This is a genomic window from Mesorhizobium sp. M5C.F.Cr.IN.023.01.1.1, assembly GCF_003997585.1.
In the GTDB taxonomy this organism is placed as follows: Bacteria; Pseudomonadota; Alphaproteobacteria; order Rhizobiales; family Rhizobiaceae; genus Mesorhizobium; species Mesorhizobium wenxiniae.
This window is the reverse complement of sequence record NZ_RZSU01000057.1, coordinates 1-41,830: the sequence shown is the minus strand read 5'-3', so window position 1 is coordinate 41,830 and position 41,830 is coordinate 1. Positions and strand designations below refer to the sequence as shown.

The window sequence follows — 41,830 nt, the reverse complement described above, 5'->3', positions numbered from 1 at the left end:
AATCGGGATTCCTCGTTGGTGTCCTGCACGGACCCCAAGGAACTCGATCGCGTAAAAACCAACTGGGTTGCCAAAAAGCTCGGCATAGCCGACGGCAGCAAGGCGGACGCGGCCATCGAAAAGACCTGCAAGGCGATGGAGGCCGACAACACCAAGAGCCGCGTGACCTTCTATTACCTGGTCGCCAAGGATCTGGGTAAGCTCGCCAGCCTCTGAACAATCATCCTGCATCGGCGGATGCTGGCGCGATTTCCGCGCCAGCCCAGAGCATGGCCGCGAGTGTCTTGTCTGAAGATTCTGCGCTTTGATATGTTCGGCCAGCAGCCAGTCGGCTATGATGGCCGGTAACCCGAATCGAGCCCCCGAATCGAGCCGAAGCCGATGCGCCAGTACCTCGACCTCTTGAAGCACGTGCTGGAAAACGGCGCCGATCGCGGCGACCGCACCGGCACCGGAACGCGCTCGGTGTTCGGTTATCAGATGCGCTTCGACCTTGCGCGCGGCTTTCCGGTCACCACCACCAAGAAGCTTCACCTGAAGTCGATCGTGCATGAACTTCTGTGGTTTCTGGCCGGCGACACCAACATCAAGTACCTCAACGACCACGGCGTCTCGATCTGGGACGAATGGGCCGACGAGAATGGTAACCTCGGCCCGGTCTATGGCAAGCAATGGCGCTCCTGGCCGGACGGCCATGGTGGCACCATCGACCAGATTGCCAATCTCCTGAAGGAGATACGCAAGAATCCTAATTCCCGAAGGCTGATCGTTTCGGCGTGGAACCCGGCCGAAGTGGAAGCCATGGCGCTGCCACCCTGTCATTGCCTGTTCCAGTTCTATGTCTCTGAGGGCAGGCTTTCCTGCCAGCTTTACCAGCGTTCCGCCGATATCTTTCTCGGCGTGCCGTTCAACATCGCTTCCTATGCGATGCTCACCTTGATGGTGGCGCAGGTGACGGGGCTGAAACCCGGCGATTTCGTCCACACGCTGGGCGATGCGCATCTTTACGCGAACCATTTCGAACAAGCGCGCGAACAGCTGCGGCGCACGCCCAAGGCGCTGCCGACGCTGTGGATCAATCCGGAGGTGAAGGACCTCTTTGCCTTCCGCTTCGAGGATTTCCGGCTGGAAAATTACCTCGCCGATGCGACGATCAAGGCGCCCATCGCGGTGTGAGCCGCAAACGTCGGGCTTCTACTTTACCCTGTCTCGAATTGCTCGGAGGCGGTGCTGGGTCGTCCGCCGCGAGTACCGTATCCGATGCTTTGATCCACGTCAGCCTGCAACGTTGCGCTATATGCACCGCTATTTATCGTGAGCGGTGGCGGCAACACGCAATGCCATTGGCTGGGCCATTGTTCGGGCTAAATCTGGCAAAAGCCCTTTCCTTGTTATATTCACATGGATATATCGATGGCAGGCTCGCGCCGATCGGATTTTTCAAGCCCCAGGAGAGTTCATGCTGGTGCGCAACGGTTTCGGATTGAAGGCGGCCGCCATTGGCGGTCTGACAGCGATGTTGATCGCCGCGATACCGGTTGCCCACGCCGATGACAGGCTGATCGTCTTCGCCGCGGCAAGCATGAAGAACGCACTGGATGCCGTGAACACCGCCTGCGAGGCCGATGTCGGCGAGGTGGCAACCATTTCTTATGCGGCAAGCTCTGCCTTGGCCAAGCAGATCGAGGGCGGCGCGCCAGCCGATGTCTTCATCTCAGCCGACCTCGACTGGATGAAATATCTGTCCGACAAGAAGCTGACCAAGCCGGATACCGAAGTGAAGTTGCTCGGCAACCAAATCGTGCTGGTGGCGCCGAAGGATTCGTCGGTCGAAACCAGGATCGAAAAGGGTTTTGATCTTGCCGGGCTGATCGGCGACGGCAGGCTTGTCATGGGCGATTTCAAAGCGGTGCCGGCCGGCAAATATGGCAAGGCCGCACTTGAATCGCTCGGCGTCTGGTCCTCGATCGAAGGCAAGATGGCACAGGCCGAGAATGTGCGCGCAGCGCTCAAGCTGGTCTCGACCGGCGAAGCAGCACTCGGCATCGTCTACGCCACCGACGCGCACGCCGAGCCCGGCGTCAAGGTGATCGGCACCTTCCCGGAGGATTCGCACCCGCCGATCGTCTACCCGGTTGCCCAGATGGCGGATTCGACCGACAAGGATGCGCCGGTATTTTTGGAATGCCTGCAATCCGCCAAGATAGGCGAGATCTTCAAGGCGCAAGGTTTTACGGTCCTTACGCCGAGCAACTGAGGCGCGCCAAAAAGATGAACTGGCTGCTGGACCTCACTCCCGACGAATGGAATGCGGTCCGGCTGTCGATCAAGGTGGCGACAGTGGCGATGATCGCCAGCCTGCCGCCCGGCATATTGATCGCACTTGTGCTCGCCCGTGGACAATTCTGGGGCAAGACGCTGCTCAACGGGCTGGTGCATCTGCCGTTGATCCTGCCGCCGGTGGTGGTCGGCTATCTGCTGCTGCTCTCCTTCGGCAGGCGCGGCCCGGCCGGGGCGTTTCTGGCCGAGCATTTCGGCATCGTTTTTTCTTTTCGCTGGACTGGTGCCGCACTGGCCTGCGCCGTCATGGGCTTTCCCCTGATGGTGAGGGCGATCCGGCTGTCGATCGAGGCGGTCGACCGCAGAATCGAGGCGGCGGCCGGAACGCTTGGCGCCAATCCGCTGTGGGTGTTCGGGACGATCACGCTGCCGCTGATCCTGCCCGGCCTGATTACCGGCGCGATCTTGTCTTTCGCCAAGGCGATGGGCGAATTCGGCGCAACGATCACCTTCGTTTCCAATATCCCAAATGAGACGCAGACACTGCCGTCGGCGATCTACACGTTCACGCAGGTGCCGGGCGGCGATGCCGGCGCGCTCAGGCTGACCCTGATCTCGATTGTCATCTCGATGGCAGCACTTGTCGCGTCGGAGGTTCTGGCGCGGCGCGTCGGCAAGCGGATGGATATCGAATGACGGTCGTGATCGATATCACCCATCGGCTTGGCGATTTGGGGCTCGACGTCCGCTTCGGGAGCGCCGGGCGGCTGACCGCGCTGTTCGGGCCCTCGGGCTCCGGTAAGACGACGCTGATCAACATGATTGCCGGATTGATTCGGCCCGAGAAGGGGCGGATCGAGGCCGACGGCCGCGTGCTGGTCGATACGGATGCGGGCCTGTTCGTGCCGAAGCACAAGCGCCGCATCGGCATGGTGTTCCAGGATGCGCGGCTGTTTCCGCATATGAGCGTGGCCAGCAATCTGCGTTACGGCCGCTGGTTCGCGCCGGCGGCGGAACGCTATGCGGACGTGAATGCCGTTGTCGACCTGCTCGGCATCGGTCCTTTGCTCGACCGGCGGCCGGCGAAGCTTTCCGGCGGCGAGAAACAGCGTGTGGCAATCGGCCGGGCGCTGCTCGCTAGTCCAAGGTTGTTGCTGATGGACGAGCCGCTGGCTTCGCTCGACGACGCCCGCAAGGCAGAAATCCTGCCTTACATCGAGCGGCTGCGCGACGAGACGAAAATCCCGATCGTCTATGTCAGCCATTCGATCTCGGAAGTGGCGCGGCTGGCAAGCGACGTCGTTGTGCTGGCGCAAGGCAAAGTCGCTGCTTGCGGCCCGACCGGTGCGATCATGCAGCGGCTCGACCTGTTGCCGGCAGAAGAGCGCGGCGAGGGCGGCGCGGTGCTGGATACCGCGGTGCTGCGCCACGACGAAGTCTTTGGCATGACCGTGCTTGGCTCGGCGGCGGGCGACATCCGCGTGCCGCTTCTGGCAGTGCCGGTCGGTGCGCCGGTGCGCATCCGCATCCGTGCCCGCGATGTGATGATCGCCATCGAACAGCCGACGGGTCTCAGCGCGCTCAACATCTTGTCGGGCACGATCGTGGCGATAGAGCCTGGCGAGGGGCCGACGGTCGAGATCGGCATAGACTGCAATGGCGCAACCGTCCTTGCCCGGATCACCGAGCAATCGCGACAGACGCTGAAACTTCGGCTCGGTCGAAAAGCCTACGCGGTGGTCAAGACGGTAAGCTTCGACCGGGCGAATACGAGCGTCGGCCTGCCTGTCGAGGCGGATGGATGACCGACGGATGATTGTCGCTATATCATTTTGAAATAGCGATATCGCAGGAGAGCTTCTAGGATGGATGTGGCGCGACTGCGGAGGAGCAAATGCCGTCGCTGAGCTTGCGGATAAACCTTGATCCAGAAGGGCGCATCGGGCCGGGCAAGATCGAGCTTCTCGAGCAGATCGCCGCCTTCGGATCGATCTCGGCGGCGGCGCGCGGAATGGAAATGTCCTACAAACACGCTTGGGATCTCGTCGAGGACATGAACCGGGTGTTCGGCAAACCGCTGGTCGCGGCGCAGACCGGAGGGAAAAAGGGCGGCGGCGCCCAGTTGACTCCGGTGGGGCTTGCGGTGGTCAGCCGCTTTCGCGCCATCGAACGGGCTGCGGCTTCCGCGGCGGCGGCGCATATGGAAGCATTACAGGCGGAGATCGATGCCGGGTGAGGTCGGTGGAATCTGTACCGGCCGAGCCTATTCCTCCGGCTCGCCGGGCTTGCGCAGCAGATAAGTGTCCATGATCCAGCCTTTTTTCCGGCGGGCCTCGTCGCGGGTCTTCACGATCTCGTCGCCGACGTCGCCAAGGCGACCGGAAATGAGGATCTCGTCGGGCGTGCCGAGATAGGCGCCCCAGTGGATGACGAGGTCCTTGTCGTCCAGCGTGTTGAAGGCGCATTTGCCGTCCAGCATGATGACGGTGCTGCCGGCATTGTCGGGCAAACCTTCCTCGGTAAGCCGGCGGCCGGTGGTGATCTGAATCGCATCGCCGACGCGGTTCAGCGCCATCTTGTGGCTGGCGGCGAGCGCCTGGACAGCAGTGATGCCGGGGATCACCTCGAGCTCGAACCCGACATTGCCTCTCATGCGCACACGCTCCAGTATGCGCAGCGCGCTGTCGTAGAGCGAGGGATCGCCCCAGATCAGGAAGGCGCCGCAGCCATCTTGCGAAAGCTCGTCGCGGATCAGGCTTTCATAGATCGCGGCGATCGCCTCGTGCCAGTCATCGACGGTCGAGCGATAGGAGGGTGCTGGCTCGGCCCGCACCGGCACGTCGAATTCGACGCGACGTGAGTTTGGATTGGTGACGAATCGGTCGCAGATCCGGCGGCGCAGTTCTGCGAGGTCGTTCTTCTTTTCGCCCTTGTCGGGAATGAACAGTACGTCGGCGCGGTTCAAGCCGCCGATGGCCTGCACGGTCATGTGGTCGGGATTGCCGGCGCCGATGCCGATGACGAGAAGCTTGCGCATGGGCGAACTCCTGCCTGATCGGAACGTCGGTGTCCAGAGAGCCAGGGCATGTGCGCAAGCGCGGAAGGGCTTTGAAACTCCACATTGAAACGGCTAGAGTCATACCTGCATCTCGCCAAGGGAGCTTCCATGTTCCGTTATGTTCTGAGCGCAGCGCTGGCGCTCTCGGCCACGCCCGTATTCGCCAATGATTCGATTGCCGAATTGGGAACGGGCGGCCTGATCCTGTCGCGTAGCGACGCGGTCGCCATGGAGAGTGAGGACCTCTACATCTCGCCGGAAAAGGTGACGGTCGATTATGTCTTCCGCAACAACACCGACAAGGATGTCGACGCGATCGTTGCTTTTCCGATGCCCGACATCGAAGGCGATCCCAACGAGATGCCGGCGATCCCCGACGGCCAGAGCGACAATTTCCTCGGCTTCGAGGTGACGATCGACGGTGTTGCCGCAGAACCGCAACTCGAGCAGAAGGCGTTTGCGCTCGGCATCGACATCAGCGCCGATCTTAAGGCGCAGAACGTGCCACTCTACCCGTTCGGCGATGCGGCCAGGGCGGCATTGGCCAAGCTGCCGCAGGCGGTTGCCGACGACTGGGTCGACCGCGGCCTCATCATCGAAGACACTGCAGACGACGGTTCAGGCATGAAGACCGTCTATGTGCCGTTCTGGCAATTGCGCTCGACCTACTGGTGGCGCTCGACCTTTCCAGCCAATAAGGCAGTGCACGTTGCCCACCGCTATAAGCCAAGCGTCGGCGGCACGTCCTCGGTCAGCTTTTTCTACGATGGCCAGTTCCAAGGCCAATACGCCGCCTACAAGACCCGCTACTGCATGGACGGCACGTTCGAGAACGCGATCCGCAAGGCAGCGAAGGGCAATCCCGACGGCACTCCGAAATATTTCGAGAACCGCATCGCCTATATCCTGACCACGGGCGGTAACTGGGCGACGGGCGCCATCGGCAAGTTCAAGCTGACCGTCGACAAGGGCGATCCAAAGAACCTGGTCTCGTTCTGTGGCGAAAACGTCAGGAAAGTCGGACCGACCCGTTTCGAGATGACGGCAGAAAATTTCTACCCTGAGCACGATATCGACATATTGCTGCTGGCGCCTTCGGGCGATGGCGGGAGCGGCGGCTGATGGACGTCGCGATCTATGTCGCCATCGCTGAAAACGGCGTGATCGGGCGCGATGGTGGTTTGCCGTGGCGGCTTTCCAGCGATCTCAAGCGGTTCAAGATCGACACGATGGGCAAACCTATCATCATGGGTCGCAAGACCTATGAAGGCATCGGCCGGCCTCTGCCGGGCAGGCTCAACATCGTGGTGACCCGCGACAAGGCCTGGCGCGCCGAGGGCGTCGAAATCGTGCATTCTCTCGACGAGGCGATCGGTCTGGCGGAGGTGCGCGGGCGCTGCATGGCCGGCGCCGACGAAATCTGCGTCATCGGCGGCGGCGAGATCTACGCCCAGGCGCTGCCGCTGGCCGATCGTTTGCATGTCACCCATATCCTTGCCGCGGTCGACGGCGACGCGCATTTCCCGCCGATAGACCCGGATTTGTGGCACATTGTCCGCTCGCAGAACGTTCCGGCCGGTGAAAAGGACAGTCATGCGACACGCTATTCGGTTTACGAGCGGCGCCGCGACGTGCATTGAGAGACGATATAGGGTCGCGACGGTCCAAAACGGACGGTGACGACGACCGATCGCGTTGAAAGCGTGCCGTCGCGTCCCTATAGAAGGACGATACCGGATTTTGCGTCGTCAGGCCGGCGCGTGAGGGAGCGAAAGGACATTCATGCCCTGGAATGACAAAAGCGGCGGAGGCGGCGGCCCATGGGGCGGCGGCAACAATCCAGGACCCTGGGGGCAGGGGCCGAAGGGGCCGAGTGGTCCGCAGGGCTCGCCTCCCGATCTCGAAGATATCATCCGGCGCGGCCAGGATAGGTTGCGGCGTGCTTTGCCGGGTGGCGGCGGCGCCAGCCCAGCCGTATTCGGGCTGATCGCGGCAGCGGTTGTGGTGCTGTGGGCATTCAAGGCGGTCTATACCGTGCAGCCCGACGAGGTTGCGGTCGAACTCAGATTCGGCGTGCCAAAGGCGGAGTTCTCGCAGCCAGGCCTGCATTTCCATTGGTGGCCCATCGAGACGGTCGAGACGGCCAACATCGCCGAACAACTCGTCAACATTGGCGGCGGCACGGCAACCGGCAACGGTTCAGGCCTGATGCTTTCTGGCGATCAGAACATCGTCAACGTCCAGTTCTCTGTGGCCTATCAGGTCTCCGATCCGAGGGCCTATCTGTTCGACGTGTCCGATCCCGACGGCATGCTGCGGCAGGTCGCCGAAAGCGCCATGCGCGAAGCGGTCGGCCGGCGACCGGCGCAGGACATCTTCCGCGACGATCGCGAGGGCATTGCGGCGTCCGTGCGCGAAATCATCCAGACGACGCTTGACGGCTATAGGGCCGGCCTGAACGTCAACGCGATCTCGATCGAGGACGCTGCGCCGCCGCGCGAAGTGGCCGACGCCTTCGACGAGGTGCAGCGCGCCGAACAGGACGAGGACAAGTTCGTCGAGCAGGCCAACCAGTATTCCAACCAGAAGCTCGGCCAGGCGCGCGGCGAGGCCGCACAGATCCGCGAGGAGGCGGCCGGCTACAAGAACCGGGTCATGCAGGAGGCCGAAGGCGAGGCGCAGCGCTTCATCTCGGTCTATGACGAATACGCCAAGGCGCCGGATGTGACGCGCCAGCGGCTTTATCTGGAAACGATGGAGAGGGTTCTGAAGGATTCCAGCAAGGTCATTATCGAGCAAGGCAGCGGACAAGGGGTCGTTCCCTATCTGCCGCTGCCTGCATTGCAGCAGAAGGCGCCGGCGCCGGTCCTCGGAGGAACCCAGTGATGGCCAACCGTCTTCCCATTATCGCCGTCATCGCCGCGGTTATCCTGTTCCTGCTCTATTCGTCCGTCTTCGTTGTCAATGCGCGACAGCAGGCGCTGGTGCTCAGGTTCGGCGAAATTGTAGACGTCAAGAGCCAGCCGGGCATCTATTTCAAGGCGCCGTTCGCCTTCTTCGATGCCGACAGTGTGCAGTTGATCGAAAACAGGGTGCTGCGCTTCGACCTCGACAACATCCGCGTTCAGGTTTCAGGCGGCAAGTTCTATGAGGTCGACGCCTTCATCGCCTATCGGATCTCGGATCCGCGCGTGTTCCGCTCCGCGGTGTCCGGCCAGATCGAACTGGCCGAGGCACGGTTGAGGACGCGTCTCGACGCCGCCTTGCGCCGTGTTTACGGTTTGCGCGACTTCGAGGCGGCGCTCTCGGAAGAGCGAGCCGTGATGATGCGTGAAGTGCGCGATCAGCTGAGGCCGGACGCCACGTCGCTCGGCCTTCAGATCGAGGATGTCCGTATTCGCCGAACCGATTTGACAGCGGAAGTCTCGCAACAGACATATGACCGCATGAAGGCTGAGCGTTTGGCCGAAGCCGAGCGGCTGAGGGCGCGCGGCAACGAGGCGGCGCAGCGCATCAGGGCGCGCGCCGACCGCGAAGTGGTGGAGATCGTCGCCGAGGCACGGAGAGAGTCTGAAATCCTGCGCGGTGAAGGCGAAGCTCAACGCAGCGCCACCTTCGCGAATGCCTACCAGCGCGATCCAGCCTTCTTCGACTTTTACCGGTCGATGAATGCCTACGGCACGGCGCTGGACAATACCGGGACGACGATGGTGCTGTCGCCGAATTCGGAATTCTTCCGTTTCTTCCGCAATCCCGCCGGCGCGGACACGCCGGCGGCGCCGCCCGCACCTGCTGCACCGGCAGCGCAGCCAGGCACCGGCCAGTAACGGCCGGTGCAGGATTTTCTGGCGGCAATAGGCTTGGTTCTCGTCGTAGAGGGCCTAGTCTATGGCGGCTTTCCCGGCCTCGCCAAGAAACTTGCCGGCGAAGTTCTGTCGATGCCGGAGAATGCGCTGCGGGTCGCCGGGCTGGTTGCCATCGCTGTTGGTGTCGGCCTCGTCTGGCTGGTGCGGGGTGGATGACGGTTTATGATTTCGGGATAACGGAGGATTTATCTTCGGCCGATAGCCATAGCCGCAAACGTGCCTTATTTCTTGCCAACATGGTTCGACGCAGCGTTTTCGGCGAGCGCATTTCTTTTCAGAGACACCGGGAGACTTCTCGATGAGATCCAACAGGTTTTTGCGCGCGGCGAGGCGGACGTTCACCGTGGGTGCTGCAGCACTTCTTATCGGCGCAGCGACCGTCCCGTCGCTGGTGACGCCGGCGGCCGCCGCCGACGGCCCCGCTTCGGTCGCCGATCTCGCGCAGGGCCTGCTCGGCGCCGTGGTCAACATATCGACCTCGCAGAGGGTGAAGGGCACGGAGGGCCCGGGAGCGGTGCCGATGCCGCAGCTTCCGGAGGGCTCGCCCTTCCAGGATTTCTTCGACGATTTCTTCAAGAACCGTCCCGGCGAACAGGGCAACCCCTCGCAAAAGGTGCAGTCGCTGGGCTCCGGCTTCGTGGTCGACGCCGAGCAGGGTATCGTGGTGACGAATAACCACGTGATCGCCGATGCCGACGACATCGAGGTGAATTTCTCCGACGGCGTGACGCTGAAGGCGACGCTGGTCGGCACCGATACCAAGACCGACGTGGCGGTGCTGAAGGTCGATCCGAAAGGGCACAAACTGACGGCGGTGAAATTCGGCGATTCCAGCAAGATGCGTGTCGGTGACTGGGTGATGGCGATCGGCAATCCGTTCGGCCTCGGCGGCACCGTGACGGTTGGTATCGTCTCGGCCCGCAACCGCGACATCAATTCCGGTCCCTATGACGACTTCATCCAGACCGATGCTGCGATCAACCGAGGCAACTCCGGCGGACCGCTGTTCAACAGCGACGGCGAGGTGATCGGCATCAACACGGCGATCATCTCGCCGTCCGGCGGCTCGATCGGCATCGGCTTTTCCATTCCCTCGCAGCTTGCGTTGGGCGTCGTCGACCAACTCCGCCAGTTCGGCGAGACGCGGCGCGGCTGGCTCGGCGTGCGCATCCAGCCAGTGACGGACGACATTGCCGAAAGCCTCGGCATGGCCACCGCTAAGGGCGCGCTGGTCGCCGGCGTCATCAAGGGCGGGCCTGTCGACAACGGCACCATCCTGGCGGGCGACGTCATCATCAAGTTCGACGGCAGGGACGTCAATGAAATGCGCGACTTGCCGCGCGTCGTCGCGGAGAGCACGGTCGGCAAGGCTGTCGATGTGGTCATCGTGCGCAAGGGCGTCGAGCAGACCGTGAAGGTGACGCTCGGCCGGCTCGAAGATGGCGAAAAGCTTGCCAGCGGCGAGAACGGCACCGCCGACAAGGATAATGGCGACGAGGCGCCCGCCGTTTCGACGGCTTCCGTGCTCGGCATGACCGTTGGCGAGCTCAACGATGAGATGCGGACGAAATTCGGCATCGCCGCCGAAGTCTCCGGCGTCGTCATCACCGAAGTCACCAAGGATTCGGCCGCTGCCGAACGCGGCATCCAGGCCGGCGAGGTGATCACCGAGATCGCGCAGGAATCGGTTGCTACGCCCAAGGATGTCATGGACCGGATTGCCGCGTTGAAGGAGCAGGGACGCAAGAACGCGCTGCTGATGCTGGCGTCGAAGACCGGCGAATTGCGGTTTGTGACGATCCGTATGGATTGAGTCCGGTAAAGACTACAGAGGAAAAAAGGCGGCTAGCAACCCGCCTTTTTTCTTGCTTGCCAATCCTTGGCTGTCAGCCTGTAGAACACATGCCGCTTGAGCATGGCATGGCTGTCCGGAATGTCGGGGTGCTCGAAATCGCTGGCCGGGTCGGCGATCATGCCCAGGCGCTGCATGACGGCTGTGGAACGGCTGTTATCCCTAACGGCGAAGGACACGATTTCGTCGAGGCCAAGCGTTTCGAAGCCATAGGCGAGCCACGCTTCGGCTGCCTCGGTGACATAGCCATGGCCCCAGAATTCGGGCGCCAGCCGCCAGCCGATCTCGACTGTGCCGGCAGGCAGGAAGGGCAAATGATCGGTGTCGAGGAGGCCGACGAAGCCGATGCATTGGCGCGTTTCAATTATCTCGGCGGCAGCGAAACCGTAGCCATCCTCGGCGATCCAGGCGCGGAACTCGTCCATTTTGGCGTCCGCGGCAGCGCGGTCGCGGCGAAATGGAAAGAATTCCATGACGCGTTCGTCGGAATTGATGCGGTGGAAGAGCTCACGGTCGCGATCCTCCCAGTTGCGCAGGATCAGGCGCTCGGTGCGGATCGGCGTCACTCCACAAATTCCTCCCGCCGGTAGCCCTGCAGATAGAGCAGCGCGGTCAGGTCGGCGTGGTCGATGCGGAATTTTGCCTCCGCCGCCACGACAGGCTTGGCATGAAGTGCCACACCGGCGCCGGCAAGGCGGATCATGTCGAGGTCGTTGGCGCCATCGCCGACAGCAATGGCGTCGGCGGTCGTCAGCCCGAGGCGCGCCGAAATCTCGAGCAGCGCATCGGCCTTGGCGGCACGCCCCAGGATCGGCTCGGCCACCAGCCCGGTGAAGCGGCCGTCCTGCTCGATCAGGCGATTGGCGCGGTTCTCCTGAAAGCCGAGCATGGTGGCGATTCGTGAGGTGAAGACGTTGAAGCCACCCGACACGAGTGCAGTCCATGCGCCATTGGCCCGCATGGTCTGGACAAGTGCGCGGCCGCCGGAGGCCAGCGTCAAGCGGGTGGCGATGACGCGGTCGACCACGGCAGCGTCGAGGCCTTTCAGCAGCGCCACCCGCTCGCGCAAGGCCGGCTCGAAAGCGATCTCGCCATTCATCGATCGCGCCGTGATGGCGGCGACGTAATCCTTGACGCCGATCTCGTCGGCAAGCTCGTCGATGCACTCCTGGTCGATAACGGTCGAATCCATATCGGCGATGAGGATTTTCTTCCGCCTTCCCTCGGCCTGCTGGACGATCACGTCGACCGGTTCGGGTGCGAGCACGGCGCGCAGGCTGGCGGTCGTTTCAACGGCTTCGGCCGCCTCGGGCAAAGCAAATTCACAGGCGATGCCTTCGGCCAGCCAGCGAACAGTGCTTGCGCCGACCGCCCTTGACACCATATTCGCAAGCGCCGGCGACAATGCGCGGCCGGCGGGATGGGACACAAGCGTGGCGATCAGCGGCATCGAAAATTCCGGCGGGCAGGCGGGCGAGGGCCGCGTTAAGAACGCGATCCTGATAGCCGGGCCGACCGCCAGCGGCAAGTCCGCCCTTGCGCTCGACATCGCTGAGCATAACGGCGGCGTCATCGTCAACACCGATTCCATGCAAGTCTATTCGGTGCTCGACGTGCTGACGGCGCGGCCGACTGCTGCCGAACTCGCTCGCGTCCCGCATTTCCTCTACGGACATGTTCATCCCTCCACCGCATATTCCACCGGCGCCTGGCTGCGCGATGTGACGAAGCTCATCGACAACGGTGCGTTCTTGGAACGGCCGGTGATTTTCGTCGGTGGTACGGGGCTTTATTTTCGGGCGCTTGCGGAAGGCATTTCGGAAATGCCCGACATTCCGCAGTCGATCCGTGATCGCTGGCGCTACGAACTCCAGGAGCAGGGCGCAGCCAAGCTGCACCGCATCCTCATGCGCGAGGATTCCGCAACCGGCATGATGCTGAAGCCGACCGACGGCCAGCGCGTCGTGCGGGCGCTGGAGGTGCTCGACGCATCGGGCCGTTCCATCCTGGAATGGCAGGCGGCGCGCGGCCGTCCACTGATCGACAGGGCCAGCACGCGTTTCTTTCTGATCGAACCGGACCGAGCGGAGCTGGTGGAGCGGATCGAGGCGCGGTTCGACCGCATGCTGGAGAAGGGCGCTCTCGACGAGGTCAGGCGGCTGGCCGACCTTGGCCTCGATCCCGACTTGCCGGCGATGAAAGCGATCGGCGTTCGCGAACTCCAGGCCGCAATGGCCGGCGAGTTGAGTTTCCCCGAAGCGATCGAGCGCGCGAAGATCGCGACGCGACAATATGCCAAGCGCCAGGCGACCTGGTTCAGCCATCAGTTGGGTCCGGAATGGATGAGATTGCGCCCTGGTGATCGTGTGGAATCCACGATCTCGGATCCGCTTTCCAGTGCAACCTGAAAAGTTGATTTTGAGGGGAGATTTCCCGTCGAAGTTGTCCTAATTAACCCTCCGTAAGCCCGTCCATGCCATAACGTCTTTGGGAATTTTGCAACGGGGAGCAGATGCGTTTTCACAAGGCGGAATCAGCCTTTTTCGTGTTTATCTTCGTGATCCTGGCCGCCGGCCTGGTGACGCTTCACGCCTATGGGCTTCTGCAGGCCTTCGCCGAAGACGTTCATACACCCGCAAGGGTCGACAAGATCATCTATCTCAACAAGCTGTTGTTTGGGACCGGCGTTCTTTTGGCTACTGCCCTGTTCTTCGGCATTTTCTTTATCTACCCGCTGATCCGCAAGCAGGCGACAGAAGAAGGCAAGCTGCGCGCCATGACGGTTTCGCTCAGCGCCCGTTCGGAAACGCTGGAGCATGCAGCGCTGACCGACAGCCTGACCGGTATGCAGAACCGGCGCTATTTCGACGATGCACTGAAGGAATATCTCGAGGAATTCCGTCGCATCGAGAAGCCGGTCGGGCTGATGATCCTTGATCTCGACCATTTCAAGCAGGTCAACGACACCCACGGCCATGATGTTGGCGACGAGGTGTTGCGGGCGGTCGCCAATTGTCTCAAGGACATGACACGCTATCACGATGTGGTGGCGCGCCTGGGTGGCGAGGAGTTCGCAGTGGTCACGCCCAACATGGACGCCGAACTTCTGTCCAAATTCGCCGAGCGCATCCGCAAGGCGATTGCCAACATGTCTATACTGTCCGGCAATGTCCGCCTGAAGATCACCACGAGCGTCGGCCTTGCCGTCTGGGACCGTAAGGAAACCGCCGAAGAGTTCTATCGCCGCGCCGACCGCCAGCTGTATGAGGCCAAGAGGCAAGGCCGAAACCGCGTCTGCGCCTAAGATCCCGTCACTTAATTCGTGAGGCTGGCCGCCTGATGCCGTTTTCTGCGCTTCCGGTGCTCGTGGACTGAATGTCCACTCAGCTCCGGTTCTCGACGACACTATCCGGCTCAGCCTGACGAATTTCCTGACGGGATTTACCCAAGCAGTGAAAGCTTGCCCGGTATCTCAAGCGCGCAGGGCGCTGGATCTATGGAGACTTTAACCGTCGCCGGCTCAATCGTTCTGCGGGCGCAGGCCGAAGGTTGCGGGTTTCAGGCCATAACGCATGTCGAAATCGTCGTCGGGTTGGGCGCGCGGGACAGGCGGCTTGCGGTAGTTGGGGTCACCGGCCTGTCGGCCGGAATCCACGACTTCGGCGAAGGCCATCGCCTGCTGTGGTTTTGGCACGTTGCGCAGCCTTTCGACGATCGCCACGAGGTCGACATCATTGCCCATTTCGGACGGCAAGGCTTCCTCGCGCTTGGCCGTGCCTGGAATCAGGTCATCGGACATTTTCTCGAACTTCAGCCGCATGGTCGTCGCCACGCCCTCACCGAAGGCGATGGCTTCGCGCTGGCCCATCGAAGACAGGAATGCCAGCGTCGAGGCTGAGGAATCGGCGATCGCCGAGCGGATGATCGCCTGGTCCTGCTCGTTGGCGAGCCGCATGGCGAAAAAGGTCGAGCACTGCGACAGGATGGTGGGATCGAGCTCGCCCGGGCGCTGGGTGACGATACCAAGATAACAGCCATATTTGCGGCCTTCCTTGGCGATGCGCGACAGCGCGTGTCGGGTCGGCGCAAAACCAAGGCGCGGATCGGCCGGCATATAGCGGTGTGCTTCCTCGCACAGCAAAAGCAGCCGCAGCCGGCCTTCGCTCCACAGTGCAAGGTCGAAGGCCAGGCGCGCCAGCACCGAACAGACAGAATTGACCACTTCCGACGGCATGCCGGCCATCTCGAAGCAGGTCACCGGGCGCCCGTGATGCGGCACGCGGAAAATATTGCCGATCGTCTCGTGGATGGTATCTTCGATCAGCCGCGAATTGAACATGAAGCGGTAGCGCGGATCCGAGGCTGCCGATTCGATGCGCGTCTTCAGCGATTTGAGGGTGGGGCGGTCGTTCTTGCTTTCCAGCAGTCCCATGCGCTCGTCGATCTGCTTGATAAGATCGACAACGCGATAGGGCACCGGGGTGTCCGCGGTCAGTGCATCAGTGCCACGCCTGAGATAGGTGCCGGAATTCGGGTTGCGATACAGGTTCTTGGCTGCGGGAATGAGATCGCGCAAAGCATCGACCTCTTCCGGCACGGTCTCGCGCCCGCGAAACAGCACTTCGGCGAATTCCTCGAGCTTGAACATCCAGAAGGGCAGGTCCAGCGTCGTCGAATCGACCCTGACGCAGTGCTCGGGCAAGGACGCGGCGAACTCGTTGTGCGGATCGAGGATGATAACGCGCAGGTCGGGTCGAGCGGCGATCGATTTGCGCAAAAGCAGCGAGACGGCGGTGGATTTGCCGACGCCGGTGGTGCCCACAATGGCGAAATGGCGCGCCAGCGTGTCGTCAATGGCGATGTTGGCGTCGATCGCCTCATCCTGTGACAGCGTTCCGATGGTAATCGAATGACGTCCGGCGAGATCATAGACCGCCTGCAAGTCGCGGCTGCGGATACGGTGGGCGATGGCGCCGATATGCGGATAGGTGGTGATACCGCGGTCGAAAATCGGTTTGGTGCCGGGCTCGGCGCCGTCGCGCACCTCGCCGATGAGCTCGATACTGACCTCGATTGGGTTCTGGCCCGCATTGCTCCAGGCGCGATCCGACTTGCCGATCTCGTAGACCAGGCCGACGGTTCGCGTGGCGCCAAGGTTGATGGAGATCATCTTGCCGACGCTCCAATGGCCGGTGACCGTGCCTTCGACATCGGCCGCATAGGCGCTGATGGTGGCGCGCGCGCCGTCGCACTGGACGACATTGCCCAGAATGCGCTTCTCGTTCTGCTCCGCCTTGCGGCGCTCCTGCAATGCCGGCTCTCCGACGGAGGCTTCGCGGTCGACGAACATGGACAGGCTGTTTCCCATTTCCCCAGGCGATCGACCTTACATCGACGGGGTTAAGGCGGGGTGAGGTCGGATGGTGTAAGAGCAATTAAGCCATTCGTGAAAATTGAATTCGACCGGCCTTGCTCTACGTCAAAATTTCGATATATCGGATTTTATGACTAACATAGCGAACGACATCTCGGCGACCATCGGCAGGCGAATACGCTCCGAAAGAACCTTGAGGGACTGGTCGCTGGCGGAGCTCGCGGACCGGTCCGACGTGTCGAAAGCCATGCTCAGCACGATAGAGCGCGGCAAGACGAGCCCGACCGCAGCACTTCTCGTGCGGGTCGCCGCGGCCTTCGGCATGACGCTTTCCACCCTCATCGCGCGGGCCGAGCTGCAAGGCGGCGGGCTGCTTCGCGAAAACGATCAACCGCTTTGGCGCGATCCCGCAACAGGCTATGTCAGGCGGCATCTTTCGCCGGTCTCGGATATGCCGCTCGAGCTGATCCGGGTTCAATTGCCGGCGGGAGCCAAGGTGAGCTTTCCGGCAGCGTCATATGCCTTCATCAGACAACAGATATGGCTGATGTCCGGACGGCTGGAATTCACCGAGGGCGACATCGTCCACAGTCTCGAATCGGGTGACTGCCTGGCGCTTGGCGCGCCGTCGGATTGCAGCTTCCACGCTCCGGGACCGGACGCCGCCGAGTATCTGGTCGCGCTGGCCAGAGGCTGATGACAGGGCCGCATCTTATGGCCCGACCGACGCTCGCGCATTCACAGCGATTTTCATCTCGCTCCAGGGATCTTGCACGCATGAGTTCCATCGAAATCAAGGCGCTGACACAAACTGCTGAAACGCATGCATTGTTGGTCGATATGCTGATCGAGACGGTAGCGGCCGGTGGATCGGTCAGTTTCATGCATCCGCTGGCGCCGGACGCCGCAGGCGCCTTCTGGAGGAAGTCGCTTCTTGCGACTGCAAGAGGCGAAAGAGCTGTGCTCGGTGCCTGGGACGGCGAGGCTCTGGTCGGCACCGTTACCTTGCTGCTCGACTTTCCCCCCAACCAGCCGCACCGGGCCGAGATCGCCAAGCTGATGACCCGCGTCGACCATCGCGGCAAAGGCGTGGCTACTCGCCTGATGTCGGCGGCCGAAAGCCTCGCAGTCGAAAAAGGCCGCACGCTGCTGGTCCTGGATACGGCGACAGAGGAGGGCGCTTCCGGTCTCTATGAGAGGTTGGGCTTCACGCTTGCCGGTGAGATACCGGACTTTGCATTGAAGCCGCATGGCGGACTGACCGGTACGCTTATCTACTGGAAGCGCATCGGCCACTCCCGGTAACAGCCCCGAATTTCTATCCCGTGTGGTGGACCTCCTGCAGCCCGTAGACAGGCGTTGCGATGCCCTCGAGCCGTGCTTTCAACTGCAGCGACAGGAACTGCGAATAGTGGCGTGACTGGTGCAGATTGCCGCCGTGGAACCAGAGCGCTTCCTGTTGTGTCGGCTTCCACATGTTGCGCTGTTCGCCTTCCCAGGGGCCCGGGTCCTTGGTGGTGTTCGAGCCGAGACCCCAGCACTTCCCGACTTTGTCGGCGACTTCTTTCGAGATCAGCTCCGCCGCCCAGCCGTTCATCGAACCGTAGCCGGTGGCGTAGACGACGACATCGGCCGACAGCTCGGTGCCGTCGCTGAGCAGGACCGAATGTTCCTTGATCTCGGTCACGTCGACGCCGCTCTTCAGCTTGATGGCGCCGTTGATGATCAGCTGGGAGGCGCCGATGTCGATGTAGTAGCCGGAACCGCGCCTGAGATATTTCATGAATAGGCCCGAACCGTCGTCGCCCCAGTCGAGCATGAAGCCGGCCCTTTCCAGGCCCTCATAGAAGGCGGCATCGCGCTTCTTCATCTTTTCGTAGAGCGGGATCTGGAACTCGTGCAGGATCTTGTAGGGCAGGGAGGCGAAGATGAGATCGGCCCTGGCCGTGGTCATGCCGTTTTGCACGGCCTGCTCCGAATAGAGCGCGCCGAGCCCGACATCCATCAGCGTGTCGGATTTGACGATATGCGTGGTCGAGCGTTGCACCATGGTGACGTCGACGCCGGCTTCCCAGAGTGCGGCGCAGATATCGTGCGCGGAATTGTTCGAACCGATGACGACGACCTTCTTGCCAACGTAGCTGTCCGGACCGGGATGATTCGCAGAATGGTGCTGATCACCCTTGAAATTCTCCATGCCCTTGAACTTCGGGATGTTGGGCCGGCCCGACATGCCGGTGGCCAGCACCAGCTGCTTCGGCTTCAGCGTTATGTCCTTGCCACCGCGATGGACGACGACCGTCCACTCCTTTTTCTCCTCGTCATAGGCGGCGCTCTTGGCCTCCGTGGAGGACCAGTAGTTCAGCTCCATGACCTTGGTGTACATTTCCAGCCAGTCGCCGATCTTGTCCTTGGGCGAGAAGACCGGCCAGTTTCTCGGGAAGTCGATATAGGGCAGATGATCGTACCAGACCGGGTCGTGCAGGCAGAGCGACTTGTAGCGCCTGCGCCATGAATCGCCGGCACGCTCGTTCTTCTCGACGATGATGGTCGGCACGCCGAGCTGCCTCAGCCGGGCGCCGAGCGCAATGCCGCCCTGGCCGCCGCCGATGATCAGCGTGTAGGGCTGACTGACAAAGCCAAGTTCGGCGGTTTCTTTCTCACGCTCCTCTTTCCAGGTCGGCCGGTTTTTTCCGTGACCATGCTTGGCGCCCAACGGCCGGGCGAAGCCGGCGGGTTCCTCATGACCCTTCAGCTCGACCATAGTGGTGAGCAGCGTCCAGATCTTGCCGTTCTTCAGCCTGATATGGCCGAAGCCGCGCGCAACCTCCGTTTCGAAACTGATCCAACCTTCGAGCAGCCCGTCGCTCTCGGTGGCGTCTTCGCCCTTGGCGATCGCCCAGTTCGAAGGTCTTGTCTTCGCCAGCTGGCTCGTCAGCATGTCGTGCACCTGGTCGCGACCTTCCATGGTCTTGATGTTCCAGGTGAAGGTCACCAGGTCGCGCCAGTAGCAGTCTTCCTGGAAGCACCCGACCGCCTTGTCGATGTCGCCGGCGGCAAGCGCTGCGCCGAATTGGTCGAGCAAGTCGGACAGTTTCTTGGCTGGGGCATTGTCGAGCATCAAATTTCCTCCCGTGAAGTCCTGGTCGTCACCGTGGCTTTGCCGGACCCTCCCAGCCCGGTTGACCGGAGTATCGCGGCAAACTGTGCGCCGCGTCACGTCGTCAAATAGTTTGGCGCGGTTTCAATGGCTTATCGCAAAAATTCTGGCGCGCGCTGGTCCGCGCGGCGGCGAACCATTTGCCCCACATTTTCGCGCGCACCAGCGCACCGAGAGTTCCCCGCCGACAATCGTTGCTGGCTGAAACCAAAGTTGCACCTTTGCAACACGCCATCAGACCATTGTAATCGTTGAAAGAATGGCTCTTGCGTCAAGTTTGCTGCGGGCTTAGAGAACCGCCCATTCCTAACCCGTCCTCCTGAAAGGAGACCCTGTCAATCCGGCAACCCAGATCGACACATTCCGTGCCGACGCTGGAATTGCGTGCGGCTGACAGGGTACCAATCAGGAAGAACGGCCATGGCGAGGTCCATGATCCAGCGCAGGCAGGAAGCCGAGCGCGAACGCATTGAAGCATATGCCGTAACGCTGCGGCGGGTCTCTCCCGTCGCGCGTCCCGCTCCGGATTTCGAGCGGGCGCTTGACGACGCTCGCCGGGGCTTTGCCGGTATGGCGATCCGCGACGGTGCGCTGTGGCGTCCAAAGCTGAAGACGCGCGACCGTGCGCGCTTGCGGCTGGCTGCCGCGCGCCATCTTTATGCGCGTTACCCGGTTTCGGCTGCGCTCGAGGGCATCTGGCTGGATGCTTCGGGGCTGGATGCCAGCGAGGTTGCGCTCCGCAAGGCCTGGTATATCGCGGTTGCGCGTGGCGACTCGCTCTACAAGGCGGGCGCCAATGCGTGGCTGTCCCGCAAGGAGGTGCATTGTTTCCTAAACTTATCCGGCGATTTCACGTTCGACGAGGCGTTTCAGGTGGCGATCGCCCGGTCCTATACGGATGATCCGGGGTTAGCGGCCCGACTTGCGCGGACGAAAGTTGCGCGCACACCGCGCGGGGAGTTGGTCTTCTGGCGCGAGGTGACGCGGTTCTTCTGCGGGCATCCCGCGTCGAAGGAGGAGATCGATGATCTGTGCGACTATATTGGCGCGATGCACCAGCGCGACGCAGCATACACCCTGAAGGGTCGTACGCTCGCCTCGCTGCGTCGGCAAATGCTGGAGTGGCATCGCGACATTGCCGCGATCGAACGCATCGAGGCGATGCGCCGCCGCGCTGCCGGGCGGGCTCCGCGTACTGCCGGAATGCAGTCGCAGGGCCGCGCCTGGGACGGCTCGCGCCTCGAGGACTGGGATTGGCAGCCATCCTCCAAGGAGGCGAAGGCGCATGGCGAGCGTTTCTTCGTTCGCCAACTCAAGACGGCCGAGGATCTGGTTGCCGAGAGCCGAGCGATGCATCATTGCGTCTCGATGTACGCGGCCAAATGCATTGCCGGCAACGCCTCGATCTGGGTGCTGCGGCGCACAGCGCTCGGCAAAGTCGAGCGGTTGCTGACGATCGAGCTCGACCGCAAAACCGTGCAGTGCAGGTGCGCGGTTTCGGCAATCGTCTCGCCTCGCCGGAGGAGCGCAAGATCGTCGAGCGCTGGGCCAAGGCGAGGGGCGTGGTGCTGAATGCCTGAAAACGGAAGACCCCGCGCGGCGCAAATGCCGCGCGGAGTGCACAAGGGGCGAATGTGCCGCCGCCTGGCATCGTGCCACATTCACCGTTGACAGCGGCGCAAAACCAATTCTATTGTCCGCCACCATGAAAACGGCACTCATTCTCGTAGTAGGAAAGCGCGTGGGCAAGGCGGTGTAACCGCCGGGCGAAAACCTCCCATGCGCAGACACAGGCTCCCTCGGGGGCCTTTTTTATTGCCCGAAACACGACTAAACGACCAGCAATCGCCGATGGCGGACAGTACGGGACCAGACCGATGAGCAGTGGACAGAATGAGCGGCGCGATATGACGGGCGCCGAAATGGTGGTGCAGGCGCTGAAGGACAATGGCGTCAAGCATGTTTTCGGCTATCCGGGCGGCGCGGTTCTCCCGATCTATGATGAAATCTTCCAACAGGACGATGTCGAGCACATCCTCGTCCGTCACGAGCAGGGCGCGGGCCACGCGGCGGAGGGCTATGCGCGCTCGACCGGCAAGGCCGGCGTCATGCTGGTGACCTCGGGGCCGGGCGCCACCAACGCGGTCACGCCGCTGCAGGACGCGCTGATGGATTCGATCCCGCTGGTCTGCCTGACCGGTCAGGTACCGACCTCGCTGATCGGCTCGGACGCGTTCCAGGAGTGCGACACGATCGGCATCACGCGCCCCTGCACCAAACACAATTGGCTGGTGAAGGACGTCAACGAGCTCGCGGCAATCATCCACGAGGCCTTCCACGTCGCAACGACAGGACGTCCCGGTCCGGTCGTCGTCGATATTCCGAAGGACGTGCAGTTCGCCAAGGGCATCTACGTGCCGCCACAGACGGCGCCGCGCACGAGCTATCAGCCTAAGGTTCAGGGCGACCTGGAAAAGATCAAGGCGGCGGTCGAACTGATGGCCAACGCGAAGAGGCCGATCCTCTATACGGGCGGCGGTGTCATCAATTCCGGCCCGGAAGCCAGCCATTTGCTGCGCGAACTGGTCGATCTGACCGGCTTCCCGATCACCTCGACGCTGATGGGCCTTGGCGCCTATCCGGCGTCGGGCAAGAACTGGATGGGCATGCTCGGCATGCACGGCACCTATGAAGCCAATATGGCGATGCATGATTGCGACGTCATGGTCTGCATCGGCGCGCGCTTCGACGACCGTATCACCGGTCGGCTCACCGCGTTCTCGCCGAACTCGAAGAAGATCCATATCGACATCGATCCATCGTCGATCAACAAGAACGTCCACACCGATGTGCCCATCATCGGCGATGTCGGCCGGGTGCTGGAGGATCTGGTGCGGCTGTGGCGGGCGACCGCCAAAGCCGACAAGAAGGCGCTCCACCCGTGGTGGGAACAGATCGCGAAATGGCGGGCGCGGGATTCGCTTGCCTACAAGATGAACCACGACGTGATCATGCCGCAGTATGCCGTCCAGCGGCTCTACGCGCTGACCAAGGACATGGACACCTACATCACCACCGAGGTCGGCCAGCACCAGATGTGGGCGGCGCAGCACTATCATTTCGAGAAGCCGAACCGCTGGATGACCTCCGGCGGGCTCGGCACGATGGGCTACGGCCTGCCGGCGGCGCTCGGCGTCCAGATCGCGCACCCGGATGCGCTGGTCATCGACATTGCCGGCGACGCCTCGGTGCAGATGACGATGCAGGAGATGAGTGCCGCGGTGCAGCACGAAGCGCCGATCAAGATCTTCATCCTCAACAACCAGTATATGGGCATGGTGCGGCAGTGGCAGCAGCTTCTGCACGGCAACCGGCTGTCGCATTCCTACACCGAAGCGATGCCGGATTTCGTCAAGCTTGCCGAAGCCTATGGCGGCCACGGCATCCGCTGCGAGAAGCCGGACGAGCTGGACGACGCGATCAAGGAGATGATTTCGGTGAAGAAGCCGGTGATCTTCGACTGCCGGGTAGCGACACTTGCCAACTGCTTCCCGATGATCCCGTCGGGCAAGGCGCACAACGAGATGCTTCTGCCGGATGAGGCGACCGACGAGGCGGTGGCCAACGCCATCGACGCCAAGGGCAGGGAACTGGTGTAACTGTCAGCCGGGCAGGGCTGTCGGAAGAAGCCGTGCGTAAACAGAGAATTGGCTCAAAAGTTTGAAATCGAGATTCATGTCATGAACGCACAGCTTCAACCGACCGGCTCCGCCTACTTCATCGCCAAGGAAACGGAAAAGCCGGAGACTCACACGCTTTCCGTGCTGGTCGACAACGAGCCGGGCGTGCTGGCCCGGGTCATCGGCCTGTTTTCCGGGCGCGGCTACAACATCGAGAGCCTGACGGTCTCCGAAACCGAACATGAAAAGCATCTGTCGCGCATCACCATCGTAACGCGGGGTACGCCGCATGTGCTGGAGCAGATCAAGCATCAGCTCGAGCGCATCGTGCCGGTGCACCGTGTTGTCGATCTCACCGTGCGCTCGCATGAGCTCGGCCAGGAACGGCCGCTGGAGCGGGAACTCGCGCTGGTGAAAGTGGCCGGCACTGGCGAAGGTCGCGTCGAGGCGCTGAGGCTGGCCGATGCCTTCCGCGCCAGCGTCATCGACGCCAATACCGAGCATTTCATCTTCGAGATCACCGGCAAGGGCTCCAAGATCGACCAGTTCATCGCTATCATGAAACCGCTCGGCCTGGTCGAGATCTGCCGGACCGGCGTGGCGGCGATGAATCGCGGCCCGCAAGGGATGTAAACCGTCCGGCGCTATGGCATCCAATGCGCTGGCGCCGCCTACACCTGTCTGTTGCTTTTGGTGCTGACCCTCTGGCCCGGCTGCCGTCGCGGGGTGGCCTTTGTGCGCCTGAACCAAAAAGACAATATTGCTGACCTGTTTGGGAAGAAGCCATGACCCTCGATGCATTTCTTGCCCTGCTGGTCTATGCCTTCGTGACTTCGATCACGCCGGGGCCGAACAACTTCATGCTCCTGGCTTCCGGCGTGAATTTCGGCTTCGTAAGAACCGTCCCGCATATGCTGGGCATCAGCATCGGCTTCCTCGTGCTGTTGCTTGCCGTCGGCTTCGGTCTCGGCGCCGTGCTGACGGTGTTTCCGGCGCTGCACACCGGATTGAAGATCGCGGGCGGCGTCTACCTGCTCTATCTCGCCTGGAAGATCGCCATGTCGCGATCGCTTAGCGGCAAGGGCGAGGCCAATGCGCGACCGATGCGTCTCATCGATGCGGCGGCGTTCCAGTGGGTCAATCCCAAGGCTTGGGTGATGGCTATCACTGCCATGGCCGTCTATGCCATTCCGGAGCATCCGTTTCTCTCGGTGGCGTTGATCTCGATAGCCTTCACCGTGGTCAACCTGCCGAGTGTTTCGGTGTGGGCAGGTTTCGGCACGGCGCTGCGCGGTTTTCTGTCGGATCCGATGCGGCTGAAATGGTTCAACATCGCCATGGGCGTGCTGCTGGCGGCGACGCTGTGGCCGATGCTTCGGTAGACGCATTGATATCAGGTGATGCCGGCCTGCAATGCTTCCGGCTGGTGCCAACCATACGATCCGTTCCGTTTCGTTTTTCGAAAGCCACAATTCTGGTCGCTTCGCGCCTTTCCAAACCGTGGCGCTTGCGGTGGGATGCGTGCAGCCGTAATTTACGGCCATGTCCCACGATCACGACCATGACAACGAGCTTGATCCTTTTGCCGCCCGGGTGCGCGCGCTGGAGACGATCCTCACCCAGAAAGGGCTGATCGATCCGGCGGCGATCGACGTGATCGTCGATACCTACGAGACAAAAATCGGTCCGCGCAACGGCGCCAAGGTGGTGGCTAAGGCGTGGGTCGAGCCGGACTTCGCTGTCTGGCTGAAACGCGACGCGACGGCTGCGATCGGTTCGCTCGGCTACACCGGCCGGCAAGGGGAGCACATGCAGGCCGTGTTCAACACGGCGGACACGCACAACCTCGTCGTCTGCACGCTGTGCTCCTGCTACCCGTGGTCGGTGCTCGGCCTGCCGCCGGTCTGGTACAAGGCGCCGCCCTATCGTTCGCGCGCTGTCATCGATCCGCGCGGCGTGCTCGAGGAATTTGGGCTGACGCTGCCGATGACAACAAAAATCCGAGTGTGGGACTCCACCGCCGAGCTGCGCTATCTGGTCGTGCCGATGCGGCCGAAGGGCACCGACGGCTGGAGCGAGGAGCGGCTGGCGGATCTGGTGACGCGCGACGCCATGATCGGCACCGGACTGGCGCGGGCGCCGACATGAACGGGCCGCAGGATCTCGGCGGGCAGATGGGGTTCGGGCCGGTTGCACCCGAAAAGGATGAGCCCTATTTCCATGCCGACTGGGAAAGGCGTGCGCTTGGCGTGACCTTGTGCGCCGGCGCCATGGGCGCCTGGACCCTCGACGAGAGCCGGCATGCGCGGGAATCGCTGCGTCCCGCCGACTATTATGCCTCGAGCTATTATGAGATCTGGATCAAGGCGCTCGAAACGTTGCTGAAGCGGCATGGCTTCGTCAGCGACCGCGATCTGGCCGCCGGCAAGGCGGTCGACCCTGCTGCGACGCCCATAAGGGTGCTGAAGGCCGAAAACGTGCCGGCGGTACTGGCCAGGGGCGGGCCGTGCGACCGGCCGATTGCCACATCGGCGCGGTTCAAATTGGGCGACCTCGTGCGGACGAGAAATTTTCATCCGACCGGCCACACAAGGCTGCCGCGCTATGCACGCGGCAAGCAGGGAACGATCGAGGCGGTGCGCGATGGTTTTGTCTTCCCTGATACGAATGCGCACGGCCATGGCGAGAACCCACAATGGGTCTATACGGTGGTTTTTGACGGCGCGGAGATTTGGGGCGAGGGCGCCGACCCGACGCTGACCGTGTCGATCGACGCCTGGGAGAGCTATCTTGAACCAGCGTGAGGCGGCCGGACCGCCGCCCGGTTTCGATGAGCCGGTGTTCGCCGAACCGTGGCAGGCCGAAGCCTTCGCCATGACGGTCGCGCTGCACGACAAGGGCCTGTTTTCCTGGAGCGAATGGGCGGACGCTCTGTCCGCCGAGGTCAAGAAGCCGGGTGCCGCAAGCGATGGCCACGACTATTACGAGCACTGGCTGGCAGCGCTGGAGAGATTGCTGTCGGCCAAGGGCATTGCCGGGAAGGGCGACATCGATACGCTTGCCGCCGCCTGGGAACGCGCCGCCCACGCAACGCCGCACGGCAAGCCGATCCTGCTGGAGAACGATCCTGGCTCGGCCGGGTAGGCAGCTTGAGTCTTCGTAATGCCTGAGTTTGCAGGAGCGGGCAGCGTCTCATATCAGTTCGAATTTTGGCTTATGACCCTCAAGGTCGTTCAGTTGCGAGCATTGTACGACGTGATTTGACCCCGAAGCAGACTATTGCAGGCAAAGGCGCGCATGTCGGCTTTGCGCCCAATGCCGGTCGCAAGGACTATCAAGGTAGCGTTCTAAAAGCAGACATAGCTGAGATCACGACAAATGCCGTTTGCGCCCATCTTGCCGTCGCGCCGCAAGACAAAAATTTCGAATGCAGCCAACTTCGTGGCCTGCGCAGGTCATATCTGACCGCCAATTGCGACATTAGGTTCTGTCCAAACGCTTCACGCTGCTGTTTATGAAAGACCTGCTTTTGTCAGCTGCTCAGCAAGCTTACGAGATCTTTCCGGCTTACCGCTAAGCGTGTTGAAAAAGGCCGGTCGCAACGCGCCTCATAGCGGTTATTAGCCCGGCGATATCCATGCCGAAAGTGGGCGAAGCTCCACAGATCGCAACAGTTTTGTGCCCAAACGGACACGAACGGACCAGCGTCGTGGAGCCATATAGGTGGTAGACGACGACCCCACCCATACCCATCGGACGAAACTTCGGGTATCTTTCTCTATTGAATTGTCCGACTTCTCGTCGGTCGCTTCTGTGGGGCCAAAGCCGCTCCCATGCGTCGATCGCTGTTCCGGAAATACTTTCTGGTCTTGTTCGCGGCGGTCGTTTTTCCCATGGCCGCCAGTGGCATCAGCAACACGTGGTTCAGCTATGTCGACCAGCGGGCGATCCTCAGCGCACTGCTCAAGTCCGAGGCGACATCCGCGGCCGACAAAATTGAGGGCTTTCTTGACGGCATCAAGGTTCCGCTCGGCTCCACGGTCCCCCAGGGCGGGTCGGCCAAGGCCAGCGTGAAACAGCTTCGGCTTCTTGTCGTGCGGGCGATGCACCAGGTCCCGGGAATTCTCAGCATCAGTCTTGTCGACGGTACTGGCGCGGAGCGGCTGCACATCTCTCGCACTGGCTCAAACAGGACGCAAGGCGGGGCGGATCGCTCAGGCGATCCTGCTGTCGTGGGCGCCAGCACCGCGAAGGTCTGGTATGGCCCAGTCACCTATCGCCAGGGTTCCGTACCGTCGGTAACCATGGCGATGGCCAATTACGACGAGGAAGTCCTAGCAAACACGATCATCGCCGAAATCAGTCTGAAGCCTATCTGGCTCATCGTTTCCGAAATCCGCGTGGGCCGCAGCGGCCAGGCATTTGTCGTCGACCAGGCCGGCCACCTCATCGCTCACCCCGCGATCAGCGAAGTGATGCGGGGCGCCGACGAGAAAGCAGCGTTGGCCCTGCGCCGACTGCGGGATGCGATCGCCGCCGCGGGCGGCATTGCGATTGCAAGCCGCAACGCCGAGAATGAACGCGTTGTGACCGCTGGCGCGCCGGTTGCCGCGGCCGGCTGGACGGTATTGGTCGAGCAGTCGCAGGCAGAGGCTTTTGCACCCCTATACGCTTCATTCTGGCGGACCGGTGGTCTATTGCTCGCCGCCACAGTCTTTGCGGCGGCCCTCGCCTATTGGCTTGCGGGACGGATGAGCGGCCCCATCCGACTGCTGGAAGAGGGCACGGAGAAGATCGGCGCCGGACAATTCGATCACCGGATCAACATCGCCACTGGAGACGAGCTCGAGCGGCTGGCTGCGCGGTTCAATCAAATGGCGCAGGAACTCGCCGCATCGCGGGATCGCTCTGAGCGAATGATGCGTTTAAAGCGCTTCCTGGCGCCCCAGGTGGCGGAGCTCGTAGAAAAGGCTGGCGACGAGAGAATGCTCGCCGGAAAGCGCGCGGAAGTGGTAGCTGTTTTTTGCGATTTGCGTGGCTTCACCGCATTTTCGGCGCACGCTGAGCCTGAGGACATCATGCAGCTCTTGCGTGAGTACTATGAGGCGCTCGGCGCGATCATCACCCGGTATGAGGTGACGCTGACCAGTTTTTCGGCGGATGGATTGATGATTCTCGTCAACGCCCCGGTTCCATGTGAAGAGCCGGCGCTTCATGCCGTAAAAATGGCTGTCGACATGCGGGAAGACATTCAACGCCTCATATCTGGGTGGCGGCAGCGTGGTTATCAGATTGGCTTCGGCATGGGGCTTGCGATGGGGTGGGCAACGGTGGGCCGCATTGGTTACGAAGCCCGCGTTGACTACACCGCGATCGGCAATGTCGTTAACCTAGCGTCTCGGCTGTGCTCGTCCGCTGAGGATCGACAAATACTCATCGATTATTCCGTAGCGCGCCATCTGCATGACAAAATACCGATCGTCGACCTCGGCACCCGCCAACTCAAAGGCCTCGAGGGGCTCGTTCGCGTCTTTAATGTCGAGACGAAAGACACCGGACAGGATTTGGCTCCCAATCCGAACGGTGTCGCCGCGCAAGGCTAGGCTGCAAACGTGATGTCCGCTTGCCTGCCTTTGGCAAACACGAGCTGCCAGTCTGCTTGCCCGCTTCTACCCTTCCGATTCTCGGATTGGCCAATCATGGCCAAGGAGAAACACCATGGGCTACTCTCGATTTGATCCAGTCGAACAAGGTCGGGCAGCGTGGAATGCCGGAAAGACGGTGGGTACGAAGCGACCACTCACACAAAAACAAATATGGGCAATTCGCTTCTTTCTCGATCGCGAAGGACGCCTTCGTGACCGGGCGCTGTTTGACCTGGCCATCGACAGCAAGCTGCGAGGATGCGATCTCGTCAAGATCAGGATTGGTGATCTGGTCGCTGGCCCAGAAATCCACGCGTGGGATCGTCACTCAGCAAAAGACAGGTCGACCGGTGCAGTTCGAGCTAACCGGCGATGTGCGTGCAAGCTTGCTTGCCTGGCTCGAACGGCGCGGTGGTACGGTCAACGACTATGCGTTCCCGAGCCGGATTGATTATACGCACCACATGAGCACGAGACAGTATGCTCGTCTCGTCGATGAATGGGTCAGCGCGATTGGGCTTCGGCGCCAAGAGTATGGAACGCATTCGCTTCGACGCACGAAGGCGTCAATGATCTATAAAGCCACCGGCAACCTGCGAGCGGTGCAGATCCTGCTTGGACACCCCAAGATCGAGAACACAGTCCGCTATCTGGGTGTCGATATCGAGGACGCGCTTTTGCTGGCCGAGCGCACTGAAATCTGACTTGGAGCGGTCCTTCAGCAGTGCTGAACGACCGTTTCCAGCGACAGCATTTCTCCACCCTCGGGGCTCAGTTTGGTGGAAAGCGGAATGGCAGCTATTGATCGACACTGAAAACGATCCGGACATTCAGACCGTGCGACACCCCGAACGGGCCAGCCCATCATCCATCCTGTCGCCGGACGTAGCTCTGTCCCTGAAGATTCTTCTTCCTGTTTCAGCCATCAATCCCGGCGCGGATCGTATGGCTTGGCGGCCCGTTGAGCGACGCGCTCGCGGTAGCTCGCGTCGGTTCCACTTCGGTTTTCCGGCTTGGTAAGCGTTTCGACAGGCTTCCCGAGGACGACCAGCAGCGTGTCCCATTCTTCCTGGCCGAGCGTCTTGTAGCGGTACTCCAGACCCGGCGAGGCCAGGAGCTGCTCGATCTCAGACCCCGCGAATGAGGCCGCAGGGCCAATGCGGCGAAAGCCGCTTCGCACGGCATCGGTAGCCGCGGTCAGGTCACTGAAGCCATACTTGCCCGGATCGTAGACGGAGTACTCGCGCAGCAGCCGCAACAGGTCGGGCACGGCATCAACGCCGCGGTCGCCCTGGCGCTTGATCAGGCCGGTGGCAAAGCGGCTGACCGCCGGATCGGCGAGAATCGCGCGCTCTTCCGGCAGAGGATCGGCGTATGCACCTACAGGGAGGCCGGCCAGGGCATTGATCCAGTGGCGCGCCTCCTTCTTGTCGGGGGCCGCGAGGTAGCGGCGGGCGGCGAGCCGCCGCAGATCGGCGGAGTCGCCATCGACCTGTTTGATGATCGCCCACAGCCCGTCTGAGGATCGCACCCGCGGGTCCTCCAAGATGCGAACCAGCAGACGCCGGTCGCTCTCGCCGAGCGGCTGGTCGTTCGCGCGAAACGAGTCCATCCACTGATTGGCGAGCGCGAACGTGGGATCGCTCACCGGCTTACGCGGATCGTCGAGCGCTCTGGCAAGTTCCTCGCGCGTTCTCGTCTTCGCCGCTTCCATATTCACCCCGCGCGAAACGCTGGTGTGGTCGAGTAGCAGCCGGTTGACCGGAACCCCGGCGTACATCCTTCCGTCACCGAGCCGCCGACGCGCCCAGCCGAACCGGAAGTTCTCGATCCTGCCCGAAGTCCCGATCAGCAACGGCGCCGCCGGGGCAAAGATCGACAGGATCGACTGCCGCAGCAGCACCTGTTCACCGGCGTCGGTGATGGTGAGCGCCTTGCGGTGGGGTGCGGAGGGTTCGAGCGACCAATCCACCCCTCCCGGTCGGGGCTTGGAATCGGGCACGGCAGGGCCGTCCTCGATCGCGATGGTGAAGTCGGGTTCGGGGGCGTCGTCGCTTTGCAGCAGCGCCTTGCCCTCTGACATCATCAGGTTCCATTCGGCTTCCAGCGCGCGCTGAGGGGCGAGCGGATCGGAGGCATCGTAGCGCCGCTCTTCCAGCAGGCCATGCCCGATGACGGTGCTTCGTTTGCCGGGCGTCGAGCCCGGCACGACGCGATAGGTATTGGAATGACCGCGAAGGGTCTGGACCCGGACCGAAGTGACGCCCGGGGTCTTGAGCAAGGCCGCGCACAATGCATCGCAACGGCCCTCGAACGGGCGGGCGAGGAGAATGTCGCCCTTGAGCGCAATCGGTGCGCTCGCTTGAATGTCCGGCTCCTTCAGGCTGGCCAGCATGCCCCTCGCCCAGGCGAGGCCTGGCTGGGGGATGGTCCAGAACAGTGCCAGCGTCGCGGCGCCCGACATGACGTTCAGAGGAACCCCTGAAAGGAAACTTCCGATCAGCAAGCGGAACAGCGCGAAGGCAACGCCGTATATGAAGGCCGTTGGCATCGACGCGAGAATGAGCCCCGGGATGATCAGGAAACTGCCGATGATGACCAGCCATGGCATTGTCAGCGCCACTAACGCGCCGACGCCGGTGATGATCAAGTAAGTCTTCAACCACATGCGCGGAACCTTACCGCGCAGGATTGAAAAGAATGATAAAGCTACTGTTCTCGGGTCGGTGCCCTCTTTCGGGATCCGCCCGTTGACCAATCTCGTTACGCTCACCTCAAAAAGCTGTCGATCGTCCGCCTTTGGGCTCTTGCGCCTCCATCAGATGACCCGACTCGAGGTCGGATGCGAACGGCGGCTAACCGCCGAACTCATCCCGATAGCGGACGGGCAGCTCCCGGCCCCAAGCCGGTCCTAGCTGCGCGAAGACTTTAATATCTCCTTCTGGCGCAACTTGCTGGGTTCCATTTGACGAGGACGTACGAACAGCACCTTCCACCAGCAGTGAAGATTCAGACCGAGACACTGCCCAAGTCTTCGCAATGTCGCAGTTTGAGATTTGATGGGCGCTGGCGACATTTTTCAGCGTCTTGAGATGCTGGGCCCTGTTCACTTTACGTTCCGGATTCCTCCTGATAGCCTGATCATTGGCTCGGCTTGGCAGCCGCCGATATCAATGGCGGTGGCGGTCGACCTTGTCTTTCCCTCGCGAATCCGGTCTCTCGCGCTGATGGAATTTTCTCCTCAACAGGACGATGCGCTGAAAGCGGTCGCCACCTGGCTCAAGACCGGAAAGCCGCAGCTCTTCCGGCTGTTTGGCTTTGCCGGTACCGGCAAGACGACGCTGGCGCGCTATTTTGCCGAGCATGTCGACGGCCAGGTGCAGTTCGCCGCCTTCACCGGCAAGGCGGCGCAGGTGCTGCGTTCCAAGGGCGCGGTCAATGCGCGCACCATCCATTCGCTGATCTACCGGCCAAAGGGCGAGGAATCGGTGGCGGACGAGGTGACCGGCAAGACTTCGATGTCGCCGACCTTTTCGCTCAACCGGCAGAGCCCGATCTCGCGGGCCAAGCTCGTCGTCATCGACGAATGTTCGATGGTCGACGAACAACTCGGCCGCGACCTGATGAGTTTCGGCACGCCGATCCTCGTTCTCGGCGATCCCGGCCAGTTGCCGCCGATCTCGGGCGGCGGCTTCTTCACCGACCATGAGCCCGATATTCTGCTCACCGAGATCCACCGGCAGGCGCGCGACAACCCGATCATCCGGCTGGCGCTCGACGTGCGCGAGGGACGCGAATTCATGCGCGGCGACTATGGCACGGCGCAGGTGATCGGCAAGGAAGATGTCACCCAGGAACTGGTGCTGAAGGCGGACCAGGTGCTGGTCGGCACCAACAGGACGCGGCGTCGGTACAATCAGCGGCTGCGCGAACTGAAGGGGTTCAATGCCGACTACCCGCAGGCCGGCGACAAGCTCGTCTGCCTGCGCAACGACCCGGCCAAGGGATTGCTCAACGGCTCGCTGTGGAAGGTGATGACCTCGTCGCGCGAGACGGTGAAACCCGGCATCAATTTGCTGGTCTCACCGGAGGAGGACGATCCGGACCGCGGCGTTGCCAAGATCAAGCTGCTCAAAGCGGCGTTCGAGGACCCGGACGCCGATATTCCCTGGCATCAGAAAAAGCGCTTCGACGATTTCGACTATGGCTACGCGCTGACCGTGCACAAGGCGCAAGGCTCGCAGTGGAACGAGATCGTGCTTTTCGACGAAAGCTGGGCGTTCAAGGAAACCCGCCAGCGCTGGCTCTACACCGCGATCACGCGCGCGGCCGAACGGTTGACCATCGTCAGATAGGATCGATCCCGCGTGACCATCATGACCCTGCTGGCATCACCGGCGCACTAATCGGCTTGGCACCCAGCCATTCCCAGGCGGCCGCTTCGTCCTCGGCCTCGAAATGCCGGAATTCGATTGGCACGGTGGCGGGCAGGATGCCTTGTGCGGCCGGTATCCAGTTTGGCTCGCCGATTGCCGCACAGCGGCCGATATGCGCCACGGCATCGGCCGTGCCCTGTTCGATTGTGCTGTCCGACACATCGGCCCAGTCGACGCCGTCATGATCGACCAAACGCACCAGCACGTCGATTTTCGGGTGCAGCGCGTAAGCCGCCTCCAGCAAACCGAACAGATTCTCCGCGTCGGCGGCCGTGATATGGCCGACGACGTCGATCGCGAACAGGTCGTCGCGGTCGGTGTCGATGCGGCGAACCGCCGGCACTTCTTCAAGATAATTCACGGGCCTTCCTCTTGCTGGATATTATATGTCCCTCTGGAACACCGGAAACCCCCTGTCTGTTCCCGCCAAAGGCGGTATAGGTGGCCGCAAATACGTCCGGACCCGAGAAGCCATGCCTGCAAAACTCTCCGTCAATCTCAATGCCATCGCCATGCTGCGCAACCGGCGCGATCTGCCGTGGCCAAGCGTCACCGGGCTCGGACGCATCGCACTTGCTGCGGGCGCGCATGGGCTGACAGTGCATCCGCGGCCCGACGAGCGGCACACCAGGCATTCCGACCTGCCGGAGATCAGGGCGCTGATCGACGACGAATTCCCTCAGGCGGAGTTCAACATCGAGGGCTATCCGAGCGAGGATTTCCTGGCGCTTGTGGAAAAGCACCAGCCGGAGCAGGTGACGCTGGTGCCCGACGACCCTGCCCAAGCCACCTCCGACCATGGCTGGAACTTCGCCGCCGAGGCGGCGTTCCTGACACCGATCGTCAAGCGCCTGAAAAAGGGGGGCTTTCGCGTGTCGTTGTTTTCCGACGCGGATCCGGCAGGCATGAAGGCCGCGCGCGACACCGGCGCCGACCGGATCGAGCTCTACACGGGTCCGTATGGCAGTTGCCTTTCCGATTCTGCAAAAGCGGAGAAAGAGCTGGAAAAGTTGGGAAAAACCGCTGACGCCGCGCTTGCCGCCGGACTTCAGGTCAATGCCGGCCACGATCTGGTGGTGAGCAACCTGCCGGCATTGGCAAAGCGCATCCCGGTATTGGCCGAAGTGTCGATTGGACATGGGTTGACAGCCGATGCGTTGGAGTATGGCATGGCCGGCACGATCAAAAGATTTCTGAAGGCCTGCGGGTGGTAGAGACGGAAGCCTCGCATGGCGAACATGGCAGCCATCACGTCGGGGCACTTGATATTGCATCGCAGCAAGCGTAGAGCACCGCCCGCTTATCGGAGTGTCGCCTATGGCCCTTACCAACAGTGGTAGTGAGGCAGAACCCGTCGAACAATCGAGCCATCCTGAGGTCGAAAAGCACAGCACAAAGGTCTTGATGCTGGGCGCGCTGGGCGTTGTCTACGGCGACATCGGCACCAGTCCGATCTATGCACTTCGCGAAGCACTGCATGCGTCGTCCGGCACCGATCCGCGCAGCGCCGTTCTGGGCGTTCTGTCGCTGATTGTCTGGGCCCTGACGATTATCGTGACAATAAAATATGTCGCCTTCGTGCTTCGGGCGGATAACAAGGGTGAAGGCGGTACGCTGTCGCTTATGGCGCTGGCCCGGAAAGCTTATCCGGCTGGTTCCAGCATCATTCTTGGCATCGGTCTCTGCGGAGCCGCACTGTTTTTCGGCGACGCGATCATAACGCCGGCCATATCGGTGCTTTCAGCGGTGGAAGGCCTGAGCGTCGTGACCCCGGCGTTCGATCCGTACGTGGTTCCCATTACATTGGTGATTCTTGCCGTCCTGTTTGCTGTGCAGCGCTTCGGGACCGGTAGAGTGGCCTCCGTTTTCGGGCCGGTGACGGGGCTTTGGTTTCTGGCGATTGGCATTGCCGGATTGCTGCACATCCTTGACGATCCGTCGGTGCTTTTGGCAATCAACCCCTATTATGCGGTCGTCTACCTCGCCGAAGCCAAAACGGGCGCATTTCTTACGGTCGGCGCGGTCTTTCTTGCGGTCACCGGTGCTGAAGCGCTTTACGTCGATCTCGGCCACTTCGGTCGCCGTCCAATCGTGCTAGCCTGGGTCTGGATCGTCTTCCCCTGCTTGCTACTCAGCTATTTTGGGCAAGGCGCGTTCGTTCTTGCTCACGGGGGGCTGCCCGACAATCCGTTTTTCCAGATGCTGCCAGATTGGGCACTGATACCGATGGTCGGGCTCGCCACAGCAGCGACTGTCATCGCCAGTCAAGCCGTGATCTCCGGGGCGTTTTCGCTGACCAGGCAGGCGGTGCAGCTCAATCTTCTGCCCAGAATCGAAGTTCAGCATACTTCCGAGATGCAACTCGGCCAAATTTACATGCCACGCGTGAATCTCATTCTCGCGCTCGGCGTAATGCTGCTGGTCGTCGGCTTTGGCAGTTCGAGTTCCCTGGCTTCCGCCTATGGAATTTCGGTGACAGGCGAAATGCTGATGACGACTATTTTGCTCTTCGTAGTGATGCGGTGGCAATGGAAATGGCAGACCGCACTCGCTGCGGCGCTTGCGCTGCTCTTTGGCACGATAGACACGGGCTTCTTCCTGGCAAATATTGTGAAATTCGTGGAAGGCGGATGGGTTTCAATCGCCGTTGCCGGCATCATGGGGCTGGTCATGGGAACCTGGATACGCGGGAGTCGCTATCTATTCGACAAGACGCGCAGGAACGAGATTCCGCTCGATTTCCTTGCCGGCAATTTGTTGAAGAAGAAACCGCAGCTGGTGTCCGGTACAGCCGTGTTCCTTACCAGCGATCCCGTCAGCGCTCCGACGGCGCTGATGCACAGCCTGAAGCACTACAAGGTGCTGCATGAACAGAATGTCATCCTCTCGGTGGTGACGGCGCAGCAGCCCGTGGTGCCCGACAGCGAGCGGGTCAAGATGGAAACGATCAACGAGCTGTTCATGCGGGTGACGCTGACCTTCGGCTACATGGAACAGCCCAACATCCCGCGTGCGCTGGCGATCTGCCGCAAGCAGGGCTGGAAGTTCGACATCATGACGACCTCCTTCTTCCTGTCGCGGCGCTCGCTCAAGGCGTCACCCAATTCCGGCATGCCGGTGTGGCAGGACAAGCTGTTCATCGGGCTGGCGCGCACGGCAGCGGATGCGACGGAGTATTTTCAGATCCCGACCGGACGTGTGGTTGAGATCGGAACGCAGGTGGCTATCTAGGGCATGCCGATATTCAGGTGAGGCCGGCCTGCGAACGGCGGGTTCCTGCGCTTCCGGTACTCACGTACCCAACACTACGCTCAGTTCCGGTTCTCGAACCCACCATTCTCGGCTCGGCCTGACCTGAATCTCGACATGCCCCTGACCACGGCGGACTTCAGCCGGCTAGCACTGCCTTGTTCGCTTCAAGAAATTGCTTCAGCGATTGCGGCTTTTTGCCCGAAAGTGCCTCGATCGCGTCGGTCACCATGGCGATGCGGCCGGAGCGCGTGTTGGTGTCGAAGGAAACGACAACGGGAGCAAAATCCGAGGGAACGCCGGCGGCCGTCAGACCCTCGGTCAAGGCTTCATCCGAAAGCTGAACGACCTCGATGGGCTTGCCGGTGACGTCGGTCACCAGGGCCGCGATCTCGGCGACCGTGTGGGCCTGCGGACCCGTCAACGTGTATGTGGTGCTTTCGGTATCGCCCGAGGCAAGACCCGCGGCGATCGCCACGGCCATGTCGTCGCGAGCGCCATGGGCGATGCGGCCGTCGGCCGCCGATGTGTACCACTGCCCCGAAGCAATGGCATGCGGCAGCGACATGAACAGGTTCTCCTGATACCAGCCGTTGCGGAAAATCGTGTAGGGGATGCCGCTCGCCTTGATCGCCTGCTCGGTCCCGTAGTGATCGCCCGCAAACAGCACCGGCGATCCCGGCTCAGGATTGGGCATCGAGGTGTAGAGCAGATGCGAAACGCCGGCCTCCCTGGCGGCTGCGACTGCATTCTCGTGCTGCTTGAGGCGCTTGCCCCTAAGGTCGATCTCGCCGGTCGAGATGATCAGGACCCTGCCGGCGCCCCTGAATGCCTCGACGAGCGACGCCGTGTCATCGAAATCGGCTTGCCTGATGGCAACGCCGCGCGTCGCCAGGTCGGCGAGGTTTTCCGGATTACGGGTGGCGGCGATGATCCGTGCGGGCGGAACCTTGTGCGTGTCCAGCAGATGATGGATGACGCCGCGGCCGAGCTGGCCGGAGGCGCCGGTGACGAGAAGGGTTTCGGTCATGGGAAGTCCTGTCGTTGCGCCGGAGCGGCGGGTGTTTATACAAGTCTCAAAAAGAGACCAGCACTAAAATAGGAATTGACCGACCCTCGTAAAGAAGGCAGTTTTGCGGGAGGTAGGCAGGCGCAGGGAACCAGCGATGGACAGCAAAATCGTCGGTCTGAGATCGAAGCTCGAGATTTACAAAGCGGGCAGCGGCGGGGGGAACATTGCGGACTGTCCGGTTCGCGATGTGATCCAAGGCATCAGCAACAAATGGAGTTCGCTGCTGATGATGGCGCTGGCAGAAAAGCCGTACCGGTTCGGCGAATTGCGGCGGCTGGTACCCGACATTTCACAGCGCATGCTCACCCAGACGCTGCACGATTTGCAGCGCGACGGTTACGTCCATCGCGAGGTGTTCCCGACCAAGCCGCCGAGCGTCGAATACAGTCTGACCGATCTCGGACGCTCGATGTTCGGACCCCTGCACCAGCTGCTCCAGTGGGCCGAGCTCAATCATGGCGCTGTGCGCGACGCGCGGAACGCATTCGACGCTACCGAGACTTAACCATCGATGCCGGAGTGGCAACGCCAAGTGCGACGGCTTGCCGGCCGGAAGGCGATGGGCGTCATCGGCGATGCGGCGCATTCGCCCAGCCCGCAGCTCGGGCAAGGGGCGAACATGGCGCTGCTCGACGCGGCAGCGCTCAATTGCGCGCTCATAGGAACGGATCGTGTCGATATTGCGCTCGAGGCCACGTCCGGGCGCGGCGGTGGCGTGTCCGGGTGTTTCGGGCGCTGTCGCTGATGCTGACGCCGTTCTACCAGTCGGATTCGACCGTGATGCCGTTTGTCCGCGACAGGCTGGTGGCGTCAGTGGCGAAAATCCCGCCGGTGCCAAACATCCTTGCCTCGATGGTGGCTGGAACCGTGGTCGATCCATTTAGGCGGATCGGTATCAAGGAAGCACGGCGGCCGCCTCGTTGCGGCGGATGAGTTTCGAAAGATGCGAACCCTTCGCTTGCAGGAATGCATGAAGGCGCTGTGGATAATCCGGGGCGACAGCGTTCTTCACCGACTTGCGTTCGCGCAATTCCTTCCGCCAGGCCTCGACTAGCGACTTTCCGTTCAGGATGCCGAAATCGTCGATCCGATCGAACGCGTCGAAATAGCGGAAGATTGGTCCATAGACAGCATCGACCAGTGAAAAGCGCTGGCCGGCGAACCATGGTCCAGTTCGGCCTGCCGCCAGTTCTATTTCGAGACGATCGAACATTGCCGACAGACCTTGGCTTTCGGCAAGGAAGGCGGGCTCGGTCGGTGCGGAATAGAGTCGGCCGATTGCGTTGAGGATGGCCGAGCCGAACTCGATCCAAGCGCGATGCCGGGCGCGGGCCAGCGGGTCGGCAGGGTGGAGTGGGTTGGCCAGCGTTTCCTCAAGAAATTCGAGGATGACCGCCGATTCGAAGATCGCGGTTTCCTCGCCATTCTGCTGCACGCGCAGCAGCGGTACCTTGCCGAGCGGCGAGATCGCCTTGAACCAGGCCGGCTTGTTGGCGAGATCGATGGTGAGGCGTTCGAACGGCACGTCCTTTTCGGCGAGCGAGATGGCCGCGCGCTGCACATAGGGACAAAGGTGATGGCTGACGAGAACGAGCTTGTCGGTCACCAGGCTGCCCGTCTCGGGGAGGTCGGCGATCTTGCAGATTTCATGTCTCATGGCAGTGTCTTCCGATATCGATGCAACTGCATCTATATAGATGCATCCGCATTAACCGTCAAGCTTGATGCAATTGCATCTATCGCCTATGCTGCAATCATGACGGAGAAAACCAGTCCTTCGCCCGCTGCCATCAAAGCCTGGGCCCGCCTGATGCGCGTTTCGCGCCAACTGATGGAAAGAGCTGAAGACGCGCTGAAGGACAGCAGCTTACCGCCGCTTGCCTGGTACGACGTGCTGCATGAGCTTGCCGAAGCGGGCGAGGGCGGCTTGCGGCCATTCCAGCTGATCGAGCGCACATTGTTTGCGCAATACAACATCTCCCGGCTGCTGGCGCGGCTCGAAGCGGACGGGCTGGTCGAGAAGCTCAGAGTTGCCGATGACGGGCGGGGACAGACTATCCGCATTACCGGGAAGGGGCGCGAGATGCGCCGTCGCATGTGGGCCGTCTACGGACGATCGATCGCGGAGCTGGTCGGCGCCCGGCTTTCCAATGATGACCTCGACATATTGGCGGGTCTCCTTGGACGGCTGCGTCATCCAGCCATCCTGGAGTGATGTGGCCGTTGGCACTGAAGATCGGTTGCAGCGACGTCAGACACTGCCCCAGAGGAATGCCAGTGCCGCCAGCACGCCAAGCACGCCGCGAACCAGATGCAGATTGCCCCATTTGACGATCAACGCCCGGGCTTGCGGGTTGGCGGCGGCCGCGTCCATCGCCTCCAGCAGTCGATTTGTCGGCATCATTGCGATCAGCGTCCATGGCCAGGGCAGGATGATCAACACCGCCCCGACCAGATAGGCGAGATTGCCGGTCTGCCACCAGGCAATGAGACCAAGAACACAGGCGACGATGGCGATCGACGCCTGCATGGCGGCGCCGCGCTTGTAGGAGGGCTGCCATTCCTGCAGCAGGGCCCTGTCATCGAGACGAAGCCGCGCCGGCTGCTCGGCGACGCTGATATAGATTGCGGCGCCCGCGAAAACGGCGGCAATGGTCAATGCAAGAAGGCCGACGAGCATCTTCCCTCCGCGGCACGCCGTTCCAGTTAAAGCCGCTTCAATAAAGGCCATCCCGGTTTGGAATGCACCAAAAAACCGAAATAGAGCTTGCGCCGGTTCCGACAATACGGCATAGACATGCCGAACCGTAACGTACGGTACTGGCTGCCACCATCATCGAGCAGGAAGACAGTTTGTTGCAGGCAAGCGTCGACATCGACACCGGCGAAGCGCTGACGGCGCGGCAGAAAGCCGTGCTTGACGCCGCACTTCGCCTGCTGGTCGAGGAGGGCGATCATTTGACCATGACCGCGGTGGCGCGGCGGGCGAGCTGTTCCAAGGAAACGCTCTACAAATGGTTCGGCGATCGCGATGGGCTTTTGACGGCAACGGTGCAATGGCAGGCGTCCAAGGTGCGCGTAGTGCCAGTCGACCGCAAGGGGCTCGACCTTGCCTCACTGACGGCGAGCCTCGAGCGCTTCGCTTCGGGCTGGCTCAAGGTGATTTCGAGCGACACTTCGATCGCGCTCAACCGCATTGCGGTCAGTCACGCCGGATCCGGCAAGGACGATCTCGGCGGCATCGTGCTGGAGAACGGCCGCTTCGCGCTGGCCAGGCGCCTGAAGCCGGTGCTGGAAGCCGGCAGGCAGGCGGGGCTTATCGAGTTCTCGGACGCCGAAGCGGCATTCCGTACCTTTTTCGGGCTGGTCGCCCGTGACGTGCAGATCCGCCTGCTGCTCGGCGACCGGCTGGAATTGACTGATGCGGCGATCGGCGGCGATGCCGTCCGGGCGACGCAGCAGTTTCTCGCTCTTTACGGAGCAAAAACCGGGGCCGCAAGGCCCATAGAGCCGGATGATTTCAGGTCAAATCGACCTGAAATCTGAATCCGGCTCTACATCGAGATTGAGCATGATGTCGTCCGAAAACCGCTTCACACCTTTCGGCATCATGCTCTGAATTCACAACGGGAAGGAAAGAAAAATGCGTGTCTATTACGATCGCGATGCCGATCTCAACCTGATCAAGGGCAAGAAGGTCGCCATTATCGGCTATGGCAGCCAGGGCAGGGCGCATGCGCTCAATCTCAAGGATTCCGGCGTTAAGGATATCGCAATCGGCCTGAAGGCCGGCTCGGCGACAGCCCAGAAGGTCGAGGCAGACGGGCTCAAGGTGATGAGCGTGGCGGAGGCCGCCAAATGGGCCGACCTGATGATGATGGCGACGCCCGACGAGCTGCAGGCCGACATCTATAAATCGGAGATCGCGCCGAACATCCGCGACGGCGCGGCGATCGCCTTCGCCCACGGCCTCAACGTGCACTTCGGCCTGATCGAGCCGAAGGCCTCGGTCGACGTCGTCATGATCGCGCCCAAGGGGCCCGGCCACACGGTGCGCGGCGAATACCAGAAGGGCGGCGGCGTGCCGTGCCTGGTCGCCGTCAACCAGGACGCTTCGGGCAATGCGCTCGATCTCGCTCTGTCCTATGCCTGCGGCGT

The 41,830-nt window shown here is 61.8% G+C and carries 41 protein-coding genes and 2 pseudogenes; 33 read left to right on the top strand and 10 right to left on the bottom strand.

Going from position 1 to position 41,830, the window contains the following annotated elements; genetic code table 11:
• The 6 genes from EOA78_RS21680 to EOA78_RS21655 form a co-directional block, all read left to right on the top strand.
• A partial coding sequence (locus EOA78_RS21680) for a DUF2853 family protein (protein ID WP_127316902.1) occupies positions 1 to 216 on the top strand: 216 nt, incomplete at its 5' end.
• Positions 217 to 381: 165 nt separating this feature from the next.
• Complete coding sequence (locus EOA78_RS21675; RefSeq protein ID WP_127316901.1) at positions 382 to 1,176, top strand: thymidylate synthase; 795 nt, start codon at positions 382 to 384, stop codon at positions 1,174 to 1,176.
• Between the two features lie 286 nt (positions 1,177 to 1,462).
• Positions 1,463 to 2,257 (top strand): molybdate ABC transporter substrate-binding protein, encoded by a 795-nt coding sequence (gene modA / locus EOA78_RS21670; protein ID WP_127316905.1) that lies wholly within the window; start codon positions 1,463 to 1,465, stop codon positions 2,255 to 2,257.
• Positions 2,258 to 2,271: 14 nt separating this feature from the next.
• Complete coding sequence (gene modB / locus EOA78_RS21665; RefSeq protein ID WP_065010276.1) at positions 2,272 to 2,976, top strand: molybdate ABC transporter permease subunit; 705 nt, start codon at positions 2,272 to 2,274, stop codon at positions 2,974 to 2,976.
• A complete protein-coding gene (gene modC / locus EOA78_RS21660; RefSeq protein WP_127316900.1) occupies positions 2,973 to 4,085 on the top strand; it encodes a molybdenum ABC transporter ATP-binding protein in 1,113 nt (370 codons plus the stop codon). The genes modB and modC overlap by 4 nt, the downstream gene beginning before the upstream one ends.
• A gap of 89 nt (positions 4,086 to 4,174) precedes the next feature.
• Entirely contained in the window at positions 4,175 to 4,516 is a 342-nt protein-coding gene (locus tag EOA78_RS21655) for a winged helix-turn-helix domain-containing protein (RefSeq protein WP_029351372.1), read from the top strand.
• A gap of 27 nt (positions 4,517 to 4,543) precedes the next feature.
• Here EOA78_RS21655 and cobF read toward each other — a convergent pair whose 3' ends face one another.
• Positions 4,544 to 5,317 carry a precorrin-6A synthase (deacetylating) gene (gene cobF / locus EOA78_RS21650; protein WP_127316899.1) on the bottom strand — a complete coding sequence of 258 codons (774 nt, stop codon included), beginning with the start codon at positions 5,315 to 5,317 and terminating at the stop codon, positions 4,544 to 4,546.
• Positions 5,318 to 5,446: 129 nt separating this feature from the next.
• On the opposite strand from cobF, the gene EOA78_RS21645 reads away from it, so the two are divergent.
• From EOA78_RS21645 to EOA78_RS21620, 6 genes are all read left to right on the top strand, one after another.
• The gene (locus EOA78_RS21645; RefSeq protein WP_127316898.1) at positions 5,447 to 6,460 is read left to right on the top strand and encodes a DUF4424 domain-containing protein; all 1,014 of its coding nucleotides are present in this window, start codon (positions 5,447 to 5,449) and stop codon (positions 6,458 to 6,460) included.
• Positions 6,460 to 6,978 carry a dihydrofolate reductase gene (locus EOA78_RS21640; RefSeq protein WP_127316897.1) on the top strand — a complete coding sequence of 173 codons (519 nt, stop codon included), beginning with the start codon at positions 6,460 to 6,462 and terminating at the stop codon, positions 6,976 to 6,978. Before EOA78_RS21645 ends, EOA78_RS21640 begins: the two co-directional genes overlap by 1 nt.
• A gap of 142 nt (positions 6,979 to 7,120) precedes the next feature.
• Complete coding sequence (hflK, locus tag EOA78_RS21635) at positions 7,121 to 8,224, top strand: FtsH protease activity modulator HflK (protein ID WP_127316896.1); 1,104 nt, start codon at positions 7,121 to 7,123, stop codon at positions 8,222 to 8,224.
• Positions 8,224 to 9,165, top strand: coding sequence for a protease modulator HflC (locus tag EOA78_RS21630; protein WP_127316895.1), 942 nt, complete (start codon positions 8,224 to 8,226; stop codon positions 9,163 to 9,165). Before hflK ends, EOA78_RS21630 begins: the two co-directional genes overlap by 1 nt.
• A 6-nt stretch (positions 9,166 to 9,171) precedes the next feature.
• Complete coding sequence (locus EOA78_RS21625) at positions 9,172 to 9,360, top strand: DUF2065 family protein (protein WP_127316894.1); 189 nt, start codon at positions 9,172 to 9,174, stop codon at positions 9,358 to 9,360.
• A gap of 142 nt (positions 9,361 to 9,502) precedes the next feature.
• Entirely contained in the window at positions 9,503 to 11,017 is a 1,515-nt protein-coding gene (locus EOA78_RS21620) for a DegQ family serine endoprotease (RefSeq protein ID WP_127316893.1), read from the top strand.
• 32 nt (positions 11,018 to 11,049) lie between these two features.
• On the opposite strand, the gene EOA78_RS21615 is transcribed toward EOA78_RS21620, so the two are convergent.
• Both EOA78_RS21615 and serB read right to left on the bottom strand, forming a co-directional pair.
• Positions 11,050 to 11,622: a GNAT family N-acetyltransferase gene (locus tag EOA78_RS21615; RefSeq protein WP_127316892.1), complete on the bottom strand. Its 573-nt coding sequence runs from the start codon at positions 11,620 to 11,622 to the stop codon at positions 11,050 to 11,052.
• On the bottom strand, positions 11,619 to 12,506 hold the full coding sequence (gene serB / locus EOA78_RS21610) for a phosphoserine phosphatase SerB (RefSeq protein WP_127316891.1): 888 nt from the start codon (positions 12,504 to 12,506) through the stop codon (positions 11,619 to 11,621). Before serB ends, EOA78_RS21615 begins: the two co-directional genes overlap by 4 nt.
• On the opposite strand from serB, the gene miaA reads away from it, so the two are divergent.
• Both miaA and EOA78_RS21600 read left to right on the top strand, forming a co-directional pair.
• Positions 12,496 to 13,464, top strand: a complete 969-nt coding sequence (miaA, locus tag EOA78_RS21605) for a tRNA (adenosine(37)-N6)-dimethylallyltransferase MiaA (RefSeq protein ID WP_127316904.1) — start codon at positions 12,496 to 12,498, stop codon at positions 13,462 to 13,464. The two genes, serB and miaA, sit on opposite strands and share 11 nt — an antisense overlap.
• A gap of 104 nt (positions 13,465 to 13,568) precedes the next feature.
• Complete coding sequence (locus EOA78_RS21600; RefSeq protein ID WP_065010266.1) at positions 13,569 to 14,360, top strand: GGDEF domain-containing protein; 792 nt, start codon at positions 13,569 to 13,571, stop codon at positions 14,358 to 14,360.
• 216 nt (positions 14,361 to 14,576) lie between these two features.
• Here the strand turns inward: EOA78_RS21600 and EOA78_RS21595 are convergent, their stop codons facing one another.
• The gene (locus tag EOA78_RS21595) at positions 14,577 to 16,406 is read right to left on the bottom strand and encodes an ATP-binding protein (RefSeq protein ID WP_127316890.1); all 1,830 of its coding nucleotides are present in this window, start codon (positions 16,404 to 16,406) and stop codon (positions 14,577 to 14,579) included.
• Between the two features lie 154 nt (positions 16,407 to 16,560).
• Between EOA78_RS21595 and EOA78_RS21590 the strand changes: the two genes are divergently transcribed.
• A complete protein-coding gene (locus EOA78_RS21590) occupies positions 16,561 to 17,127 on the top strand; it encodes an XRE family transcriptional regulator (RefSeq protein ID WP_127316889.1) in 567 nt (188 codons plus the stop codon).
• Positions 17,128 to 17,207: 80 nt separating this feature from the next.
• Positions 17,208 to 17,735, top strand: coding sequence for a GNAT family N-acetyltransferase (locus EOA78_RS21585; protein WP_127316888.1), 528 nt, complete (start codon positions 17,208 to 17,210; stop codon positions 17,733 to 17,735).
• 13 nt (positions 17,736 to 17,748) lie between these two features.
• Here the strand turns inward: EOA78_RS21585 and EOA78_RS21580 are convergent, their stop codons facing one another.
• Positions 17,749 to 19,551, bottom strand: a complete 1,803-nt coding sequence (locus EOA78_RS21580) for an NAD(P)/FAD-dependent oxidoreductase (protein WP_127316887.1) — start codon at positions 19,549 to 19,551, stop codon at positions 17,749 to 17,751.
• A 459-nt stretch (positions 19,552 to 20,010) separates the two neighbouring features.
• Here EOA78_RS21580 and EOA78_RS21575 point away from each other — a divergent pair, with 459 nt between their 5' ends.
• The 9 genes and pseudogenes from EOA78_RS21575 to EOA78_RS21530 all read left to right on the top strand — a co-directional run bounded on the left by EOA78_RS21575 (position 20,011) and on the right by EOA78_RS21530 (position 29,619).
• Entirely contained in the window at positions 20,011 to 21,162 is a 1,152-nt protein-coding gene (locus tag EOA78_RS21575; RefSeq protein WP_348628497.1) for a PcfJ domain-containing protein, read from the top strand.
• A gap of 305 nt (positions 21,163 to 21,467) precedes the next feature.
• Positions 21,468 to 23,249 carry an acetolactate synthase 3 large subunit gene (locus tag EOA78_RS21565; protein WP_127316886.1) on the top strand — a complete coding sequence of 594 codons (1,782 nt, stop codon included), beginning with the start codon at positions 21,468 to 21,470 and terminating at the stop codon, positions 23,247 to 23,249.
• Positions 23,250 to 23,330: 81 nt separating this feature from the next.
• Positions 23,331 to 23,903 (top strand): acetolactate synthase small subunit, encoded by a 573-nt coding sequence (gene ilvN, locus EOA78_RS21560; protein WP_127316885.1) that lies wholly within the window; start codon positions 23,331 to 23,333, stop codon positions 23,901 to 23,903.
• A gap of 152 nt (positions 23,904 to 24,055) precedes the next feature.
• Positions 24,056 to 24,652, top strand: a complete 597-nt coding sequence (locus EOA78_RS21555; RefSeq protein ID WP_127316884.1) for a LysE family translocator — start codon at positions 24,056 to 24,058, stop codon at positions 24,650 to 24,652.
• 160 nt (positions 24,653 to 24,812) lie between these two features.
• The gene (nthA, locus tag EOA78_RS21550) at positions 24,813 to 25,418 is read left to right on the top strand and encodes a nitrile hydratase subunit alpha (protein ID WP_127316883.1); all 606 of its coding nucleotides are present in this window, start codon (positions 24,813 to 24,815) and stop codon (positions 25,416 to 25,418) included.
• A complete protein-coding gene (nthB, locus tag EOA78_RS21545; protein WP_127316882.1) occupies positions 25,415 to 26,074 on the top strand; it encodes a nitrile hydratase subunit beta in 660 nt (219 codons plus the stop codon). Before nthA ends, nthB begins: the two co-directional genes overlap by 4 nt.
• Complete coding sequence (locus tag EOA78_RS21540) at positions 26,061 to 26,414, top strand: nitrile hydratase accessory protein (RefSeq protein ID WP_127316881.1); 354 nt, start codon at positions 26,061 to 26,063, stop codon at positions 26,412 to 26,414. Before nthB ends, EOA78_RS21540 begins: the two co-directional genes overlap by 14 nt.
• 689 nt (positions 26,415 to 27,103) lie before the next feature.
• Positions 27,104 to 28,873 carry an adenylate/guanylate cyclase domain-containing protein gene (locus tag EOA78_RS21535; protein WP_127316880.1) on the top strand — a complete coding sequence of 590 codons (1,770 nt, stop codon included), beginning with the start codon at positions 27,104 to 27,106 and terminating at the stop codon, positions 28,871 to 28,873.
• A 115-nt stretch (positions 28,874 to 28,988) separates the two neighbouring features.
• Positions 28,989 to 29,619, top strand: a pseudogene (locus EOA78_RS21530) (tyrosine-type recombinase/integrase).
• Between the two features lie 221 nt (positions 29,620 to 29,840).
• Here EOA78_RS21530 and EOA78_RS21525 read toward each other — a convergent pair.
• Complete coding sequence (locus EOA78_RS21525; protein WP_164783866.1) at positions 29,841 to 31,583, bottom strand: hypothetical protein; 1,743 nt, start codon at positions 31,581 to 31,583, stop codon at positions 29,841 to 29,843.
• A 559-nt stretch (positions 31,584 to 32,142) separates the two neighbouring features.
• On the opposite strand from EOA78_RS21525, the gene EOA78_RS21520 reads away from it, so the two are divergent.
• The gene (locus EOA78_RS21520) at positions 32,143 to 33,270 is read left to right on the top strand and encodes an ATP-dependent RecD-like DNA helicase (RefSeq protein ID WP_127316878.1); all 1,128 of its coding nucleotides are present in this window, start codon (positions 32,143 to 32,145) and stop codon (positions 33,268 to 33,270) included.
• A gap of 19 nt (positions 33,271 to 33,289) precedes the next feature.
• Here the strand turns inward: EOA78_RS21520 and EOA78_RS21515 are convergent, their stop codons facing one another.
• Positions 33,290 to 33,712, bottom strand: coding sequence for an STAS/SEC14 domain-containing protein (locus EOA78_RS21515; RefSeq protein ID WP_127316877.1), 423 nt, complete (start codon positions 33,710 to 33,712; stop codon positions 33,290 to 33,292).
• A gap of 112 nt (positions 33,713 to 33,824) precedes the next feature.
• Between EOA78_RS21515 and EOA78_RS21510 the strand changes: the two genes are divergently transcribed.
• Together EOA78_RS21510 and EOA78_RS21505 are read left to right on the top strand one after the other, a co-directional pair.
• Positions 33,825 to 34,565 carry a pyridoxine 5'-phosphate synthase gene (locus EOA78_RS21510; protein WP_127316876.1) on the top strand — a complete coding sequence of 247 codons (741 nt, stop codon included), beginning with the start codon at positions 33,825 to 33,827 and terminating at the stop codon, positions 34,563 to 34,565.
• 103 nt (positions 34,566 to 34,668) lie between these two features.
• The gene (locus EOA78_RS21505) at positions 34,669 to 36,582 is read left to right on the top strand and encodes a potassium transporter Kup (protein WP_127316875.1); all 1,914 of its coding nucleotides are present in this window, start codon (positions 34,669 to 34,671) and stop codon (positions 36,580 to 36,582) included.
• Between the two features lie 157 nt (positions 36,583 to 36,739).
• Here EOA78_RS21505 and EOA78_RS21500 read toward each other — a convergent pair whose 3' ends face one another.
• Positions 36,740 to 37,630 (bottom strand): SDR family oxidoreductase, encoded by an 891-nt coding sequence (locus tag EOA78_RS21500; RefSeq protein WP_127316874.1) that lies wholly within the window; start codon positions 37,628 to 37,630, stop codon positions 36,740 to 36,742.
• A gap of 136 nt (positions 37,631 to 37,766) precedes the next feature.
• On the opposite strand from EOA78_RS21500, the gene EOA78_RS21495 reads away from it, so the two are divergent.
• Both EOA78_RS21495 and EOA78_RS21490 read left to right on the top strand, forming a co-directional pair.
• Positions 37,767 to 38,177 carry a helix-turn-helix domain-containing protein gene (locus tag EOA78_RS21495; RefSeq protein ID WP_029352119.1) on the top strand — a complete coding sequence of 137 codons (411 nt, stop codon included), beginning with the start codon at positions 37,767 to 37,769 and terminating at the stop codon, positions 38,175 to 38,177.
• Positions 38,178 to 38,225: 48 nt separating this feature from the next.
• Positions 38,226 to 38,605: pseudogene (locus EOA78_RS21490) on the top strand (FAD-dependent monooxygenase); the annotation flags it as partial.
• On the opposite strand, the gene EOA78_RS21485 reads toward EOA78_RS21490, so the two are convergent.
• A complete protein-coding gene (locus EOA78_RS21485; RefSeq protein ID WP_127316873.1) occupies positions 38,568 to 39,329 on the bottom strand; it encodes a glutathione S-transferase family protein in 762 nt (253 codons plus the stop codon). The pseudogene EOA78_RS21490 and the gene EOA78_RS21485 overlap by 38 nt on opposite strands.
• Before the next feature lie 99 nt (positions 39,330 to 39,428).
• On the opposite strand from EOA78_RS21485, the gene EOA78_RS21480 reads away from it, so the two are divergent.
• Positions 39,429 to 39,887 carry a MarR family winged helix-turn-helix transcriptional regulator gene (locus tag EOA78_RS21480; protein ID WP_127316872.1) on the top strand — a complete coding sequence of 153 codons (459 nt, stop codon included), beginning with the start codon at positions 39,429 to 39,431 and terminating at the stop codon, positions 39,885 to 39,887.
• Between the two features lie 36 nt (positions 39,888 to 39,923).
• Here the strand turns inward: EOA78_RS21480 and EOA78_RS21475 are convergent, their stop codons facing one another.
• A complete protein-coding gene (locus tag EOA78_RS21475) occupies positions 39,924 to 40,352 on the bottom strand; it encodes a DUF1772 domain-containing protein (protein WP_127316871.1) in 429 nt (142 codons plus the stop codon).
• Positions 40,353 to 40,525: 173 nt separating this feature from the next.
• On the opposite strand from EOA78_RS21475, the gene EOA78_RS21470 reads away from it, so the two are divergent.
• Entirely contained in the window at positions 40,526 to 41,218 is a 693-nt protein-coding gene (locus tag EOA78_RS21470) for a TetR/AcrR family transcriptional regulator (protein WP_127316870.1), read from the top strand.
• A 97-nt stretch (positions 41,219 to 41,315) separates the two neighbouring features.
• Positions 41,316 to 41,830 (top strand): NAD(P)-dependent oxidoreductase (locus EOA78_RS21465; RefSeq protein ID WP_164783865.1); only part of this gene is annotated, 515 nt, incomplete at its 3' end.

Coding starts and splice junctions, on each gene's coding strand:
- EOA78_RS21595 (WP_127316890.1), bottom strand. CDS start 16,406: ATGTTCGTCGACCGCGAAGCCTCCGTCGGAGAGCCGGCATTGCAGGAG.
- EOA78_RS21485 (WP_127316873.1), bottom strand. CDS start 39,329: ATGAGACATGAAATCTGCAAGATCGCCGACCTCCCCGAGACGGGCAGC.
- EOA78_RS21555 (WP_127316884.1), top strand. CDS start 24,056: ATGACCCTCGATGCATTTCTTGCCCTGCTGGTCTATGCCTTCGTGACT.
- nthB (WP_127316882.1), top strand. CDS start 25,415: ATGAACGGGCCGCAGGATCTCGGCGGGCAGATGGGGTTCGGGCCGGTT.
- serB (WP_127316891.1), bottom strand. CDS start 12,506: ATGCCGCTGATCGCCACGCTTGTGTCCCATCCCGCCGGCCGCGCATTG.
- ilvN (WP_127316885.1), top strand. CDS start 23,331: ATGAACGCACAGCTTCAACCGACCGGCTCCGCCTACTTCATCGCCAAG.
- EOA78_RS21620 (WP_127316893.1), top strand. CDS start 9,503: ATGAGATCCAACAGGTTTTTGCGCGCGGCGAGGCGGACGTTCACCGTG.
- EOA78_RS21675 (WP_127316901.1), top strand. CDS start 382: ATGCGCCAGTACCTCGACCTCTTGAAGCACGTGCTGGAAAACGGCGCC.
- EOA78_RS21475 (WP_127316871.1), bottom strand. CDS start 40,352: ATGCTCGTCGGCCTTCTTGCATTGACCATTGCCGCCGTTTTCGCGGGC.
- EOA78_RS21655 (WP_029351372.1), top strand. CDS start 4,175: ATGCCGTCGCTGAGCTTGCGGATAAACCTTGATCCAGAAGGGCGCATC.
- EOA78_RS21645 (WP_127316898.1), top strand. CDS start 5,447: ATGTTCCGTTATGTTCTGAGCGCAGCGCTGGCGCTCTCGGCCACGCCC.
- modC (WP_127316900.1), top strand. CDS start 2,973: ATGACGGTCGTGATCGATATCACCCATCGGCTTGGCGATTTGGGGCTC.
- modB (WP_065010276.1), top strand. CDS start 2,272: ATGAACTGGCTGCTGGACCTCACTCCCGACGAATGGAATGCGGTCCGG.
- EOA78_RS21640 (WP_127316897.1), top strand. CDS start 6,460: ATGGACGTCGCGATCTATGTCGCCATCGCTGAAAACGGCGTGATCGGG.
- EOA78_RS21525 (WP_164783866.1), bottom strand. CDS start 31,583: ATGTGGTTGAAGACTTACTTGATCATCACCGGCGTCGGCGCGTTAGTG.
- EOA78_RS21520 (WP_127316878.1), top strand. CDS start 32,143: ATGGAATTTTCTCCTCAACAGGACGATGCGCTGAAAGCGGTCGCCACC.
- EOA78_RS21500 (WP_127316874.1), bottom strand. CDS start 37,630: ATGACCGAAACCCTTCTCGTCACCGGCGCCTCCGGCCAGCTCGGCCGC.
- hflK (WP_127316896.1), top strand. CDS start 7,121: ATGCCCTGGAATGACAAAAGCGGCGGAGGCGGCGGCCCATGGGGCGGC.
- EOA78_RS21510 (WP_127316876.1), top strand. CDS start 33,825: ATGCCTGCAAAACTCTCCGTCAATCTCAATGCCATCGCCATGCTGCGC.
- EOA78_RS21590 (WP_127316889.1), top strand. CDS start 16,561: ATGACTAACATAGCGAACGACATCTCGGCGACCATCGGCAGGCGAATA.
- EOA78_RS21495 (WP_029352119.1), top strand. CDS start 37,767: ATGGACAGCAAAATCGTCGGTCTGAGATCGAAGCTCGAGATTTACAAA.
- cobF (WP_127316899.1), bottom strand. CDS start 5,317: ATGCGCAAGCTTCTCGTCATCGGCATCGGCGCCGGCAATCCCGACCAC.
- EOA78_RS21580 (WP_127316887.1), bottom strand. CDS start 19,551: ATGCTCGACAATGCCCCAGCCAAGAAACTGTCCGACTTGCTCGACCAA.
- EOA78_RS21630 (WP_127316895.1), top strand. CDS start 8,224: ATGGCCAACCGTCTTCCCATTATCGCCGTCATCGCCGCGGTTATCCTG.
- EOA78_RS21600 (WP_065010266.1), top strand. CDS start 13,569: ATGCGTTTTCACAAGGCGGAATCAGCCTTTTTCGTGTTTATCTTCGTG.
- nthA (WP_127316883.1), top strand. CDS start 24,813: ATGTCCCACGATCACGACCATGACAACGAGCTTGATCCTTTTGCCGCC.
- EOA78_RS21535 (WP_127316880.1), top strand. CDS start 27,104: ATGCGTCGATCGCTGTTCCGGAAATACTTTCTGGTCTTGTTCGCGGCG.
- EOA78_RS21585 (WP_127316888.1), top strand. CDS start 17,208: ATGAGTTCCATCGAAATCAAGGCGCTGACACAAACTGCTGAAACGCAT.
- EOA78_RS21575 (WP_348628497.1), top strand. CDS start 20,011: ATGGCGAGGTCCATGATCCAGCGCAGGCAGGAAGCCGAGCGCGAACGC.
- EOA78_RS21565 (WP_127316886.1), top strand. CDS start 21,468: ATGAGCAGTGGACAGAATGAGCGGCGCGATATGACGGGCGCCGAAATG.
- EOA78_RS21480 (WP_127316872.1), top strand. CDS start 39,429: ATGACGGAGAAAACCAGTCCTTCGCCCGCTGCCATCAAAGCCTGGGCC.
- EOA78_RS21505 (WP_127316875.1), top strand. CDS start 34,669: ATGGCCCTTACCAACAGTGGTAGTGAGGCAGAACCCGTCGAACAATCG.